At 31.0% G+C, this 57,671-nt stretch carries 56 protein-coding genes and 1 tRNA gene (2 of these 57 only partly in view); 39 read left to right on the forward strand and 18 right to left on the reverse strand.

The features are described from left to right. The 3 genes from gmk to Q0842_RS00965 all read right to left on the reverse strand — a co-directional run. Positions 1-555, reverse strand: the 5' portion of a protein-coding gene (gene gmk / locus Q0842_RS00955) for a guanylate kinase (RefSeq protein ID WP_298493067.1). It extends 33 nt beyond the left edge of the window; the window shows 555 of its 588 coding nt (coding positions 1-555); the start codon lies at positions 553-555; its stop codon lies beyond the left edge, outside the window. Between the two features lie 17 nt (positions 556-572). Beyond that, positions 573-1,430 (reverse strand): YicC/YloC family endoribonuclease, encoded by an 858-nt coding sequence (locus tag Q0842_RS00960; protein WP_298493070.1) that lies wholly within the window; start codon positions 1,428-1,430, stop codon positions 573-575. Between the two features lie 140 nt (positions 1,431-1,570). After that, a tRNA-Leu gene (locus Q0842_RS00965) sits at positions 1,571-1,650 on the reverse strand. Between the two features lie 144 nt (positions 1,651-1,794). Between Q0842_RS00965 and Q0842_RS00970 the strand changes: the two genes are divergently transcribed. The 3 genes from Q0842_RS00970 to pth all read left to right on the forward strand — a co-directional run bounded on the left by Q0842_RS00970 (position 1,795) and on the right by pth (position 4,139). Beyond that, positions 1,795-2,736: a ribose-phosphate pyrophosphokinase gene (locus Q0842_RS00970; RefSeq protein WP_298493073.1), complete on the forward strand. Its 942-nt coding sequence runs from the start codon at positions 1,795-1,797 to the stop codon at positions 2,734-2,736. A gap of 55 nt (positions 2,737-2,791) precedes the next feature. Continuing rightward, entirely contained in the window at positions 2,792-3,424 is a 633-nt protein-coding gene (locus Q0842_RS00975; RefSeq protein ID WP_298493076.1) for a 50S ribosomal protein L25/general stress protein Ctc, read from the forward strand. A gap of 79 nt (positions 3,425-3,503) precedes the next feature. Further along, entirely contained in the window at positions 3,504-4,139 is a 636-nt protein-coding gene (gene pth / locus Q0842_RS00980; RefSeq protein ID WP_298493079.1) for an aminoacyl-tRNA hydrolase, read from the forward strand. A 29-nt stretch (positions 4,140-4,168) separates the two neighbouring features. Here pth and Q0842_RS00985 read toward each other — a convergent pair whose 3' ends face one another. Continuing rightward, the gene (locus tag Q0842_RS00985) at positions 4,169-7,204 is read right to left on the reverse strand and encodes a reprolysin-like metallopeptidase (protein WP_298493082.1); all 3,036 of its coding nucleotides are present in this window, start codon (positions 7,202-7,204) and stop codon (positions 4,169-4,171) included. A gap of 125 nt (positions 7,205-7,329) precedes the next feature. Here Q0842_RS00985 and Q0842_RS00990 point away from each other — a divergent pair, with 125 nt between their 5' ends. From Q0842_RS00990 to mgtE, 11 genes are all read left to right on the forward strand, one after another. Beyond that, positions 7,330-7,821, forward strand: a complete 492-nt coding sequence (locus Q0842_RS00990; protein ID WP_298493085.1) for a hypothetical protein — start codon at positions 7,330-7,332, stop codon at positions 7,819-7,821. 57 nt (positions 7,822-7,878) lie between these two features. Next, positions 7,879-8,814, forward strand: coding sequence for a bifunctional riboflavin kinase/FAD synthetase (locus tag Q0842_RS00995; protein WP_298493088.1), 936 nt, complete (start codon positions 7,879-7,881; stop codon positions 8,812-8,814). Continuing rightward, complete coding sequence (locus Q0842_RS01000; protein WP_298493091.1) at positions 8,804-10,120, forward strand: HTTM domain-containing protein; 1,317 nt, start codon at positions 8,804-8,806, stop codon at positions 10,118-10,120. Before Q0842_RS00995 ends, Q0842_RS01000 begins: the two co-directional genes overlap by 11 nt. Positions 10,121-10,163: 43 nt before the next feature. Further along, complete coding sequence (gene serS, locus Q0842_RS01005) at positions 10,164-11,435, forward strand: serine--tRNA ligase (protein ID WP_298493094.1); 1,272 nt, start codon at positions 10,164-10,166, stop codon at positions 11,433-11,435. Positions 11,436-11,585: 150 nt separating this feature from the next. Beyond that, positions 11,586-11,708, forward strand: a complete 123-nt coding sequence (locus Q0842_RS01010; protein WP_298493097.1) for a hypothetical protein — start codon at positions 11,586-11,588, stop codon at positions 11,706-11,708. 315 nt (positions 11,709-12,023) lie between these two features. Further along, on the forward strand, positions 12,024-13,799 hold the full coding sequence (locus Q0842_RS01015; protein WP_298493100.1) for a tetratricopeptide repeat protein: 1,776 nt from the start codon (positions 12,024-12,026) through the stop codon (positions 13,797-13,799). 1 nt (position 13,800) lies between these two features. Next, positions 13,801-14,313, forward strand: a complete 513-nt coding sequence (locus Q0842_RS01020) for a GNAT family N-acetyltransferase (protein ID WP_298493103.1) — start codon at positions 13,801-13,803, stop codon at positions 14,311-14,313. Between the two features lie 5 nt (positions 14,314-14,318). Then, positions 14,319-14,642, forward strand: coding sequence for a DUF4286 family protein (locus tag Q0842_RS01025; RefSeq protein ID WP_298493106.1), 324 nt, complete (start codon positions 14,319-14,321; stop codon positions 14,640-14,642). 9 nt (positions 14,643-14,651) lie between these two features. Further along, positions 14,652-15,104 carry a GNAT family N-acetyltransferase gene (locus Q0842_RS01030; protein ID WP_298493109.1) on the forward strand — a complete coding sequence of 151 codons (453 nt, stop codon included), beginning with the start codon at positions 14,652-14,654 and terminating at the stop codon, positions 15,102-15,104. Continuing rightward, positions 15,079-15,948 carry a 16S rRNA (adenine(1518)-N(6)/adenine(1519)-N(6))-dimethyltransferase RsmA gene (rsmA, locus tag Q0842_RS01035; RefSeq protein ID WP_298493112.1) on the forward strand — a complete coding sequence of 290 codons (870 nt, stop codon included), beginning with the start codon at positions 15,079-15,081 and terminating at the stop codon, positions 15,946-15,948. The genes Q0842_RS01030 and rsmA overlap by 26 nt, the downstream gene beginning before the upstream one ends. Positions 15,949-15,991: 43 nt before the next feature. Then, entirely contained in the window at positions 15,992-17,371 is a 1,380-nt protein-coding gene (mgtE, locus tag Q0842_RS01040) for a magnesium transporter (protein WP_298493115.1), read from the forward strand. A 231-nt stretch (positions 17,372-17,602) separates the two neighbouring features. On the opposite strand, the gene Q0842_RS01045 is transcribed toward mgtE, so the two are convergent. Next, on the reverse strand, positions 17,603-18,847 hold the full coding sequence (locus tag Q0842_RS01045; protein WP_298493118.1) for an ectonucleotide pyrophosphatase/phosphodiesterase: 1,245 nt from the start codon (positions 18,845-18,847) through the stop codon (positions 17,603-17,605). 217 nt (positions 18,848-19,064) lie between these two features. Here Q0842_RS01045 and Q0842_RS01050 point away from each other — a divergent pair, with 217 nt between their 5' ends. The 11 genes from Q0842_RS01050 to Q0842_RS01100 all read left to right on the forward strand — a co-directional run bounded on the left by Q0842_RS01050 (position 19,065) and on the right by Q0842_RS01100 (position 25,337). Next, positions 19,065-20,000: a 2-hydroxyacid dehydrogenase gene (locus Q0842_RS01050; protein ID WP_298493122.1), complete on the forward strand. Its 936-nt coding sequence runs from the start codon at positions 19,065-19,067 to the stop codon at positions 19,998-20,000. Positions 20,001-20,009: 9 nt separating this feature from the next. Further along, positions 20,010-20,411, forward strand: a complete 402-nt coding sequence (locus Q0842_RS01055; protein ID WP_298493125.1) for a response regulator transcription factor — start codon at positions 20,010-20,012, stop codon at positions 20,409-20,411. A gap of 104 nt (positions 20,412-20,515) precedes the next feature. Continuing rightward, positions 20,516-21,022, forward strand: coding sequence for a DUF4199 domain-containing protein (locus tag Q0842_RS01060; protein WP_298493128.1), 507 nt, complete (start codon positions 20,516-20,518; stop codon positions 21,020-21,022). 6 nt (positions 21,023-21,028) lie between these two features. Further along, a complete protein-coding gene (locus tag Q0842_RS01065) occupies positions 21,029-21,487 on the forward strand; it encodes a DUF1801 domain-containing protein (protein ID WP_298493132.1) in 459 nt (152 codons plus the stop codon). A 24-nt stretch (positions 21,488-21,511) separates the two neighbouring features. Beyond that, positions 21,512-21,883, forward strand: a complete 372-nt coding sequence (locus tag Q0842_RS01070) for a VOC family protein (RefSeq protein WP_298493135.1) — start codon at positions 21,512-21,514, stop codon at positions 21,881-21,883. A gap of 16 nt (positions 21,884-21,899) precedes the next feature. Beyond that, on the forward strand, positions 21,900-22,286 hold the full coding sequence (locus Q0842_RS01075; protein WP_298493138.1) for a VOC family protein: 387 nt from the start codon (positions 21,900-21,902) through the stop codon (positions 22,284-22,286). A 26-nt stretch (positions 22,287-22,312) separates the two neighbouring features. Beyond that, positions 22,313-23,077, forward strand: coding sequence for a sulfite exporter TauE/SafE family protein (locus Q0842_RS01080; protein WP_298493141.1), 765 nt, complete (start codon positions 22,313-22,315; stop codon positions 23,075-23,077). 106 nt (positions 23,078-23,183) lie between these two features. Beyond that, positions 23,184-23,693, forward strand: coding sequence for a YtxH domain-containing protein (locus Q0842_RS01085; RefSeq protein WP_298493144.1), 510 nt, complete (start codon positions 23,184-23,186; stop codon positions 23,691-23,693). Between the two features lie 82 nt (positions 23,694-23,775). Then, positions 23,776-24,099, forward strand: a complete 324-nt coding sequence (locus Q0842_RS01090; RefSeq protein ID WP_298493147.1) for a metalloregulator ArsR/SmtB family transcription factor — start codon at positions 23,776-23,778, stop codon at positions 24,097-24,099. Between the two features lie 48 nt (positions 24,100-24,147). Continuing rightward, positions 24,148-24,654, forward strand: coding sequence for a DUF6428 family protein (locus Q0842_RS01095; RefSeq protein ID WP_298493150.1), 507 nt, complete (start codon positions 24,148-24,150; stop codon positions 24,652-24,654). A 59-nt stretch (positions 24,655-24,713) separates the two neighbouring features. Continuing rightward, positions 24,714-25,337 carry a protein-tyrosine-phosphatase gene (locus Q0842_RS01100; RefSeq protein WP_298493204.1) on the forward strand — a complete coding sequence of 208 codons (624 nt, stop codon included), beginning with the start codon at positions 24,714-24,716 and terminating at the stop codon, positions 25,335-25,337. 48 nt (positions 25,338-25,385) lie between these two features. Here Q0842_RS01100 and Q0842_RS01105 read toward each other — a convergent pair whose 3' ends face one another. The 4 genes from Q0842_RS01105 to Q0842_RS01120 are packed head-to-tail and all read right to left on the reverse strand — an operon-like array spanning position 25,386 to position 29,954. Further along, positions 25,386-26,381 carry a carboxypeptidase-like regulatory domain-containing protein gene (locus tag Q0842_RS01105; protein WP_298493208.1) on the reverse strand — a complete coding sequence of 332 codons (996 nt, stop codon included), beginning with the start codon at positions 26,379-26,381 and terminating at the stop codon, positions 25,386-25,388. Beyond that, positions 26,378-28,201: a lysophospholipid acyltransferase family protein gene (locus Q0842_RS01110; protein WP_298493212.1), complete on the reverse strand. Its 1,824-nt coding sequence runs from the start codon at positions 28,199-28,201 to the stop codon at positions 26,378-26,380. Before Q0842_RS01110 ends, Q0842_RS01105 begins: the two co-directional genes overlap by 4 nt. 23 nt (positions 28,202-28,224) lie before the next feature. Continuing rightward, on the reverse strand, positions 28,225-29,475 hold the full coding sequence (locus Q0842_RS01115; RefSeq protein ID WP_298493215.1) for an aspartate kinase: 1,251 nt from the start codon (positions 29,473-29,475) through the stop codon (positions 28,225-28,227). Then, on the reverse strand, positions 29,475-29,954 hold the full coding sequence (locus tag Q0842_RS01120) for a GNAT family N-acetyltransferase (protein WP_298493218.1): 480 nt from the start codon (positions 29,952-29,954) through the stop codon (positions 29,475-29,477). The genes Q0842_RS01115 and Q0842_RS01120 overlap by 1 nt, the downstream gene beginning before the upstream one ends. Before the next feature lie 121 nt (positions 29,955-30,075). Between Q0842_RS01120 and fbp the strand changes: the two genes are divergently transcribed. Then, positions 30,076-31,080, forward strand: coding sequence for a class 1 fructose-bisphosphatase (fbp, locus tag Q0842_RS01125; RefSeq protein WP_298493220.1), 1,005 nt, complete (start codon positions 30,076-30,078; stop codon positions 31,078-31,080). 67 nt (positions 31,081-31,147) lie between these two features. Here the strand turns inward: fbp and Q0842_RS01130 are convergent, their stop codons facing one another. Both Q0842_RS01130 and gltB read right to left on the reverse strand, forming a co-directional pair. Then, positions 31,148-32,611, reverse strand: a complete 1,464-nt coding sequence (locus Q0842_RS01130) for a glutamate synthase subunit beta (protein WP_298493223.1) — start codon at positions 32,609-32,611, stop codon at positions 31,148-31,150. A gap of 4 nt (positions 32,612-32,615) precedes the next feature. Further along, on the reverse strand, positions 32,616-37,130 hold the full coding sequence (gene gltB, locus Q0842_RS01135) for a glutamate synthase large subunit (RefSeq protein WP_298493226.1): 4,515 nt from the start codon (positions 37,128-37,130) through the stop codon (positions 32,616-32,618). A gap of 515 nt (positions 37,131-37,645) precedes the next feature. Between gltB and Q0842_RS01140 the strand changes: the two genes are divergently transcribed. From Q0842_RS01140 to amt, 4 genes are all read left to right on the forward strand, one after another. Continuing rightward, the gene (locus Q0842_RS01140) at positions 37,646-38,659 is read left to right on the forward strand and encodes an outer membrane beta-barrel protein (protein ID WP_298493545.1); all 1,014 of its coding nucleotides are present in this window, start codon (positions 37,646-37,648) and stop codon (positions 38,657-38,659) included. Between the two features lie 101 nt (positions 38,660-38,760). After that, on the forward strand, positions 38,761-40,047 hold the full coding sequence (locus tag Q0842_RS01145; RefSeq protein ID WP_298493229.1) for an ammonium transporter: 1,287 nt from the start codon (positions 38,761-38,763) through the stop codon (positions 40,045-40,047). A gap of 150 nt (positions 40,048-40,197) precedes the next feature. After that, on the forward strand, positions 40,198-40,536 hold the full coding sequence (locus Q0842_RS01150; RefSeq protein ID WP_298493232.1) for a P-II family nitrogen regulator: 339 nt from the start codon (positions 40,198-40,200) through the stop codon (positions 40,534-40,536). A 24-nt stretch (positions 40,537-40,560) separates the two neighbouring features. Next, positions 40,561-41,802 carry an ammonium transporter gene (gene amt, locus Q0842_RS01155; protein WP_298493236.1) on the forward strand — a complete coding sequence of 414 codons (1,242 nt, stop codon included), beginning with the start codon at positions 40,561-40,563 and terminating at the stop codon, positions 41,800-41,802. 197 nt (positions 41,803-41,999) lie between these two features. Here amt and Q0842_RS01160 read toward each other — a convergent pair whose 3' ends face one another. Next, positions 42,000-44,597, reverse strand: coding sequence for a phosphoenolpyruvate carboxylase (locus Q0842_RS01160; protein WP_298493239.1), 2,598 nt, complete (start codon positions 44,595-44,597; stop codon positions 42,000-42,002). 303 nt (positions 44,598-44,900) lie between these two features. Between Q0842_RS01160 and Q0842_RS01165 the strand changes: the two genes are divergently transcribed. Genes Q0842_RS01165 through nadB form a run of 3 tightly spaced genes read left to right on the forward strand, consistent with a single transcriptional unit; the run spans position 44,901 to position 49,273 of the window. Beyond that, complete coding sequence (locus Q0842_RS01165) at positions 44,901-46,730, forward strand: hypothetical protein (protein ID WP_298493242.1); 1,830 nt, start codon at positions 44,901-44,903, stop codon at positions 46,728-46,730. Between the two features lie 58 nt (positions 46,731-46,788). Beyond that, a complete protein-coding gene (nadA, locus tag Q0842_RS01170) occupies positions 46,789-47,715 on the forward strand; it encodes a quinolinate synthase NadA (protein ID WP_298493245.1) in 927 nt (308 codons plus the stop codon). A 1-nt stretch (position 47,716) separates the two neighbouring features. Further along, positions 47,717-49,273, forward strand: coding sequence for an L-aspartate oxidase (gene nadB, locus Q0842_RS01175; RefSeq protein WP_298493248.1), 1,557 nt, complete (start codon positions 47,717-47,719; stop codon positions 49,271-49,273). 55 nt (positions 49,274-49,328) lie between these two features. Here the strand turns inward: nadB and ssb are convergent, their stop codons facing one another. Then, the gene (ssb, locus tag Q0842_RS01180; protein WP_298493251.1) at positions 49,329-49,661 is read right to left on the reverse strand and encodes a single-stranded DNA-binding protein; all 333 of its coding nucleotides are present in this window, start codon (positions 49,659-49,661) and stop codon (positions 49,329-49,331) included. A 219-nt stretch (positions 49,662-49,880) separates the two neighbouring features. Between ssb and Q0842_RS01185 the strand changes: the two genes are divergently transcribed. Continuing rightward, positions 49,881-50,228: a hypothetical protein gene (locus Q0842_RS01185; protein ID WP_298493253.1), complete on the forward strand. Its 348-nt coding sequence runs from the start codon at positions 49,881-49,883 to the stop codon at positions 50,226-50,228. A 69-nt stretch (positions 50,229-50,297) separates the two neighbouring features. After that, positions 50,298-50,990 carry a hypothetical protein gene (locus Q0842_RS01190; RefSeq protein ID WP_298493256.1) on the forward strand — a complete coding sequence of 231 codons (693 nt, stop codon included), beginning with the start codon at positions 50,298-50,300 and terminating at the stop codon, positions 50,988-50,990. Positions 50,991-51,050: 60 nt separating this feature from the next. On the opposite strand, the gene Q0842_RS01195 is transcribed toward Q0842_RS01190, so the two are convergent. After that, positions 51,051-51,518 carry a CBS domain-containing protein gene (locus tag Q0842_RS01195; RefSeq protein ID WP_298493258.1) on the reverse strand — a complete coding sequence of 156 codons (468 nt, stop codon included), beginning with the start codon at positions 51,516-51,518 and terminating at the stop codon, positions 51,051-51,053. A 186-nt stretch (positions 51,519-51,704) separates the two neighbouring features. Next, positions 51,705-52,223 (reverse strand): hypothetical protein, encoded by a 519-nt coding sequence (locus Q0842_RS01200; protein ID WP_298493261.1) that lies wholly within the window; start codon positions 52,221-52,223, stop codon positions 51,705-51,707. Between the two features lie 157 nt (positions 52,224-52,380). On the opposite strand from Q0842_RS01200, the gene Q0842_RS01205 reads away from it, so the two are divergent. The 4 genes from Q0842_RS01205 to Q0842_RS01220 all read left to right on the forward strand — a co-directional run bounded on the left by Q0842_RS01205 (position 52,381) and on the right by Q0842_RS01220 (position 56,327). Further along, on the forward strand, positions 52,381-53,352 hold the full coding sequence (locus Q0842_RS01205) for an NAD-dependent epimerase/dehydratase family protein (protein ID WP_298493264.1): 972 nt from the start codon (positions 52,381-52,383) through the stop codon (positions 53,350-53,352). A 34-nt stretch (positions 53,353-53,386) separates the two neighbouring features. Beyond that, entirely contained in the window at positions 53,387-53,977 is a 591-nt protein-coding gene (locus Q0842_RS01210) for a HupE/UreJ family protein (protein WP_298493267.1), read from the forward strand. Positions 53,978-54,297: 320 nt separating this feature from the next. Further along, positions 54,298-54,729, forward strand: a complete 432-nt coding sequence (locus Q0842_RS01215) for a dCMP deaminase family protein (protein ID WP_298493270.1) — start codon at positions 54,298-54,300, stop codon at positions 54,727-54,729. After that, entirely contained in the window at positions 54,729-56,327 is a 1,599-nt protein-coding gene (locus Q0842_RS01220; protein WP_298493273.1) for a S41 family peptidase, read from the forward strand. Before Q0842_RS01215 ends, Q0842_RS01220 begins: the two co-directional genes overlap by 1 nt. On the opposite strand, the gene Q0842_RS01225 is transcribed toward Q0842_RS01220, so the two are convergent. The 3 genes from Q0842_RS01225 to Q0842_RS01235 form a co-directional block, all read right to left on the reverse strand. After that, the gene (locus Q0842_RS01225; RefSeq protein WP_298493276.1) at positions 56,324-56,932 is read right to left on the reverse strand and encodes an FAD-dependent oxidoreductase; all 609 of its coding nucleotides are present in this window, start codon (positions 56,930-56,932) and stop codon (positions 56,324-56,326) included. The two genes, Q0842_RS01220 and Q0842_RS01225, sit on opposite strands and share 4 nt — an antisense overlap. Before the next feature lies 1 nt (position 56,933). Further along, on the reverse strand, positions 56,934-57,137 hold the full coding sequence (locus Q0842_RS01230) for a hypothetical protein (RefSeq protein ID WP_298493278.1): 204 nt from the start codon (positions 57,135-57,137) through the stop codon (positions 56,934-56,936). Between the two features lie 83 nt (positions 57,138-57,220). Next, positions 57,221-57,671, reverse strand: partial view of a MarC family protein gene (locus Q0842_RS01235; protein WP_298493281.1) — the 3' portion only. 137 nt of this gene lie beyond the right edge of the window; the window shows 451 of its 588 coding nt (coding positions 138-588); its start codon lies off the right edge, out of view; it ends in the stop codon at positions 57,221-57,223.

Genomic DNA, 57,671 nt, shown 5'->3' on the forward strand with positions numbered 1-57,671 from the left:
TGCTTCAATAAGTGCTTTATTCAAATCATCATTAACAATTATCGTGTCAAATAAAGGAGCTGTAGCTAATTCTGCAGATGCTTTAGCAACCCGCATGCTTATTTTGTCTTTACTTTCTGTTTTACGCTTTTTTAAGCGAATTTTTAATTCGTCTATACTAGGCGGTTTTACAAAAATAGCTAGTGTTTCTTCAGGGAATTTTCTTTTTATTCTTAAACCACCAGATACATCAATATCAAAAATAACGTTTTTGCCTTTTGCCCAAATACGTTCTACCTCAGTTTTTAAAGTACCGTAGAAGTTGTCGCGATAAACTTCTTCCCACTCTAAAAATTCATCATTTTTAATTTTGGTTTTAAATTCTTTTGCAGACAAAAAATAATAGTCTTTGCCATGTACTTCTTCACCTCTTTTAGCTCTAGAAGTTGCCGAAATGGAAAACTCTAAATTTAATTCTTCCTTTTTCAACAAATGTCTAACAATGGTTGTTTTTCCAGAACCAGATGGTGCTGAAAACACAATGAGCTTACCTTGTTTTTTGTTTTCTTTAGTCAATAGTTTTATTTTTTTAATTAAAGTACATTCAATAATTGTTCCTTAATTTTTTCTAACTCATCTTTCATTTGTACTACCAATTGTTGCATCGGGGCATAATTACTTTTAGAACCTATGGTATTAATTTCTCTACCCATTTCTTGACTAATAAACCCTAGTTTTTTACCATTTGAGTCTTTGGAGTTTATGGATTCTGTAAAATAATTTAAATGATTTTTTAAGCGTACCTTTTCTTCAGTTATATCAAACTTCTCAATATAATAAACAAGCTCTTGCTCAAACCTATTTTCATCATATTTCTCTTTTAGTTCTTGAACACCTTTTAGTAATCTTTCACGAACACCTTCAACACGTTCAGGATCCATTGTAATAACTTGGTCTAGTAAATTATCTATTGTAGAAATACGATTATTAAAATCGATTTCAAGAACTTTACCTTCATTTAATCTATGATTATTTAGGTCTAATATGGCATTATGTATTTCTGCTTCTATATCTTGCCATTCGTTTTCATCAATTTCTTCTCGTACCGTATTTAATGCATCAGGGAAACGAACAGCCATTTTAAGTAAATCCATATCATCTCCATCAACAACTTGTCTTAATTGCTCTATATATTGCTTAACTACTGGCGTGTTTATTTGAGTAGAAGTATCTTCGGCAGTAGCTTCTAGATAAATAGAAAAATCTACTTTTCCACGCACCAATTTATCAGCCAGTACTTTTCTTATAGCTAATTCTTTTTCTCTGTAAATAGAAGGCATTCTGGCATTTAAATCTAAATTTTTACTATTTAAAGATTTAAGCTCAATGGTTATTTTTTTTGTTGGTAATAGTAAAACAGATTTACCATAACCTGTCATTGAATATATCATAAATGCGTGTATTTAAGTTGTGCAAAGGTAATTAAAACCCAAAGATAGAAAAGGTTATAAGTTATGTTTTAATAAACACGACAATATAATATATTGAGTAAAAAAAATAAAGGCTTTAACTAATTAGTTAAAGCCTTTAGTACTCAAGGCGGGAATCGAACCCGCACTCCGAAGAATCGGATTTTGAATCCGACGTGTCTACCAATTCCACCACTTGAGCAAGTTTGGACTGCAAAAATATATATTTTTTCGATATCTAGCATAAAAATAGCATGCAATATACTTTTTAGGTAAAAATAAATGTCTAAATTTGCACCTTGTTAAAAAAATAGTGTTTAAATACTATAATAACAACTAGTTAATCATGGCCGTTGTAAATACTGAAGCAAAAATTTTTGCATGTACTCAAAGTAAAGTTTTAGGTGAAAAAATAGCCAAAGCTTTTGGTACAGAATTAGGAAATGTTATCACTTCAACTTATAGTGATGGTGAGTTTCAGCCTTCTTATGAAGAATCTATACGTGGTACTAGAATTTTTATAATAGGATCAACAAATCCAAAGCCAAGAAATTTAATGGAAATGTTGTTGATGATTGATGCAGCAAAACGAGCTTCAGCAAGACACATCACAGCAGTTATGCCTTATTTTGGTTGGGCAAGGCAAGACAGAAAAGATAAACCAAGAGTGCCAATCGCGGCAAAATTGGTTGCCAAAATGTTAGAGGCTGCTGGTGCTACTAGAATTATTACAATGGATTTGCATGCAGATCAAATACAAGGATTTTTTGAAAAACCTGTAGATCATTTATATGCATCTATTATATTTTTACCTTATTTAAAAAGTCTTAATTTACCAAACCTTACTATTGCTTCACCAGATATGGGTGGTTCTAAAAGAGCTTATGCTTATTCAAAAGCTTTAGAAAGTGATGTTGTAATTTGTTATAAGCAGCGAGCAAAAGCAAATGTAATTTCACACATGGAATTAATTGGAGATGTAACAGGTAAAAACGTGGTATTGGTTGATGATATGGTTGATACAGCAGGGACATTAACAAAAGCAGCAGACTTAATGATGGAAAGAGGCGCTTTAAGTGTAAGAGCCATTTGTACACATCCTATTTTATCTGGTGATGCTTATGAAAAACTAGAAAAATCTAAGCTTGAGGAATTAATTGTAACAGATTCAATTCCATTAACGCAAAAAAGTGATAAAATTAGAGTTTTGGGTTGTGCAGAGTTATTTGCAGAGGTTATGAATAAAGTTCATAATAACAAATCAATAAGTTCAAAATTTGTCATGTAACTTTTTTAGCGAAAGCTTAAAAAAAAAGAATATTAATTAAATTATATAAATAGAAATGAAATCAATTACAATCAACGGATCTCAAAGAGAAAGCGTGGGCAAAAAAGCAACAAAAGCCTTACGTAATGCTGGTCAGGTTCCTTGCGTATTATACGGAGGAGATAAACCAGTGCATTTCTCTGCACCAGAATTAGCTTTCTCTAAACTTGTATACACGCCTAATGCGCATACAGTTGTGATTAATTTAGAAAGTGGTGAAGTGCTTAATGCAGTACTACAAGATATTCAATTTCACCCAGTAACAGACAGAATTCTACACGTAGATTTTTATCAGTTATTTGATGATAAAGAAATAGCTTTAGATATACCTGTTCAACTTGTTGGAAACTCTAAAGGTGTTAAAAATGGTGGTGTTTTAAGAAGAAATAACAGAAAACTTCGTGTAAAAGCATTACCAGCAAACTTACCAGATTTTATAGAGATAGATATTACGCCTCTTAAAATTGGTGATAAAGTAGCTGTTGGTGAATTACCAACTAATAACTACACATTTTTACACACAGATAATATTGTTGTGTGTCAAATTAAAACTTCTAGAACAGCAGTTGCTGATGATGAAGAAGAAGAAGAAGGAGCAGCAGCAGAAGGAGCAGAAGCGCCAGCAGCAGAAGAAGCAGCTCAAGAATAGAAATTATTCTCAATCAAATATTAAAAAGCATTCTGATTTATTCAGGATGCTTTTTTATTTTTACAAAAAAGAAACTTTTATGTGGCGTTTTTTAATCAATTTATTTAAAAGTGAAAAAACAAGATTACATATAGAAGAAAAAAATCCTATGAAGAAATATTTAATAGTTGGTTTAGGAAATATAGGCGAAAAATATGAAAATACTCGTCATAATATTGGTTTTAAAGTATTAGATTATTTTGCAAAAAAAGAAGATATAACTTTTACTACCGATAAACTTGGAGATGTAGCAGCATATAAGCTAAAAGGAAGAACTTTTATTTTTCTAAAACCAAGTACTTATATGAATTTAAGCGGAAAAGCAGTTCAATATTGGTTAACAAAAGAGAAAATTCCTATTGAAAATCTATTAGTTATAACAGATGATTTAAACTTACCATTTGGAAGTATTAGGCTAAAAACTAAAGGAAGCGATGGCGGGCATAATGGATTAAAAGATATTCAAGACAAACTAAATACTACAAAATATAACCGTTTTAGATTTGGTATAAGTGATGCTTTTAGTAAGGGAAGGCAAGTTGATTATGTGTTAGGAGAATGGACAGATGAAGAAAATAGTAAACTTATTGAACGTTTAGAGAAATCAATAGAATTAATTAAGTCTTTTGGCTTAGCAGGTATAAATAATACCATGAATACATTTAATGGAAAATAGAAAAGGAAGGCATTAAGCCTCCTTTTCTATTATTTTATAATTATTTTTTTGGTAGATTGACGCAAACCATCACTAACATTTAAAATATACATTCCAGAATTTAAGGATGTTAGTTGTAGTTTTTCTTTAAAATCGCCAGTATCCTTGTAGCTGTTTTTATAAATTATTCTACCTCTTAAATCAAATAATTGGATATCTAATTTACCAGTTGTTGTTGTGTTTAATTTAATTGTAAATTCACCTTTATTTGGATTAGGATAAACCACGAAATTCTCAAAACCAAATTCCTCAACAGATAATGTTGGCATTATGTTAAGTTTATAATCTTCAACCTCCCCATCAAAGGCATTTTCACATGGCCCAGGTAAACCATCATCTTTGTATTTGGTAGACACACGCATTATTACTGCGCCTAAAACAGCATCATTTGGTATAGTAATTTCCAATGGTGAATTTGCTGTTTCGCCATCTGCGACATTAAATGCATCTCCTAAATCATATTCTTCACTTGCCTCAAATTCGCAATTTTGATTCCAATCTATCCATACCCTTGTATTGGTAGTATAGGCTCCATCAAGTGGATCAGTATTTACTCGAACCGTTAAATTATATGGGCTATTTCTATTAACATCTGATGCAACTAATGTATAATCACTATAACCAGATGGCTTATCTGAAGATTGATTTATAGTATTGAATTCTACTAAAGTAGTACTGGTATTATAATCGGTATTAGCTATTGAAGTGCAAACACTATTAAAAAAACTAAGACTAACCGTTTTATCTTTGGTTTTTGGTGTTGTAGATGTCCCTCTAATTGTAAAGTTGTAATCTCCTTGGGTTACTCCATCTAAATTATTAATGGTCATTGTTACATTACCAGAATTATTTCTATTTGTTGGAGAAAAGCTTACAGTACTACTTCCAGGTAATCCTAAAGCACTAAATGTTGTGTTATCTGTAAATCCATTAACTGCTGTGTAATCAAAATTATATACAACCGTTGTTTCGTTACAATTAATAGGTGTTAAAACTTCATTACTTATGAAAAAATCAGGTTCTGTTGAAATAGAAAAATTAAAATCTGATACATCATAAAAAATATTATCGGCAGCTTCAATTAATAGTCTAGCGTTAGTCGTGTCTGCCATAGCAGGGACAGTATAAGTATAAGAACCATCATTAGGAGTATTTGAAACAATTGTAGTGAAATTTATTCCGCCATCTGTTGATAATTTGATGTTTACATTTTGGCAATTAATAGTTCCAACATCAGCAGACTGGCCTACAACCCATTCTATATTTTGTGTAGAACCTTGGGCCCATGAAATAGGATTTATAACAGAAAATGGGTCTGTACTATTAACAGTAATATCCATAAAGTCAACATCTGTTTGTCCGCCTCCATTTGCTCCCATAACATCGTTATCTCTAACTGTTAGAGCAAAAGTCATGGTGCGATTAACAGCAGGTAATTTTTCCCAAGTTGTAGAACCACCAGCGGCAACATAATCAGTAAATAACGGGATGTTTCTAACAGGATTTGTAGTGCCCTCAAAAGAACGTACTAACGGCCCCGTTGCGTTAGTCTCTTGAGGCATTCCTGCAGGACCAAGGTCATATTGTTCCCAAGTGTATGTATGTCCAGTTATTCCATCAGGATCAGTCGAGGCTCCAACAAGTTTGTATGCAGTAGAAATTGGAATAGTATAATCAGGGCCTGCATTAGCAGTAGGAGGAGCATTAGTTAATGTAGTTTCTGCACCACAAGTACTTAAACCTGTAGTGATATTATCCCAAATCATTTGGATACTCTTTTGATGAAAATAAGCGTCGCCACTAGATTGAATATTTTGTGGAGCACAAATACCTGCATAAGCCATTATGGTACTTCCGCTACCAGGCTCATAAGCATTATTAGCAGTTCTATTGCCTCCTGCACAATTTCCTGCATCTCCATTAAACGTATGAGGTGCGCCAAATTGATGACCCATTTCATGGGCTACGTAATCAATATCATAAGCATCTCCAACAGGAGAAGAAGATCCAGTAATTCCCATGGCTTTTCTAGAAGCAACACAAGGTGAATTTAATGATGCTAAACCACCACCACCAGTACTAAATGTATGACCTATATCGTAACTAAAAGGTGTTGCTATTGCAGCTGCATCAATTTCAGTTTGACTTTCATTTATTAATACTTCTGCGTTATTATTAGTAAAGTTGTCTGTAGTAATAAAAATGATATTTGTATTGTCAACTAAAGTCATTTTAATAGCTAGATCTCTTTGAAAAATAGCATTTACACGATTCATGGTAATAACCATTGCTGCTAATACAGCTGCTTTTTTATCAGCCTCAGAATCTATAAGGGTTAAGCCTGCTGCTTGCCAATGAAATTGTGAATACTCAATAGTAGATGCTAATGCTAAATTAAATGTTCTTAGCTTACTGTCGTTAGGGTTAATTTGAGATTTTGAACTTTTACTTGTTTCTTTAGCAACAGTTATATCATCTGGAACAAAGCATTGAAATTCTTTTTTTAGAGCAGGAAGGTCTCCCTTGTTATAAATAATATAGTTGTTGTTTTCTGAATAAGGATCAATAAATTGAGTACCATTTTTTGAAGACAAAGTCATGGCATGTAATCCTTGAGGTGTCACACTAAAACTAATTGTTGACGTTGGGTTATTAATATTTTGACCAATATATGTACGTATTTCTGGGTGTTTTTCTTGAAAACTTGATTCTAATATAGAAGCTTCTTTTACCTTGTAATCATCAAAACCACCTTCACTATTTGGAAATTGGATAATTTGGCTTGATATATCTTTACTACTGGTAGTTTTTGAAAACCAACTTAAACTGTTTTTTAATTCTTTTACATTTAATTTGAAGTAAACCGATTTTGAAGGTTCGGTTTTTCTTAACATTTTTTTTCCAATAGTCGCTTCTTTGTTAGAAACCTTGGTCCAAATGCTTTCTTTTTTTTGTGCTGAAATAGATGTAATTAAGCATAAAAATAGTAGTAGGAATATGTGCTTTTTTATTTTAAAACTTGTCATACCAATAAATATTTGATTTTAAGGCCCGCTAAAAATAGGTCGTTAAAGTATCAATTGCAAAAATTAAGCCGTCATTTTAAAATAATATATATTTGCTTATGAGGTATTTGTATGTGTTTTTTTTAATGGTTTGTTTAATTTCTTGTAAAGCTAAAGTTAAAACTTTATCAAAATCAATAGAGGAAGTTAACACAAAAACATGTCCAGAAGATGGTACATGTTCATATAGTTTTTTAAAAAATAAAACCCTTTTAATTAAAACAGATAATCTTGGTAGTGATTATCCAGAAGTAATAAATGGTAATGGTTCTGTTTTAAAGTTTGAATATAAAAAACATGGAAATAGCGATTTTCAAGATAGCGGATATAGAGAAGAAGTTTTTATTGCATTAGATAGTAATAACCTTGAATTCTTAACAACAGATTTAACTAATAAAAATCTCTTTTTTGCTAGGTGGTGTTATTGCAGAGGGCAAACAGGGTATTATAAAATTAATAAAGGTGAATTATCAATAAGTAAAATAGATAATGTTAATTATAAACTTCATTTAAGTTTTAAGATTGATGAGGTTCCACAAATTATAAACGAAATAAATCATATTTTTAACTTAGATTAAGTATTTAAGATTTGTTTTAAGCTACTTTATAAGTAGTTTTGTTTAAAATAAAAAAGCTTGAAAACTAAGCGTAATTTAAATACACTTCCTAATAAACAAACAGTAGTTACCATTGGTACTTTTGATGGTGTGCATATTGGTCATCAAAAAATAATTAAGCGATTAATTAATACAGGTAAGGCTGAAGGGTTACAATCTGTAATCCTTACTTTTTTTCCACATCCGCGAATGGTATTGCAAAAAGACTCCAATATTAAATTAATAAATACCATTGATGAGCGTCATGATATTTTGAAAGATTTAGGGGTGGAATTTTTAATTATAAAAAAGTTTACTCATGAATTTTCTAGACTTTCAGCTGAAGATTTTGTAAAAGAAATTTTAGTTGAAAAATTAAATGCAAAAAAAGTAATAATAGGCTATGATCATAGGTTTGGCAGAAATAGAAATGCCGATATTAATGATTTAAAAGCTTATGGAGACACTTATGGTTTTGATGTTGAGGAGATTTCTGTTCAAGATATTAATGATGTTGCTGTAAGCTCAACAAAAATAAGAACCGCTTTAATTGATGGAGATGTACAAAAAGCAAATGCTTATTTAGGACATCCATTTATGCTAACAGGTAAAGTAACAAAAGGAAGGGGTTTAGGAAAAAAATTAGGGTTTCCAACAGCAAATATTGAAGTTAAAGAAGCCTATAAATTAATTCCTAAACAAGGATCTTACATAGTGCAATCTACCATAAATAATAAAAAAGTATATGGTATGATGAATATAGGTTTTAACCCTACTGTTAATGGTGAAACCCAAACTATTGAGGTTCATTTTTTCGATTATGATGAAGATATTTATGAAGCTAATTTAAAAATAGAATTGCTTGAGCGAATACGTGATGAAGAAAAATTTGAATCTGTAGAGGCTTTAAAAATACAACTTGCAAACGATAAAGACACCGCTTTAGCATTCATATCCAATCAAAATGCTAAATAAATGGCTATTTAAACATATTGATAACTCTGCGTTAATTGTTTTCAGAATTATATTTGGACTACTTTGTTTTTTAGAATCTGTAGGCGCTATTTTTACAGGTTGGATAAAACGTACATTAGTAGACCCAGAATTTACCTTTAATTTTATTGGTTTTGAGTTTTTACAGCCATTACCGGGTAATGGTATGTATTTTTATTACGCCATTATGGGGGTTTTTGGTTTATTAATTATGGTTGGCTACAAATACCGATTTAGTATGTTAGCTTTTGCAATAATGTGGTCTGCTACGTATTTAATGCAAAAATCATCTTATAATAATCATTATTATTTGTTAATGCTTTTAAGTGGGATTATGGTGTTTCTACCAGCAAATAAATACGCATCAATCGATGCTAAATTACATCCAGAAATTAAAAAATATTCTATGCCACAATGGTGTAGTTGGGTTATTATCTTTCAATTATTTATTGTTTACACGTATGCATCAATTGCAAAATTATATCCAGATTGGTTAGATACTACAGTAATCGAATTGATGATGAAAGCCAAAAAGGATTATATGCTTGTGGGTAACTTTCTTCAGCATAAATGGGTGCATTATTTATTAGCTTATGGAGGTATTTTGTTTGATGGTTTAATTATACCGTTGTTGTTATTTAAACCAACAAGAAAATATGCTTTTATTGCCTCAATATGCTTTCATTTGTTTAATTCTATTATATTTCAAATAGGTATTTTTCCGTATTTATCTTTAGCATTTTCTTTATTCTTTTTTCCAGCTAAAAAAATTCAAAAATTATTCTTAAAAAAGAAACCGTTTTATAATGAAGCAGAAGTTTTCGTTTCAAGTTTTAAGACACCGCTAATAATTGGATTTCTCATTTATTTCATTATTCAAATAGGCCTACCGTTAAGACATCATTTTATTGAAGATAATGTACTTTGGACAGAAGAAGGGCACAGACTCTCTTGGCGTATGATGCTTCGAGTAAAAAGTGGTCAAACAACATATTGGGTTGAAAATAAAGATACAGGAAAACGTACTAATATTGATTTAAACAAATATTTAAGCTCTAAACAGAAAAGATCTGCAAGTACAAAACCAGATGTGATGTGGCAATTTGCAAAACACCTAAAAGAAAAGTATAAAGATAAAGGTGAAAATGTAGCTGTTTACATAAATAGTAAAGTTAGCGTTAATGGCAAACCGTATAAAACTTTTATAAATCCAGATATCGATATTGCAAGTATGGAATGGAATATTTTTAAACATAGCTATTGGATTTTACCATCAAAAGAAGAATGATTCAAAAGACATTCCTTAAATTTGCCTCTTAAATTTTAAGGTCATGTTACAAGTCGCTTTTATTAGAGAAAATAAAGAACTAATTGTTGAACGATTAGCAAAACGAAATATTAATGCCGTTCAAATGATTAGTGATGTTATTACTTTTGATGAAGACAGAAGACGTCTTCAAGCAGAATTAGATAATACTTTAGCAGAATCTAATACACTATCTAAAGAAATAGGAAACTTATTTAAATCTGGTGAAGTTGAAAAAGCAAATATTTTAAAAGAAAAAACGAGTATATTAAAAGAGACTTCAAAAGATCTTTCAGAATTACTTAATTCTAAGACAGAAGCTTTAAATGAGTTGCTTTATAAAATACCAAATGTGCCACATGCAGATGTACCACGTGGTAATTCTGAATTAGATAATGAAGAGATTTTTAAAGCTGGAGAAATTCCTAAATTACATGAAGGAGCTTTACCTCATTGGGAGTTAGCAAAGAAATATGATATTATAGATTTTGAACTAGGAAACAAAATAACTGGTGCAGGATTCCCGGTTTACAAAGGTAAAGGGGCAAGATTACAACGTGCATTAATTGCATATTTTTTAGATAAAAATACTGCCGCTGGTTATACAGAATATCAATTACCACTTTTGGTTAATGAAGCTTCTGGTTTTGGTACTGGACAATTGCCAGATAAAGAAGGGCAAATGTATCATGTTACAGAAGATAATTTATATTTAATACCTACTGCCGAAGTACCAGGAACTAATATATTTAGAGATGTAGTTTTAAGTGAAAGTGAGCTTCCAGTAAGTATTACAGGATACACCCCTTGTTTTCGTCGTGAAGCAGGAAGTTATGGTGCGCATGTAAGAGGTCTAAATAGATTGCATCAATTTGATAAAGTAGAAATTATTAGAGTTGAGCATCCAAGCAAATCTTATGAAGCTTTAGATGGTATGATAGACCATGTAAAAGATATTTTAAAAGAACTAAAATTACCTTATAGAATTTTACGTTTGTGTGGCGGAGATACTTCTTTTGCATCTGCGTTAACTTATGATTTTGAAGTATTTTCAACCGCTCAAGATAGATGGTTAGAAATTTCTTCTGTTTCAAATTTTGAAACCTTTCAAGCGAATAGATTAAAACTTCGATTTAAAAATAGTGATGGTAAAAATGAATTAGCACATACACTTAATGGAAGCTCTTTAGCATTACCTAGAGTGTTGGCTGGCATTTTAGAAAACTATCAAACTGAAGAAGGAATTGTAGTTCCTGAAGTGCTTCAACCGTATACAGGTTTTAAAATAATAAATTAAAGTAAAAGACTACAAAAAACCTATCAAATACTTGTTTGTGTCGACGAAAGGTAATTTAAATACGTCGTTTAACGATTTTAACCTGTTTTACTTGATTTATTAATATTTATTTCACAAGTTCGCTTAACCAAATCATTTAACCTATTGATTATGAAGAATGTTAAGCGCATTATTCTGTTAATTGCTCTTATTTTTCTTGCAACTAAAGTTCTATCTTCAGATTTCGAATTGTTTAAATCCGAAGATAGTACAACAACCATTGCAAGTAAATAGTTGTTTTTTAAATAAAAGTCTTGTTACAGTCTAATAATATTTTTTAAAAATAGTCGTTCTTAATTATGTTTAAGAATTAAAGACTGTCCCCAATCGAGTATTTAATTAACAAGTAGTTAATAGAAAATTATTTTTGGTTGGTAAGTGCCCGATTTTAATCGGGCACTTTTTTATAATAAAACTTCAATTTATTCTACAAAAAGATATTAGTTTTTATAATTAATCCTGAGAACTATAGGGGGCTTGCAATTAACACTAGTTAATTTTATAAAAACTTTTACAATAACACCACACTACATTTGTTATATTTACCGTATGCGATATCTTTTATTTTTATGTTTAATTATTTCGGGCGTTATACATTCCCAAAATGCTACACTTGCTAAAGATTATTTTCAAAAAGGCGAGTTTGAAAAAGCATTAATAGAATACAAAAAATTGTATGCTAAATCGTCTTCAAATATTACTTATATAAATCAAGTTATAAATACATACCAACAGCTAGAGCAATATAATGAAGCTGAAGATTTTTTACTAGAATTGATGGAACGTGTAAAATATCCAGCTTTTATTGTAGAGTTGGGTTATAATTATCAGCTTAAAAATAATTTACCTAAAGCAAAAGAAAATTATCAAAAAGCCATAGCATTTATAGATCAAAAAGCAAGTCATGTTTTTGGTATAGCAAGAAGTTTTCAAAACCATTCTTTATTAGACGAAGCTATTATTGCCTATGAAAAAGCAGCTGCATTAAACCCAGACTTTAATTTTAATGTACAATTGGCTCAAATTTATGGAGAGCAAGGTAACATTGAAAAAATGTTTAATAGTTACCTTAATTATGCACAGTCAAACCCTTTAGCAGTAAGAGATGTAAAGCGTGCTGTAAACGATTTTATAAATGAAGATAGTGCAAACCAAAACAATGTAGTATTTCGCAAATTACTATTAACAAAAATGCAACAAGAACCTAATTTACTCTGGAACGAGTTGTTAAGTTGGTTGTTTATTCAACAAAAAGACTATAAAAAAGCATTTACACAAGAAAAAGCGATTTATAAAAGGGAACTTGAAAGTTTAAGTAAAATTGAAGAGTTAGCTTTAATGGCTTCAAATGACAATGAAAATGACATTGCAAAAGATATTTTTAATTATATAATTGAAACAGCTCAAGACACTAATACCAAACTAAAAGCCTACCAAAATTTACTTCAAATAGATATTAAAGAAAGTCAAAAATCAAATTATAGTGCCATAAAGAAAAAGTATATTGAATTATTGGAAACCTTTGGCAAACAAGCTGAAACTTTAAAATTACAAATTTCTTACGCTCACTTTTTAGCATTTTATTTAAACGATACAGAAGAGGCAACAAAATTTTTAGAAACAAGTTTAAAATTACCTTTAGCATCCATAGAAAAAGCACAGGTAAAATTAGAATTAGGCGATATTTTAGTATTACAAGAAAAATTTAACAAAGCTTTAATTTATTTCACGCAAATTCAAAGAAACCTTAAAAACAGCACCATTTCTCAAGAAGCACGTTTTAAAGTAGCTAAAGCAAGTTATTTTAAAGGCGATTTTAAATGGGCAGAGTCTCAGCTTAAAATTTTAAAAGCATCAACATCTCAACTTATAGCCAATGATGCACTCGATTTAAAACTTTTAATTTCTGATAATAAATATGAAGACTCACTCCAAACAGCTTTAAAACGATATGCAAAAGCAGACCTTTTAGCTTTTCAAAATAGAAATGACGAAGCCATTAATTTACTGGATAATATTCTTGAAGAACATAAAACAGAACCAATCATACCACAAGCTTTATTTAAACAAGCCCAATTATTCGAATTAAAAGGAGTTATTGAAAAAGCAAAAGTTAATTATGAATATATTATTGATAATTATAGAGATGGTATTTTAATTGATGATGCCCTTTTTCATTTAGCAGAAATATATGAGAAGCAATTAAATAATCCTGAAAAAGCAAAAGCATTATACGAACAAATTATTTTTAATCATGCAGATAGTATTTACTTTGTAGATGCCAGAAAACGTTATAGAACCTTAAGAGGCGACGCTATAAATTAACATGATAGTAGCTGAAACAAATAGATTATTTATTTCTAAATTCACCTTAAAAGACGCTTCTTTCTTTTTGGAATTGGTTAACTCACCTAATTGGATAAAATATATTGGAGATAGAAAGACTAAAACCATTAAGGATGCTGAAGAGCGAATAAAAACAGGTCATTTAAAAAGCTATAAAACAAGCGGGTTTGGGTTTTATAAACTATTACTTAAAGCAGAAAATAACAAAGCTATTGGTACCTGCGGGCTTATAAAACGAGATGCTTTAGATGAGGTCGATATTGGTTTTGCAATGCTTCCAGATTATGAAGGTATTGGTATAGGTTACGAAGCTTCCATCGCAGTAATGAAGCTTGCTAAACAAACATTCAAATTAAAAAAACTTGTAGCCATTACAAATCCAGACAATAATAAATCAATAAAATTGGTCGAAAAATTAGGGTTCACCTATCAAAATAAAGTAAAACCTTTTGAAGATGATGAAGAACTTCTGTTATTTGCAAAAACATTATAAGAAACATGATTATATATAACGTAACAGTAAACATAGATGAATCCATTCATGATGAATGGCTAACTTGGATAAAAGAACATATTCCTAAAGTTTTAGGTACTGGTAAATTTGAAAAAGCAACTTTAAGTCAAGTTTTAGTTGAAGAAGATATGGGAGGCGTTACGTATTCAGTACAATACCGTTCGTATTCTCGAGAAGCTTTAGATGCCTATTATAAAGAAGATGCGGATAAGTTACAACAAGAAGGCTTAAAAAAATTCGCTGATAAAATGCTAGCCTTTAGAACCGAACTTAAAATTGTTGATGAGTATACTGTAAGTTTTAAATAACTATTAATTATGATTTATCGAAAGGCAACAGAAAACGATTTACCAGAAATTGTAGCTATGATGGCTCATGATGAACTTGGTAAAACTAGAGAACATTACCAAATGCCATTGCCAAAGCAATATCTCGATGCTTTTATGATAATAAACGCCGATGAAAATCAAGAACTTATAGTTGTTATAAATGAAGCCAACGAAATTATTGGTACATTACAACTTACTTTTATTCAATATTTAAATCGTTTAGGTAGTTTAAGGGCACAAATCGAATCTGTAATAATTAAAAAACAATACAGAGGCAAAGGTATAGGTAACAAAATGTTTTTATGGGCAATAAACAGAGCAAAAGAAAAAAATGCTTGCATAGTACAATTAACATCCGATAAAAAAAGACCAGAGGCTATTAAGTTTTACGAAAAGCTGGGTTTTACAGCATCGCATGAAGGCTTTAAAATTATATTTTAAAGCACAGTCAAAGGGTTTTGTATCTTTACCAACTAAAAGGCATAAATCTGTGGCATACAAACCAAACCAACATCAAGTAAAAGCAAAAAAACATTTAGGGCAACACTTTTTAAATGATGAATCTGTAGCAGAAAAAATTGCAGATACACTCACATTAAAAGGTTACAAAAATGTTTTAGAAATAGGGCCAGGAATGGGTGTGCTTACCAAATATCTACTTAAAAAAGATATAACAACTTATGTGATTGAAATTGATACAGAATCTGTTGAATACCTTCAAGCCAACTACTTAAATCTTGCATCAAGAATCATAGAAAAAGATTTTTTAAAGTATGATTTAAACGAAGTATTCAATCAAGAACCATTCGCTATTATAGGTAATTTCCCTTATAATATTTCAACACAAATTGTTTTTAAAACTCTAGAAATGCGCGATCAAATACCAGAGTTTTCTGGTATGTTTCAAAAGGAAGTAGCACAGCGTATATGCTCAAAAGAAGGTAGTAAAGTGTATGGAATTCTTTCCGTTTTAACACAAGCGTTTTATGATGCCGAATATTTGTTTACAGTACCACCAAATGTTTTTAATCCACCTCCAAAAGTAGACTCTGGTGTTTTAAGACTCACTAGAAAAGCAGATTATACTTTGCCATGCGATGAAAAATTCTTCTTTAAAGTAGTTAAGGCAGCTTTTCAACAACGCAGAAAAACACTTCGTAACAGTTTAAAAACATTCAATTTATCTGATAATTTAAAAGCAAATAGTATATTTGGCAAACGCCCAGAGCAATTAAATGTTCAAGCCTTTATTGAGCTAACACAATTAATAGAAAAAGACGAATAAAACCCTTTTGTCATTTCGACAGAGTGCAACGACTAGAAATCTCATGTCAGAAGAAAACGATAACATACAATTTCAATTAACAGATGTACTTATAGAGCAAGTAGAGTTATTTATCGAACAAAAAAAAGATAAAGAACTTCATAAACTACTCGATGAGTTTCATTATGCTGATATTGCCGAGATTTTAGATGAATTAGATCTAGAACAGGCTATTTATGTTATTAAACTTCTAGATTCTGAAACCACATCAGATATCCTGATGGAGTTAGATGAAGACAATCGAGAAAAGGTCTTAAAAAATCTTTCAGCTAAAGAAATTGCAGAAGAAGTTGAAGAGTTAGATACCGATGATGCGGCCGATATTATCTCAGAATTATCAGAAGATCGCCAACGAGCCGTAATTGCACAAATTGAAGATGAAGAGCACAAAGCAGAGATTACAGAGCTTTTAGCTTATGATGAAGATACTGCTGGTGGGCTCATGGCTAAAGAGCTTGTAAAAGTTTACGAAACCTGGACAGTTGCAGGTTGTATGCGAAGAATTCGAGGTCAAGCCAAAGAAGTAACCAGAGTACACTCTATTTATGTTGTAAATAAAGAAGAAAAACTTATTGGGCGCTTGTCTTTAAAAGATTTAATAGTAGCCAAAAGCGAGCAAAAAATATCTGACATTGTAAAGGTTAATGTTGACTATGTAAACGTTAATGAAGATGTAGAGGAAGTTGCAAAAATAATGGCTAAATACGATTTAGAAGCCATACCTGTAGTTGAAAGCGATGAAAATAAAGTGCTTTTAGGGCGTATTACTATCGATGATATTGTAGATGTATTAAAAGAAGAAGCCGATAAAGATTACCAAATGGCAGCAGGTATCACAGGAGATGTCGAGGCCGATGATAGTATTTTAGAACTTACAAAAGCCCGTTTACCTTGGCTATTTTTAGGATTAGTAGGCGGTATAGGTGCCTTTTTAATCATGGAAGGGTTCGAAAGTCTATTTACAGGTAAAGCCGTAGTATTATTCTTTTTTACACCACTAATTGCAGCAATGGCAGGTAATGTAGGTGTGCAATCTAGCGCTATTATTGTTCAAGGTTTAGCTAATGATGATGTACGCGGAAGTGTAAATAGCCGTTTAATTAAAGAAATGTTACTTGCAGCCCTTAATGGAATAATTCTAGCTTTATTTCTATTTTTATTCGTTTGGGCATTTAAAGGCGAGTTAATTACCGCTTTAGCCATTTCAGTTTCATTAGTTGCAGTTATAATCATTGCAGGACTTATAGGAACCTTTGTGCCTTTGTTTTTAAACAAACGCGGTATCGATCCAGCAATAGCAACAGGACCATTTATAACCACAAGCAACGATATTTTAGGTATTCTACTCTACTTCTGGATAGCTAAAATGATACTCGGTATTTAGTATTTGGGCGTTACCACAAGGGTCGGGCTTTACGTTACAAGTCCTCGCACTTCCTTCGTCAGGCTGTGGGCTTTTCTCTACAATCCCTAACGCGCAAGTTTGTTAACTTAAGTTTAAAAACCAAATTGGGTTTGTTTTATAAAGTGTCGTTTAATGGTTTAGCTATAAGCAGTATGGGAGCAAACTAGCGTTTGCTTTCCGCCACGTAAATACCAAAATCTTGTTTGTTTTTTACTCTTTCAAAACACGTTCTATTTGATTTATATCTCCATCAATTAATTTTGGAATTTCTAAGCCTAATATTTTGCACATTAATGGATAGAGATGAATATTTTTTATCGAAGGTATTTCATAATCATCTTTAAAGGCTGGACCATTCGCATAAAATATCCCATGCATTTCTTTGTATTTGCTATCATAGCCATGAACCCCAAAGGTTGTAATACCCTCTTCAATAAGAGCTTTTTTGCGTTTTTCATTCCAAAAATGATAACCGTAATCTGGTATTAATTGTATTGCACCCCAGTTTTTATTTTTTGGAATGTACTCAAAACCTGGTGTGTTTTCAGTTTTATAAGCTTTGAAATTACTTTCCTTATTTCTTAAATACTGTAGTACAGAATCTATTTCAACATCTTTTTTTGGATGAATATTTACTATTGTACCATTTTCAATTGTCATGAATAAGTCATCGTTTTCGATAGTATCTATTGGTATTATTTTGTTAGTAGACTGATTTCCCATACCATGATCAGATACTATCATAATATTTACAGGAAGCTTAGTTTTTGATACCCCTTTAAATAAATCACCTAAATTTTTATCCAATTCAAATAACGCTTTTTTTAATTCTTTGTCTTTAATTCCAAACCGATGTCCAACTTTATCCATATCACCAAAATATAAAGTGATTAAATGCGGTCTATTTTTCTCATTCAAGTTCAACCAATTTATTGTTTGATTAACTTTTTCATCATTTTTAACGCTATTATCAAATGTATAATAGTACGTAGGCCTTATTCCTTGAATATCTGCTTCTGTACCTACAAAGAAAAAACTGGCAGTTACAATATTTGCCTTATTTGCCTCTACCCAAATCGGTGAACCTCCATAAAAGCTTCCATCTTCTGCCATTCCCGGACTTCTTTTATTAAAAAGTGTGTCCTTCTTATAATCATAAAATATATTCCCTATAATTCCATGTTTTTCAGGATAAAGCCCAGTAGCGATGGTATAATGGTTTGGAAAAGTTTTAGTAGGAAATGAGGGTATTAATGATTCTGCCTTAACACCTTTTTTAATAAATGCACTCAAATTTGGTGGCTTATATTTTTCTACATAATCCCATCGAAAACCATCAAGAGAAATTAATATTAAATAAGGCTTTTTTTGAGCAGTTTTTGAGTTTGTATTTGTATTGGAATTAGACGGACTTAATATTTTTTTATTACAAGAATTCAATAAAATCAATCCCAAAATAAAAACTGATTTAAGTAATACTTTTCGTTTTATCATTTTGGTTGATTTTTAAAGGTTGCAGGTAACGTATAGCTAATATGATTCCGTTTTTATGAATTATATTCGAACTTAAACGAAGGTAGCTGAAATTTTTTTCAAAGTCAAGTATTACAATTATGAAATTATTACGTTTGTTTCAGTAAAACATAGTAAAAAAACTTCGTAATTTTACAGCATGAAAATTCTCCACCTCGATAGTAATCACGATTTATTAATCAACCAATTAAATGATTTAGGCTACACAAATCACGAAGATTACAAATCTACAAAAGAAGCCATTGAAGCCAAAATTCATGAGTATGATGGTATTGTTTTAAGAAGCCGATTTACCATAGATAAACAATTTCTTGATGCAGCTAAAAACCTAAAATTTATAGGTCGTGTTGGCGCAGGATTAGAAAATATTGATTGCGATTATGCCCTACAAAAAGGTGTACATTTAATTTCTGCACCAGAAGGTAATAGAAATGCCGTTGGCGAGCATACTTTAGGTATGTTGCTATCACTTTTTAATAAATTAAACAAAGCAGATGCAGAGGTAAGACAAGGCAAATGGTTACGAGAAGATAACAGAGGTCTAGAGCTTGACGGAAAAACAGTTGGTCTTATAGGCTATGGCAATATGGGTAAAGCCTTTGCAAAAAAACTAAGAGGTTTTGATGTTGAGGTACTATGCTACGATATAAAAAATAATGTTGGCGATGCTAATGCTAAGCAAGTATCGCTTACAGAGTTGCAAGAAAAAGCAGATATTTTAAGTTTGCACACACCCCAAACTCCACTTACTTTAAATATGATTAATGCAACATTTATTAATCAATTTAAAAAGCCTTTTTGGTTTTTTAATACAGCAAGAGGTAAAAGCGTTGTAACAAAAGACTTAGTTCAGGCATTAAAATCTGGTAAAATTCTTGGGGCTGGATTAGATGTTTTAGAATACGAGAAAACCTCTTTCGAAAACTTATTTTCTACAAACATGCCCGATGCTTTCCAGTATTTAATAAACGCAGAAAACGTATTATTATCTCCACATGTGGCAGGTTGGACTATTGAAAGTAAAGAAAAATTAGCACAAACTATAGTAGATAAAATTAAAGCAAAATTTTGTTAATTTTATAAGATGAAGAAAACTGTTATTGTTTTTTCACTACTAATATTAGCACTATTACTTCTATTTCAATTAAGTAAATACACAATAATTAGGGGTAACATGCAAATAGAATACATTATGGTTTTAATAGCCATTGTGTTTTTCGGTATTGGAATATTTATTAACAATAAAAATAAAAATACCAATCCTAATAAAATAGATCTTCAAAAAATTAAAGACTTAGGTTTAAGTAAACGAGAATATGAAGTTTTAAAAGAAGTAGCTTCAGGATTATCTAATCAAGAAATAGCAGATAAATTATTTGTTTCAGAAAGCACTATAAAAACACATGTTTCTAATCTTCTTGTTAAGTTAAATGCTAAACGACGTACTCAAGCCATTCAAATTTCAAAAGACCTTAATATTATTTAATTTCTTAGCTTTACAACTAAAGTATTAGCAATTTAGTACTTTAGTATGAGCCTTAATTCTTCCTATCACACTATTTTTGACTTACTAATCAATAAATAATTATAATGAAAAATACTATAATTAAGTTTGGTCTTTATGCATTAATAAGTGGCTTTATACTTTTTGGTTTGCCCTTTTTTCTAGGAATGGGTATCGATTTTGATTATGGAGAACTAATTGGTTATACAGCCATGGTACTCTCTTTATTATTTGTTTATTTCGGTATCAAACACTACCGTGATAAAGTAAATAATGGTAAAGTATCACTAAAAAAAGCCCTTGCTATTGGTATGTTAATAGCATTTTTTTCTGCTATAGGGGTTGCTGTTTTCGATTATATTTATACTTCTTTTATAAACCCAGACTTTGCAAGTGAATATTTGGAATATTCTGTGAATAAAATGGCAGAAACATTATCTGCTGAAGAGTTAAAAGTTAAAACAGCAGAATTAACCCAACAAATGACAGATTATGGTAGCCCAATTTTTATGGCTTTTATGATGTTTGCATCGGTCATTATTTTGGGATTTATAATTTCTTTAATTTCTGCCTTAATTTTACATCGAAAATAATATAGCATGCAATACAAAGCGAATACACCAGATGAATATTTAAACCAAGTGCCAGAAGAACGTCAAGCGGTATTAAAAAAGCTTCGTTTAGTCATAAATGAAAATTTACCTGAAGGTTTTCAAGAAGGGATTCAATATGGTATGATAGGTTATTTTGTACCTCATACTTTATATCCAGATGGTTATCATTGTAAACCAAAAGAACCTTTACCTTTTATGAGTTTTGCATCTCAAAAAAATTCAATAAACCTTTATCATAGTGGTATTTATGCAGTCCCAAAAATTTATGATTGGTTTGTTAGTGAATTTCCAAAACATAGTAAGCGAAAATTAGATATGGGTAAAAGCTGCATTCGTTTTAAAAAAATGGAAGACATCCCTTTTGATTTAATTGCACAACTCTGTAAAAAACTAACAGTTAATGAATGGATAGACATTTATGAAACCAATATAAAAAAGAAATAAAATAACCAATAAATAACTTGAACCATGAAATTAGGAGCCTTTTCAACAAGTTTAAATGTTAAAGACATTAAAGCTTCAAAAAAATTTTACGAAACCCTTGGTTTTAAGGTGTTTGCGGGAGATGTAAACAACAATTATCTTATCATGAAAAATGATAATGCGCTAATTGGTTTATTTCAAGGTATGTTTAAACAAAACATATTAACCTTTAACCCTGGCTGGAATGAAAGTGCTAATAAAGTTGAAAATTTTGATGATATAAGACTTATACAACAGCACTTAAAGAATAATAAAATAAAACTAGAGAAAGAAGTTGAAGAGAATACCTCTGGCCCAGCAAGCTTGGTATTGTATGATCCTGATGGTAATACAATACTTATAGACCAGCATGTATAAAATAATAACATAAAAGATGAAAAATAGAGTAACAGGCATTGGTGGGTTATTTTTTAAAACTAAAAACCCAAAAGCATCAAAAGAATGGTATAAAAAACATTTGGGTTTCAATACAGATGATTATGGTTGTACGTTTTGGTGGAAAGATAAAGACGGAAATGACTGCTCAACACAATGGAGTCCTTTTCCAGAAGACACAAAATATTATGAACCCTCAAAAAAAGATTTTATGTTTAATTACCGTGTAGAAAATTTACACGAGTTATTAAAAGTTTTAAAAGATGAAGGTGTTACAATTGTTGGAGATGTAGAAGAATACGAATACGGAAAATTTGGTTGGATTTTAGATAATGATGGTAATAAAATTGAACTTTGGGAACCTGTAGATAAAGCATTTTTGTAAATTCGTTTTTTACAAAAAAATACCTATTGACTTATTTAGAAATTTTACAATCATATAATTTAACTGCATTACAATGGCTATTCATTGGTATTGCAGTTTTTTTATTGGGTTTGTCTAAATCTGGAATTAAAGGTATAGGTATTATTATTGTTGTAATTCTTGCCTTTGTTTTTGGTGAAAAAGCATCAACAGGTATTTTACTTCCAATGTTAATTTGTGCAGATGTATTTGCTGTTATTTACTATAATAGGCATGCACAATGGCATATCATTAAAAAGTTAATCCCATGGATGATTGTAGGTGTTTTAGTAGGTGTGTGGATTGGTAATGATATTTCAGAACTTGTGTTTAAAAGACTTATGGCAATTATTATTATTGTTTCTGTTGGTATTATGTTTTATACTGAAAACAGAAAATCCAATACAGTTCCAACAAATAAAGCATTTGGTATAACAACAGGATTTTTAGCGGGCTTTACAACAATGATAGGGAATCTTGCTGGCCCCATTTCAAACATCTATTTCTTAGCAATGCGCTTTCCAAAAAATGAATTTATTGGTACAGCAGCATGGTTATTTTTCATTATTAATGTTTTTAAATTACCATTTCACATTTTTGTGTGGAAAACAGTTACTATAAACACATTGGTTTTAAATTCGGTATTAGTTCCTGCAGTTATTTTTGGCTTTTTTTTAGGTGCATATATTGTTAAATTAATTTCAAATGTAAATTACAGGCGTTTTATTTTAATTGTTACAGCAATTGGTGGTATTATTATGATGTTTAAATAAATTAACTAACATGTTATGTAACATTATTTTAAGTTAAATGACATATTGTTATAAAGCAATAAATTTTTTATTAATTTTACAGTATAACCAGAAAATAGAATATAAAATGTCTGATGAAAAAAAATTAAGTGATGATCTAAATGATATGTTAGGTGACGCTAAAGATGGTGCTAAAAAAGCAGCTGATAAAGTAACTGATAAAGCAGGAGAATTGGCAGATGATGCTAAAGAACTTGCTGATGAAGCTAAAGAAAAAGCAAAAGAATTTGCTAATGATGCAAAAGAAACAGCTTCGGAATTTGCAGATGATGCAAAAGAGGTATTAAGTAATGGTAAGAATATTGCTATTATAGCGCATATTACTTTAATTGGATGGATTATTGCTTTAGTGATGAACAATAGTAATAAATCAGAATTAGGATCATTTTATATCAGACAAATGTTAGGCCTATTAATTTTAAGTTTAGTATTTATGTTTATTCCCGTAATAGGATGGATTTTAAATATACTAATCTTTGTTTTATGGATTATGAGTCTTGTTGGTGCATTAAGTGGTGAAAAGAAACCTACCCCTGTTTTAGGAGCGCATTTCCAAAATTGGTTTAGCTCATTATAAACAAATAAAAAAGTCAAAAAAAAACATTTTGACTTTTTTATTTAAAATTAACATCGTAATATTGCAATATATAAATAACAATATGGGCGTTACAAAAACACAAATATTTACAGAAAAGCAAAATGATTTAGCTCAGTTTTTTAAAGTGCTTGGTCATCCAGCGCGTGTAGCTATCCTACAGTATATTAGTAATCAAAACTCTTGTATTTGCAACGATTTGGTTGAAGAAATTGGTCTGGCTCAAGCAACTATATCTCAACATTTAAAAGAACTAAAAAGTATTGGTTTACTTAAAGGTGAAGTTGAAGGTAAAAGTATGTGTTATTGTATTAATATAGAACGCTGGACAGCTATTCAAAATCAGTTAAATGTATTTTTTAATAAAACAAAATCCAATTGCTGTTAATGGATATTTATAAATTAAAATAAGCGTAAAAGTTAAAAATAAAAAAACATGAAAACACAAGAATTTTTTAACGTTTTAGAACAAAACAAAGACAAAGCATTATTGTTTGAATATAAACCAAACCAATTGGTCGGAGCTAATTATCATATAACTGAAGTTAAACACATTGTAGTAGATTCAGTTGATTGTGGTTCGCAAACCGATTCTTGGAACGAAACCATTATTCAGCTTTGGGAAAGCCCTCTTGAAAAGGGAAAAACCGAATATATGAGTGCTTACAAAGCGTCAGCTATATTGAAAAAAGTTGGGACAATAAAACCTTATGATTTAACATCAGAAGTTAAGTTTGAGTATAGTAATGACAGTTTTCATACAGCTCAACTATTTGTTAATGATTTTGAAATACAAGGGCAGAATTTAGTTATTAAATTAGCCATTGAAAAAACAGATTGTAAAGCGAAAAAACTTTGTGGTGTACCTGAAAAAGTGGTTAATATTTTAGAAACCGTTTCAGGTGATGAGCCTTGTTGCTCACCAGATGGAAATTGTTGTTAATTAAAAAATTAAGTTACGTATAACTTATTGTTATATAGATTACACATTAAAAAATAGATATGAATCATACCACTTTATTTGAACCTATTTCTAATACAATAAAATCATTAGAATTAAAGCAAATTTCTGAAGATAGAAAAGCCACTTTAAAGCCATTAATAGATTATTTGAACGATAAAATTAAAGCAAAAAAACCAATACGTTTAAATTTTATTTGCACACATAATTCGCGTCGTAGTCATTTGTCTCAAGTTTGGGCGCAAACCATGGCAGCATATTATAACATTCAGAATGTGAATTGCTATTCGGGAGGAACAGAAGCAACGGCCATGTTTCCAAAAGTTGGCGAAACGTTAAATAAGCAAGGCTTTAAAATCATAAAACTTTCCGAAGAAGAAAACCCCGTTTATAGTATTAAATTTTCAAAAAACGAACCTAGTATTATTGCATTTTCAAAACAGTTTAGTGATGAATTTAATCCAGCTTCGGAGTTTGCAGCAATAATGACTTGCTCTTCGGCCGATTCAGGTTGTCCTTTTGTTTTGGGAAGTGATAAAAGAATACCAATTACTTACGAAGATCCTAAAGTTTCAGATGGAACACCACAGCAAACAGAAACGTATTTAAATAGAAGCTTGCAAATAGCAACCGAAATGAAGTTTGTATTTTCTAGTTTGGAGTAAAAAAAAATTAAATAACTTCATAGTATTGGGGGATTGGGTGAGATTATTTTAAAACGCATAATCAAATGGAAGTAATTCCCCAATACGTTGACTTCCCATTACTCCTGTAAAACGAATTTTAGTAACGTTGTTAAAGTTTCCATAAACATCAATTAAAATGTTAGGTGTTAAAAACTCAATAGTTGATTGTTCTATTTTATTGTAAATTATATCAACAGGCTGATTTAATGATACTTTTTTAATTTTTGAGTTATTTTTGTAATCCATTATGAAAAAATTCCATGGATTAACTTTTAAATTCTTCAGAAATATTTCATATTTTTTGTCCTCTAATTCTTCAGAGTATAAAGCACGCATAAATTCTAATCGAGAGCCTGAATAAGCTTTTTCTCTGTTTTTAAGAGTCTTTTTTTCAATATCAGATTTTAGATTTTTAAAAAAACTATTGCCAACAAATCTTACTGACTTTGTATCATAAATATCTTTGTCAAAATAAATTTCAAAAAAAGTTAAATCATATTCCACCAAATATTGTAATGCTAAATTTTGAATACGAATAGGTCCTTTTGCATATGCTGTTAACTTTTTAGCTTTTTTATAGTAACGAATAATTATATCATCTTCATTTAAAATTTTACAAGAATTTCCAAAACGAGAAAACCCTAAAAATTCTTTTCTAAATAACCTGAGTTTTTGTTTTCTTGTTAAACCATCATTAGCATTAATAACGACCTCTTTTAATGTTTGTTTTGCTTCTTTAAGTAAAATGGTGACGTTATTTACGTTTCTGTAATCTTCAATTATTTGTTTTTCATATCCTAGATAAGATATTATTAATGGCGATTGTAAGGCATTTGAGTATTGAATAGAAAATTGGCCATTAGCATTAGTTATAACGCCTATTGATGTATTGTCAAAATATACGGTTGCTGTTTCTAGAGGTTTATTAGTTAATGCGTCTAGAACGACCCCATTAAAGGTCTGTGATATGCCTTTAAAGCCTAAAAATAAAAATGCTAAAACAACTAATGATTTTGGTGTCATTGTTTTCCAAAAAGCTTGCTTTCCAATTCAGCTTGAAACTCTTCCATTACTGGTTTTACAGTACTTTCGGGTAAGTCGGCAATGCGAATATACATTAAGCCATCAACCGAGTTATTAAACAGAGGGTCTACATTAAATGCTACCAAGCGGGCATTTTGCTTTATATATTTTTTAAGTAGAACAGGTAAACGCAATGCACCTGGTTCAATTTCATCTATAAATTTATCAAACTTGTTTAAATCGGCTTCGGCCTCATCAAAAACAAAGTCTTTATCGGCATCTTTTAACTTTACTTTAAATTCTTTTTTTGGATGCACATATTGAGCAATATAAGGGTCGTAGTAATGCGATTTCATAAACTCAACCATTAATGATTTTGAGAAGTTTGAAAACTGATTACTAATACTTACACCTCCAATTAAATATTTATGTTCTGGGTATCTTAAAGTTGTATGTACAATACCTTTCCAAAGTAAAAATAAAGGCATAGGCTTTTGTTGATATTCTTTTATGATGAAAGCCCGTCCCATTTCTATAGATTGACTCATCATTTTGTATAATTCGGGTTCAAACCTAAATAAATCTTGTAAATAAAAACCATCTATACCATAACGCTCAAAAATTTTGGAGCCTAACCCCATTCTGTATGCGCCTGCTAGTACTTTATTTGCGTTATCCCATAAAAACATATGGTGGTAGTAATTATCAAAATCATCTAAATCAATAGCCTCATTAGTGCCTTCTCCAACTTCTCTAAAGGTAATTTCTCTTAAACGGCCAATTTCTCGAAGAATATTAGGTATGTTAGTTGCTTGAGCTAAAAACACTTCATAATTTTTACTTTCAAGAAGTCTTGAGTCATTTTTTCTTAAAGCATCAACTTCATCAACCATTAAACCATTATCAACAGGAGTAACAATATTTTTAGGAGGTTTAGGTGTTTTTAAGGTTGATGATATATTATCTAAAATTTTTGATTTTTCTTCAAAAGCATTTGCTAACATATAGGTTTTACGACGTAAAAAATCTGTAAAATCATCAAGCGCTCCATGTTCTTTTTGATCGTTTACAGAAATAGGTTTCCCAATTCTTACTTTTATTGTTCGTCGCTTTTGTGTTAATAACTCAGAAGGTAATTTGGCTGTTCTAAAAGTGTCACTAATTTTAGAAAGCTTATAAAATAATTTACTGTTTTTAGCATGAAAATAAATTGGCACTACAGGAACTTCAGCCTTTTTAACTAATTTCATAGCAGCTTCTTCCCATGGCCTATCTACTACCAGTTTTCCATCTCGATATGTAGAAACTTCTCCAGCTGGAAAAATACCTAACGGATGGCCATCTCTTACATGTAAAATTGCATTTTTAAAACCTGCGATGCTTGACTTTACATCTTTCCTGTCTTCAAAAGGATTAACAGGCATTATGTATGGTTTTAATGGTTCAATCCTATGAAGCAAAAAGTTTGCTATAATTTTAAAATCTTTGCGTTGTTCAAGCATTAATTTTAAAAGTAAAATACCATCTATTCCTCCAAGGGGGTGGTTTGATATGGTAATATAAGCGCCATCTTTTGGTAAACGTTTTAAATCTTCTTCAGGAATTTCAAATTTAATTTGAAAATCATCTAAAATAGCATCTAAAAATGCTAAATCATTTAAGTGCTTATTGCGTTTATATATTTTATTTAAAGTCGATATTTTAAGAACTTTCATTAAAAGCCAACCTATAAAAGTGCCAATAAAGCCATATTTATCTAATTGAATAGCTTTAGCAACTTCTTTTGCATTAACTAACCCTATGTCTTCTTGTTTACTCATGTGTGTAAATGTAGTAAATAAAACTATTTAGTTACTATTTGAATGGTTTCTTGTGTTAGTTGTTTTAATAGTATGGTTTTACCACTTTCTATTTTACTAATTGCTGCTTTATTATAATGTCTAATGGTATATAATGATACATTTTTATTACAAGTTACTTTAAATTTTGCTTTTAAGTTTTGCAAAAGTATATCAAGATTATTATAAATATTATCGACACAAACCGAAAAGCTAATTGCTGAATTTTGAATTACAGCTACTTTCATTTTGTATTGATGTAAAAGATTAAAAATTTCGCTAATATTTTCTTCTACTATATATGAAAAATCTAATGAAGACAATGAAATTAATACTTGATTCTTCTTAACAATAAAACAAGGAACCATAGGCTCTAAAGTTACATTTTTACCTATTTGTGTTCCTGGTGCTTCTGGGTTTAAAAAGGATTTAACATACAAAGGTATTTCTTTACCCTGTAAGGGCTGTAAAGTTTTAGGATGTATTACTGATGCACCATAAAAAGCTAATTCTATGGCTTCATGGTAAGAAATTTTATTTAAAAGTTGTGTGTTTTCAAAATAACGTGGGTCGGCATTTAAAATTCCTGGCACGTCTTTCCAAATAGTAACGTTATTCGAGTTTAAACAATAGGCATAAATTGCAGCAGTATAATCGCTGCCTTCTCTACCAAGTGTTGTTGTAAAATTATTTTCATCACTTCCTAAGAAACCTTGGGTAATATTTAAAATGGTAGTATTAAAATTTGATGAAATTAAACGTTGTGTTTCTTTCCAATTAACATTAGCACTTCTATAATAATTGTCCGTTTTAATTTGAGTTCTAACATCTATCCAGTTATTTTTCAACCCAATAGAATTTAAATATTCACTAATTATAGTTGTTGATACAAGTTCTCCATAACCTATTGTTTGGTCATAAACAAAATTATAATCTGGAGATTTATTTGTTTTTAAAAAATTACTTAACTCCTCAAATAAATTAGTTGCTTTTTTAAAAGCTATGTGATTTACATCATCAAATAAGTCTAGTAAAATTTCATTGTGATATTTTATTACGTCTTGTAGTGAACTTTGAAGTTCTGTATTATTTTCAAAATAATTTTTTATTACTAGCTCTAGTGCATTTGTGGTTTTACCCATAGCAGATACTACAATAAGAGTGTTTTTGTAACCAGCTTTTTTTAATACAGTTACTAAATTTTTTACTCCGTTTGCGTCTTTTACTGAAGCTCCACCAAACTTAAATATTTGCATTATAAATTTGCTACATAATTATTAATACCTGTTTCGTCTAGCCAAACAACATCCCAATCACGTAATACTTTTGCACCTTTCTTTTCATAAAAAGTTATAGCTTTTTCATTCCAATCTATAACTTCCCAATTAATACGCTTAACACCTAAATCATGGCCATACTTAACAACTTCATCTAATAGTGCAGTACCTAAACCTGTGCCTCGCATAGCTTTGCTTACAATTAAATCTTCAAGGTGAATAATTTTTCCTTTCCACGACGAATAGCGATTGTATATTAATGCGATACCTTCAATTTTCGATTTAACTTCTGCTACGAAACAATGAAATGCTGGATGTTCACTAAATCCATCTTTTTGTAAATCTTCAACAGTAACCTCAACAGCTTCTGGTTCTTTTTCAAAAATAGCCAGTTCATTAATTAAATGAAGAACTTGTGGCATATCCTTTTTTTCAGCGTTTCTAATAGTAAATTCCATAATTATCAATTAATATGTCAAATATAGTTCAAAGTTGATTATTTAAAAGCATTTTAATACACCGAAAACGATGTAGTTTGTTAAAATTTATAGATATTTGTAGGAAACAAAATCAATATCTATGGCTCAAAAACTGCAAACCTTAGGAGAATTTATTATAGAAAATCAATCATCATTTCAATATTCTTCGGGTGAATTATCAAGTCTAATAAATTCTATTCGTTTAGCTGCGAAAGTTGTAAATCATGAAGTAAATAAAGCTGGTTTAGTTGATATAATTGGTGCGGCAGGTGACACTAACATACAAGGCGAAGATCAACAAAAACTAGATGTTTATGCTAACGATAAATTTATTCAAACCCTTACAAATAGAAATATAGTTTGTGGTATTGCTAGTGAAGAGGAAGATGATTTTATTTGTATAAATAGCCAAGATGAAAACCATCAAAATAAATATATAGTTTTAATTGATCCATTAGATGGTTCTTCAAATATAGATGTAAATGTTTCTGTTGGTACTATTTTTTCTATTTATAGACGAATTACACCAGTTGGTACTCCAGTTCAGCTTGAAGATTTCTTGCAAAAAGGTAGTGAGCAAGTTGCAGCAGGTTATGTTGTTTATGGCACTTCAACTATGTTAGTTTACACTACAGGTGATGGTGTTAACGGATTTACATTAAATCCAGCTATTGGCTCATTCTATTTGTCACACCCAAGAATGGAATTTCCAGTAGATGGTAATATCTATTCTGTTAATGAAGGAAATTATTTTGATTTCCCACAAGGGATTAAAAATTATATTAAATATTGCCAAAAGGAAGAAGATGATAGACCTTATACTTCAAGATATATTGGGTCTTTAGTTTCAGATTTTCATAGGAATATGATTAAAGGTGGTATTTATATGTACCCTCAAGGGTCTAAAAATCCTAAAGGTAAATTACGTTTATTATATGAATGTAATCCAATGGCGTATTTAGCAGAACAAGCTAATGGTATTGCTAGTGATGGATTTAAAAGAATTATGGATATTCAACCTACAGAATTACATCAACGTGTACCATTTATTTGCGGTAGTAAAAATATGGTTGAAAAAGCTGAAGAGTTTATGCGGAATGCATAATTTAAAATTATATAAAAAAAAATGCGAACTTTTCAGTTCGCATTTTTTATACACTAATTTATTAATATTACATAGCAACTAAATCACCAGTAACATCTTTAGAAGGTAAATTTGATTTACCCATTAAATACAAATCAACTTGTCTTGCAGCTTCTCTACCTTCAGAAATAGCCCAAACAATTAAAGATTGACCACGGCGCATATCTCCAGCAACAAAAATATTTGACACATTAGTTTGATACTTACCATATTCAGCTTTGTAGTTAGAGCGTGCATCTGTTTTAATTCCTAATTTATCAGCTAGTGTGCTTTCAGGACCTGTAAAACCTAATGCTAGCAACGCTAAATCGCAAGGCCAAGTTTTTTCGGTACCTTCAATCTCTATTAATTGTGGTCGCTGACCAGGAACCATTTTCCATTCTACATTAACCGTTTTTAGTGCAGTTAACTTTCCGTCTTTATCTTTTACAAATTCTTTTGTGTTGATTAACCAGTTACGTTCAACACCTTCTTGATGAGAAGATGATGTCTTTAACTTTAATGGCCAAAAAGGCCAAGGCGTAGTTGGAGAACGATGACCAGGTGGTTTAGGCATAATTTCAAAATTAACTACCGATTTTGCTCCATGACGGTTTGATGTTCCAATACAATCTGAACCAGTATCACCACCACCAATCACAATAACATTTTTATCAGTAGCCATAACTTGGTTCTCTACCTTTTTACCAAATAACACTTTTGTTTGTTGTGTTAAGAAATCCATAGCTTGTACAACACCATCAGCATCTATGCCTGGTGTTGGTAAGCTTCTTCTTTCAGTCGCACCACCACAAAGTACTATTGAGTCAAAAGATTTTAATGCTTCAACATCATAGTTAACACCAACATTTACATTGGTTTTAAATACAATGCCTTCGGCTTCAAGTATTTTAATACGACGGTCTATAATTTCTTTTTCCATTTTGAAATTTGGAATCCCATAACGTAATAAACCTCCAACCTCATCATCACGTTCAAAAACTGTAACCGTATGTCCGGCTCTATTTAATTGTTGTGCAGCAGCTAAACCTGCAGGCCCAGAACCAACAATGGCTATAGTTTTGCCTGTTCTTGTTTTAGGTGGCTGAGGTTTAATCCAACCTTCTTTAAAGGCACGTTCAACAATATTTTTTTCAATATTTTCTATTGAAACAGGGTCTTCAATGATTCCTAATACACATGCTTGTTCACACGGTGCAGGACATAATCGACCTGTAAACTCAGGAAAGTTATTTGTTGAATGTAGTATCCATGAGGCTTTTTGCCACTCACCTTGATGTACCATATGATTAAAATCAGGAATTAGATTTCCTAATGGACAACCACTATGGCAAAACGGTATACCGCAATCCATGCAACGCGACCCTTGTTTTGTTATTTCTTCCTCAGAAAGAGGTTGAGTAAATTCTTTATAATGCTTTATACGATCTTCTACAGGTTTGTAGCTCTCATCTTGTCTTTCAAATTCTTTAAATCCAGTTACTTTTCCCATGACACTATGCTATTGTTAATTCTTCTACCATTTGTTCTTCTGTCTCTAAGCGTTTTAATGCACGTTTGTATTCGATTGGCATCACTTTTACAAAATTACCAAGACTTGAATCCCAGTCTGCTAACAGTTTCTTACCAAGATTACTATCAGTGTAAAGTGTATGTTTTTCAATATTTTGTTTTAAATCATTTGCATCCTCACTTGTAATATCTTCAAACTCTATGGTTTCAGTATTACAAAGTCCGTTTACAAATTTATTTTCAGGGTCGTAAACATAAGCAATACCGCCACTCATACCTGCGGCAAAGTTTCTGCCCGTTTTACCGAGTACAACTACTTTTCCACCTGTCATGTATTCACAGCAATGATCTCCAACACCTTCAACTACTGTTGTAGCTCCAGAGTTTCTAACAGCAAAACGTTCACCTGCAATTCCATTTATATAAGCTTCACCGGCAACAGCACCAAACAAGCAAACATTACCAATTATAATATTGTTTTCTGCTATAAAATCTGCTTTAACTGGTTTTTTAACAATTAATTTAGCGCCAGATAAACCTTTACCTAAATAATCGTTAGTATTTCCTTCTAAAGTAAATGTTAGTCCATGTGCTCCAAAAGCTCCAAAACTTTGCCCTGCAGAACCTGTAAAATTAATATTTAGGGTGTCTTCTGGTAAACCAAGGTGTCCGTAAATTTTTGATATCTCATTACTTACTATGGCACCAACTGTACGGTCTACATTTTTTATTGGATAAGCAAGAGTCATTTTTTCTTTACGGTATAAAGCTCTATGTGAATCTTTTAATATTGTAAAGTCTAAAACGTTTTCTAAATTATGGTCTTGTGCTTCTGTATTTCTAACTGTAAGTTGTCTATAAGCAGTAGGTCTATGTAATATACTAGATAAGTCTAATCCTTTAGCTTTATAATGTTTAATTGCTTTATTGGCATTTATTTTGTGCGTTTGCCCAACCATTTCAGATAAAGTTCTAAAACCTAACTGAGCCATAATACCTCTTAATTCTTCAGCAATATAATAGAAGAAGTTAATAACGTGTTCTGGAGTTCCTTTAAAGTTTTTACGTAATTCTTTATCTTGAGTTGCTATACCTACTGGACAGGTGTTTAAATGACATTTACGCATCATAATACATCCAGAAGCTACTAACGGTGCTGTTGCAAATCCAAATTCTTCTGCACCTAACAAAGCAGCAATAGCAACATCACGACCTGTTTTTAATTGGCCATCGCATTCTACTACAATCCTACTTCTTAAGTTATTTAATACTAAGGTTTGTTGCGCTTCTGATAAACCAAGTTCCCAAGGTAGTCCAGCATGTTTAAGTGACGTTAAAGGGGAAGCACCTGTTCCACCATCATATCCAGATATTAATACCACATCTGCTTTAGCTTTAGCAACACCTGCTGCAATAGTACCAACACCAACTTCCGATACTAATTTTACATTAATTCTAGCTTCACGATTTGCATTCTTTAAATCGAAAATTAATTGTGCTAAATCTTCAATTGAATAAATGTCGTGATGTGGTGGTGGAGAAATTAATCCAACAAAAGGTGTTGAGTTTCTAGCTGAAGCAATCCATGGTAAAACCTTTTCGCCAGGTAATTGTCCGCCTTCACCAGGTTTTGCACCTTGAGCCATTTTAATTTGAATCTCTTTCGCATTTGTTAAGTAATGCGAAGTCACTCCAAAACGACCAGAAGCTACTTGTTTAATAGCAGAGTTACGACTATCTCCATTTATATCTTTTTGAAAACGTTTTCTGTCTTCTCCACCTTCACCAGAATTAGATTTACCTCCAATCCTGTTCATTGCTATGGCTAAATTCTCATGAGCTTCGCGAGAGATAGAACCGTAAGACATGGCTCCAGTTTTAAACTTTTTTACAATCTCTGTCCATGGTTCAACTTCTTCTAAAGGAATAGGGTCTAAGTTATCAAACTCAAATAAACCACGTATAGTCATTAAGTTTTCAGATTGTTCGTTTATTGCTTTTGCATAAACATCATAACTTGCTTGGTCACTTAATCTTACAGCTTGTTGTAATTTTGATACTGTAGTAGGGTTAAATAAGTGTCGTTCTCCATTACGTCTCCATCTGTAATCACCACCAATATTTAATCCTAGGTTTTTATCAATTGAATTATCTGGATAGGCTTGTTTATAGCGTTGATCAATTTCTTTTTCAATCTCATATAATCCAATACCTTCAATTCTTGAGGCTGTATATGGGAAGTATTTTTCAACAAATTGAGAATTGAAACCTACAATTTCGAAAATTTGAGAACCTCTATACGAGTGTAGCGTAGAGATTCCAATTTTGTTCATCACTTTTAAAATACCTTTTCCTATAGCTTTGTTAAAATTATCAACTGCTTTTTGCTCGTCCATACCAGTAATGAAGCCGTCTTTAACTTGCATTCTAATAATTTCATTAACCATGTATGGGTTAATGGCACTAGCACCATAACCAAATAAGGTTGCAAAATGATGTGGTTCACGAGGTTCTGCAGATTCAATTATAATATCAAAATAAGAACGTTTACGCAATCTGTTTAATTGATGATTTACGTACGAACATGCTAATAATGCAGGTATCGGTGCAAAATCTTTATTTACACCTCTATCTGAAAGAATTATAATATTTGTTTTTCTTTCTAAAGCTTTTTCAATTTGAATGATTATGTCGTCAAGTGCATTTTCTAAACCATTCATCCCTTGAATTTTTGGATAAAGCATTTGAATAGTTTCAGTTTTGAAACCTTCAATATCTATGGTTCTAATTTTTTCTAAATCTGCATTTGAGATAACGGGATTCTGAATTCTTAGTTTTCTACATTGTCTTTCTGTAATACTAAAAATATTTCTGTCTTTACCTAGATTTAAACTAATGTCTGTAACAATTTCTTCGCGAATACCATCTAACGGTGGGTTTGTAACTTGTGCGAATAATTGTTTAAAATAATTTGATATTAATTGTGGTCTATCAGATAAAACAGCTAATGGTGTGTCAATTCCCATAGATCCTAAAGCTTCTTTCCCAACAATAGCCATTGGGGTAATTACTTCTTGTATATCTTCAAACGTATAATTAAATAAACGTTGTCGGGTTTTAATATCAATAGTTTCTATTGGACAAGTTTCACTAGTATAAGGTACATTTTTTAAGTGTAAACGTGTTTTGTCTAACCATTCTTTATATGGTCTTTCTGAAACTATTTTACTTTTTATTTCTTCATCTTCAATAATGCGTCCTTCATTCATATCTACCAAGAACATTTTTCCTGGTTCTAGTCTACCGTGTTCTTTTACATCTTCTGGTGCAACTTCTACCACACCAATTTCTGATGACATGATTAGTTTTCCGCTTTTGGTAATTGTATATCTAGAAGGTCTTAATCCATTTCTATCAAGTAATGCACCAACATAATCACCATCAGTAAAAGGTACAGATGCTGGTCCATCCCAAGGCTCCATGATACAAGCATTGTACTCGTAAAAAGCTTTACGCTCATCAGACATGGTAGCATGTTTTTCCCAGGCTTCAGGAATCATCATCATCATAATTTCTGGTAATGATCGTCCTGTATGAGTTAATAACTCGACCACCATATCCATAGAAGCAGAATCTGATTTACCAGGTAAAATTATTGGAAATAACTTATCTATTTGTGGTCCAAAAACATCACTTTTCATGATCTCTTCACGTACACGCATTCTACTTACATTACCACGAAGGGTGTTAATTTCTCCATTTTGACACATGTGACGAAATGGTTGAGCCAATTCCCATGTAGGCATTGTGTTTGTAGAGAAGCGCTGGTGTACTAAGGCCAAACGTGTAACTAAATCTATTTGTTGTAAATCTGTATAATATGGCCCAATATCTTCAGGCATAATAATACCTTTATATATTAAAGTTGTTGTTGATAAACTAGGCACGTAAAAATAACCACTTTCAGAAATTTTAGAGTTTCTAATAGCGTGTTCTGTTATTTTTCTAGCAGCGTATAATTTAGCTTTAAAAGTAGCCTCATCAATAGTTTCAGTTTTACCAATAAATAGTTGTTCTATATTAGGCTCCGAAGCTAATGCAATTGGTCCTAGTTGTGTAGAATCTACAGGTACTTTACGCCATCCTAAAATGGTAAGTCCTTGCGCTTCAACTTCCTTTTCAAAGGTTGTTTTACAAAAAACATATTGATTGTCTACCTTAGGTAAAAATACCATACCAACGGCATATGCTCTTTGCTCAGGAATTTCGAAATCACAAACGCGTTTAAAATAGTCGTGTGGGATATCGATAAGCAATCCAGCACCATCACCAGTTTTTCCATCTGCACTTACACCACCACGGTGCTCTAATTTTACAAGAATTTCTAATGCATCATGAATAATTTGATTTGTTCTCTCTCCTTTAAGATTACAAATAAAACCAGCACCACAGTTCTCGTGTTCAAATTCTGGTAAATAAAGTCCTTGTTTCTTAATCATAGTCAACATTAAATTAATTATAAACTTGAGTTGAAAAGCTAAGATACGCTCTAAGATTTGAATTACAATAGTTGCTTTTCATTATTTCGATTTTAGAAGTCAACTGGATATAAAAATAATTATATATCAAAATTAAACGGGTTTTTTAATAAATAATCAAACTTAAAATTTTGTTAATAATATGAGTATATCTGAATTTTTGATAATGAATGGTTTGTTAAGTGGAAATAATAGCATGAAAAATTATAAAATATTGCTAATAATTCAATTAATCATGTTGTTGAAAATTCAAAAAAATAAAAAATTAAGATGATACCCCTAAAAAAATAGGGCAAAAAATGTAATATTGATAAAAGTTAACGATATACCCCTATTTTTTATGGGGGTTAAAAGTTTTTACCATAGTTTAGCCTCGTTCTTAAGGAGGTTTAGGTCTATAAAACATTAAACTTTAAACAAACACTAATCAAAAATTATAGATCTAATTAATTAAATAACTTAAAAAGAAAACAATGATGAAAAAAATTATTACACTTTCAATGCTTTTTGTAGCAACAGCGATATTTGCTCAAGAAGAGAAATCAAAATTATCAATAAGTGGTAGTGTAGATGCTTACTACCAAACGTATTTAACTGCTCCAGATAATGATGGTGCAACTTTTGGAACTGCTTTTGCAGGACAATCTGGATTTGCATTAGGTATGGGTAACGTTATAGCTAGCTACGAAGGTGAGAAAGTAGGTGCTGTACTTGATTTAGTTACTGGACCAAGAGGTGCTGGTGCAACATTTAATAGTGATATTGTTGATGGTATTGTAAATCAAGCTTATGTTTACTGGAATGTATCTGAAGGTACTACATTAACATTTGGTAGATTTAATACTTTCTTAGGATACGAAGTTATTGCTCCTGCAGCAAACTTTAACTACAGTTGTTCTTACTTATTTTCAAGTGGTCCTTTTTCACACATGGGTTTAAAAGCTGATTTTGCTTTATCTGATGATTGGAGTTTAATGTTAGCTATTACTAACCCTTGGGATACTAATGATATATCTCAATCTGGTGAGTATGCACTTGGAGCTCAGTTAGGATTTTATGGACAATACTTAAACTTATACTATGATAGCGGTAATGCTGGTGGTTTAGGTTTTGAAATTGATTATACAGGTGGCTTTGATTTATCTGAAGATTTCTTCTTAGGTATCAATGCTGCATACAATGATAATGATGGTGAAGGTTTTTACGGAGCTGCATTATATCCACAGTTAGCAACTTCTGATAGCTTTTCAATTGGTTTAAGAGGTGAATATTTCGCTCTTCATGGTGATGGTGACGATTTACCAAGTGTATTTGCTACTACTTTAACTGGAAGCTATACAATTGATAACTTAATCATTAAGCCTGAGATTAGATTAGATGCTTTAAGTAATCAAGATGACGGTCAGTTTTACGGAAACTTTGTTGATAGTGATGGAGTTGGTACTGATAGTTTAGCTGCTTTTACTTTAGCTGCAATAGTTTCTTTCTAAGTTAAAGGAATATACAAAAAATATAAAAGAGAATAAAGGTGAGTTCTCTTATAAAGAGAACGCACCTTTACTAATTAACTAACCCCTAAAAATTATATAATATGTCTTTATTTAACATGCCCCTTATAATTCAAGATACTGCTGCCATTGAAGGCGACATGGGAATGATGTGGATGCTTATTTCAGGTATCTTAGTATTCTTTATGCAAGCAGGATTCTTCTTAGTAGAATCTGGTATGACAGATTCAAAAAATGCTGTTAACATAGCAATGAAAAACTTCCTAGATATCGCAGTAGGCTCTTTAGCTTTCTGGTTTATAGGATACTCATTAATGTATGGCGCAGATATGGGCGGAGGTTTCTTCCATTGGGGAGGTTTTACATTCTCTCAAGGTGCTGCAGATTTATTCTTCCAAACAGTATTTGCTGCAACAGCTGCTACTATAGTTTCTGGAGCTATTGCAGGAAGAACAAAATATACAACTTATGCTATTTTTAGTATTTTATTAACAGCTTTCATTTATCCAATCGCTGGTGGTTGGGAATGGAATGGTGGTTGGTTAAATAATACGGATGGTATTATGCCTGCTGAATTTATCGATTTTGCTGGATCTTCTATTGTTCACTCTGTGGGTGGATGGGCTGCACTTGTTGCTGCTTGGATGGTTGGTCCTAGAATTGGAAAATTCCTTAACGGTAAACCAATTGAAATGCATGGTCACAACCAAATGTATGCTACTTTAGGTGTATTTATCCTTTGGTTAGGTTGGTTTGGTTTTAATGGTGGTTCTCAATTAGCATGGGGTGGTGATGATGCTACTGCTGCTTCTCAAGTTGTTTTAGTAACTAACTTAGCTGCAGCTGCGGGTGCATTAAGTGCTTTATTATTTACATGGATTAAAAACGGAAAGCCAAATTTAAGTATGACATTAAACGGGGCACTTGCTGGTTTAGTAAGTATAACTGCAGGTTGTGGTAACATGACTGAAGGTGGTGCTGTTTTAGCTGGTTTAATTGGTGGTATTCTTGTAGTATTATCAATAGGATTTGTTGAGAAAACATTAAAAATTGATGATGCTGTAGGTGCAATTTCAGTACACGGTATTGTTGGTGCTTGGGGAACTTTAGTTATAGGTCTTTGGGGTGTTGATGGTGATGCTGGTATTGGTATCTTTAATGGTGGAGGTGCTGCGCAATTAGGAGCACAAGCAATTGGAGTTTTAGCTTATGCTGCTTGGGCAATCGGGTTGTCATTCATTTTCTTAGGAATTATGAAAAAGACAATTGGTTTAAGAGTTACTGAGGCTGAGGAAATAGCTGGACTTGACTGGACAGAACATGGTTCTATTGCTTACCCTGGTAAGAGACAAAGAGAAATTGAAGAGTAATCTTCATAATTAAAATAAAAATTTTATCTAAAAAGATGCCTTACTAGTAAGGTGTCTTTTTAGATGTTATTATATATGGATAAGTTTAATCATTAAAAATTAAATATTTTATTATTTTAACAAACTAAACAATTATAAGATTAATGAATTATGAAAAAAATTGAAGCAATTATTAGAAAATCAAAATATCGTGTAGTTAGGGATGCTTTACACGAAGTTGGTGTAAACTTTTTTTCTTATTGGGATGTAACCGGTCTTGGTAACGAAAAAGAAGGGCATGTTTATAGGGGTGTATCATATAGTACCAGCGATATTCAACGCAGGCACTTATCTATCGTTGTAAATGATGATTTCGAGGAAATAACAATTAAAACACTTCTTGAAGCAGCAAGTACTGGAGAAGTTGGAGATGGAAAAATATTCGTTTCTGATGTTAATGAGTGTTACAGAATACGAACAGGAGAAAAGGGTGGAGACACTTTAAAATAATAAAACTAAAAAAAACTAATAATAATGGAAGGATTATTTACAGCAAATAATGTATGGATGATGATTTGTACGGCACTTGTTTTCTTTATGCATACAGGATTTGCATTTTTAGAGATTGGATTAACTAGACAAAAAAATACTATAAACATATTATTTAAAAATATTTTTATCATTACAGTAGGGTTATTACTTTACTATTTAATTGGATTTAACTTAATGTATCCCGGATTTGAGGATGGTTCTGCTGGGTTTTTTAACTTTGCAGGGTTTGGTATAGCACCACCAGAAAATGGAATGACACCAGAATACGCTGATGGTGGTTACACATGGTGGACAGATTTCTTATTTCAAGGTATGTTTGCTGCTACAGCTGCTACGATTGTATCTGGAGCTGTTGCTGAACGTATGAAAATTGGACCTTTTATGATTTTTACAGTTATATATGTAGGTATTGTATACCCACTTGCTGGATCTTGGAAATGGGGTGGTGGATTTTTAGATATGAGAGAAACACCTTTTTATGATTTTGCAGGTTCAACATTAGTGCACTCTGTTGGCGGATGGGCTGCTTTAGTTGCTGTTTGGTTGCTAGGTTCTAGAATTGGAAAGTTTGATAAGGCAGGGAAACCACAAGCAATTCCTGGTCATAGTATACCTTTAGCTACTGCGGGAGTTTTAATCCTTTGGTTAGGATGGTTTGGTTTTAACGGAGGTTCTGTACTATCAGCAGATCCAGAATTAACATCATTAACTTTAGTTACAACTTGTTTAGCTGCAGCTGCAGGTGGTGTAGTTGCTGCATTGGTATCATTTTTAAAATATAAGAATTTAGATTTAACAATGTTCTTAAATGGTATTTTAGGAGGGTTAGTTGGAATTACAGCTGGAGCAGATCAAATGAGTCCAGAAAATGCTATTGCAATTGGTGCCATTGCAGGTGCTCTTATTGTATTTGCAGTTGCATTTGTAGATGCCATTAAATTAGATGATCCTGTTGGAGCTATTGCTGTACACTTAATTTGTGGTATTTGGGGAACTTTAGCAGTTGGTATTTTTGGTGCCTTAGCCGGTCTAGATCAATTTATAAGTCAATTGATTGGTATTTTGTCTTACGCTGCAATATGTATACCTTCAGCATTCATTATATTCTTTATAATGAAGAAAACAGTTGGAATTAGAGTTTCAGAAAAAGAAGAATTAGAAGGCTTAGATGCTCACGAACATGGTATGGATGCTTATCCAGACTTTAGATTGAATGAGCATTAACATATAATAGATTTAGTTTAGTTTGATTAAAAAGGATGTCTTGTGTTATACAAGGTGTCCTTTTTTTTTAAATTAAAAATATCTTAATTTATATTTTTTAATAAGGCGAATTCAGAAATTAAAAATATATAAAACACACAAAAAAAGCCTTCATTTTTTAATGAAGGCTTTACTTTTATAGAATAAATTAATAATTACTAAGCAGAATTTCTACTAGCATTAATATTACCAAATAAAGATCGTGTTACAATTTTTTCATAAATAACTTTATCTGGATCATCATCAGGAGCTCCTGCTTTTTCTAATTCTTGAAGTTTTTTAAGAGCAAATTGTTGTATAGTAAGTAGCGGTAATACAATAGATTCTCTAACTTCAATAGATGCTTTTCCAGAAGGTTCATTTTCCATTAATTCTTTAAACCCTGTAAGTTTTAAAAGTAATCGTTTTGTAGTTAAATATTCTTCATGTATAACATTCCAAAAACCTCCAAATTCTTCATCTTTAGACATGTATTTTGTTAAGTCAAAAAATGACTTAGTTAAAGACATCATACTATTTTCTAAAAGTGTTCTAAAGAATTTAGAATTTTTGTAAAGCTGTTCTACTTTACCAAAATCACCACTATCTTCATATTTTTTAAGTGCGGTGCCAACTCCATAAAAACCAGGAACATTTTGCTTTAATTGACTCCAAGATCCAACAAAAGGAATGGCCCTTAAATCAGAAAATACTAGCTTATTTGAGCTACCACGTTTTGAAGGTCTACTTCCTATATTTGTTTTAGCATAGAATTTTAAAGTACTCATACGCTCTAAATACGGAATAAACATTGCATGACTTTTAAAGTCTTTATAGGTTTGATAACTTGTTTCAGCTAAATCATTCATCACAGCCCTATCAATATCAGACATTTTATTTTTTTCACCATTTATTCTGTTTTTAATTCCTGAACTTATAAGTTGTTCTAGATTATATTGTGCAGAATCTAAAGTTCCAAAATTAGAACTAATGGTTTGTCCTTGAATGGTTAATTGTACTTCTTTATCTTCAATTGTTGGACCTAATGATGAGTAAAATTGATGTGTTTTTCCACCACCACGAGCAGGAGGTCCGCCACGTCCATCAAAGAATATTGCTGTAACATCATATTTTCTAGACATTTCAGTAAGTAATTCTTTAGCTTTATATATACCCCAGTTGGCCATTAAATATCCGCCATCTTTGGTACCATCAGAGAAGCCTAACATAATATGTTGTTTGCTTCCTCTAGCTCTTAAATGAGCCATGTATTCTGGATTAGTATAAAGTTGCTCCATAACTCCAGGAGCATTTTCTAAATCAGGTATTGTTTCAAAAAGCGGAGCAACATCAACAGTTAATTCTTCTTTAAAAGCTACCATTCTTAACATAGCAAATAGTTGCATAACGTTAAGTGCTGTTTGATTATTACTTATAATATATCGGTTTGCACCTCGTTCGCCATTACTTAATTGAATATCTTTAATTATAGCAATGGTTTTTAAAGTATTTCTAACCATTTCATCTTCAAAAGCATCTAAATCAGAAACATCATCATTAGCTTTTGATAGAATTTCAATCTGTTCATCTTCAGATAAATCATGATAATTATCTGGGAATGATGATTTTCCTGTTGCAATTAAACTATCAATTACCGTAGTAAATACACTATGGTGAATTCTACTATCTTGTCTTATGTCTAAAGATGCAAAGCTGTAACCAAAAATATGCACTCTATTAATTAAATTATTAAGCTCACTTACATATAAAGACTGGTGCTCGTGCACTATAACATCTCTAATACTTAATAGTTCTCTAATAAATGCTCTTGAAGACATAATTTCTTCATTGTCATCGTTTTGATTTGTACTATACTTGTAGAATAAGGTTTCTAAATGTATAATACGATCTTCTACGCCTCTAAAAGTTAATTTTTTTCTTAAGTCTTTTAAATCTTCGTAGTATTTTTTATGGATAGATTGCTTTAATTTTTTAGCAACTTTTAATGTGGTATCTGGTTTTACAAATGGATTTCCATCACGGTCACCTCCTGGCCAAAAACCAATATTTATAATTTCGTTATGTTTTTTTCCATCATCATAAATACTAGTTTGAATGTAGTTGTAAATGGAACCAAATGTTTTGTAAAACACGTTTTCTAAATACCAAATTAAACTTATAGCCTCATCATAAGGAGTGGGTTTATGGTGTTTAAAGAAAGGTGTTTTACCCAATTGACCAAATAAATTATTTATTTCAGATAAATTGTTTTCTTTTATAGCTTTAGTTAAATTGGTAATAATCCCTAAAACTGATCCTGGGTAAAATTGTGTAGGGTGCGCAGTTAAAACAATACGCACTTTAAACTCGTCTAGATATTTTTGTAATTCTTCAAGGTTACCTTCAGAGGTAGCAGTTCCTTTTAAATTTCTTAAAGTACCAACACCTTCCATATTATTTACAATTGGAAAGGCAGCATCTTCAATGGCATCAAATAAAACAACTTGACGCTCAATGTATTGAATAAATCTAAATAATAAATTTATCTGACTTTGTTTATTTCTACGGGCTTGATATTTATTAAAAAAAGTTTCTACAATAGTTGTAGGGTCATCACCTTGTTTAAATCCTTTTTTACATGTTTCATGAAATAAAGGAAGTAATACACCTGTTTTTGTAACAGCGTCAAAAGGTAATGTCATAAATATACTATTGTATATCTGATATTTTGATAAAACATTTTGGTTAAATCTTGTTAATTTAGGCTCTACGGACATATATCGTTCTATTGAAAATTAAGCATAAAAATAGTGAAGCTCTGGTTAAAGAACACATAGTTTAAAAATATTTATTGATTTTTTTACATAGTGGAATTCTGATTATGAATAATTAAATAAAAACCCAAGATAAATAGGTATTCTTATAATTAATTAGTCTTTAACTTCTAATAAAACAAAATAATATAACCAATTTATCTTAAAAAAACACTTATTTGATTGTATGATAAATATCATACTCGGTGAAAAGCTTACAAGGTACCTTTATCGTTTTATTTCATTTTAAAATAATTAAAACCACACATGAAAAAAACACATTCATTTCACATTCCAGTTATGGGAATAGGGTTTACAATTGATACACCATTAAAAGTAGCACAATACGGCATAGATTCAGTAATTTCTTTAGTAGATGATATCTTATTGGAGAAGTTAAGAAAAATGTATAGTGATAAATTTGAAATTCCTTATTCTGAAATTACAGATAAAGTTGAGGATTTTAGAGCCAAACGAATTACATCATATTTAAATTTGATGAACGATTTAGTTGACAAGAAATTTGAAGTATTAAAAAGCATTGCTATTGATAAAGGTGATGATTTTAAAGCGTATTTAAATATGCTTCCTTCAGGGTCAGAAATAAAATCAGAATTTAAAAACCTTTTAGAAAAAGGAAGTAATGTTTCTGAAATTAAGCAATGGGTTTCTCAAAACTTAAAGAAAGGTAGTATTGATGTAAATATCATGACCAAAGTTGATAAAGATAATTATACAAAAGATGAGAAATTATCAACTATGTATAATGATGCCCATGCAGCTTTAAGAGGTTTTGTTAATAGTGATTTAAAAGCTTCTGTTGTATTATCGGCAGGCATGAATCCTAGGTTATTTGCTTACATGAATCAGTTTGATAGCTTTTATCCAAAAGCGAATGGTACTTTTAATAAGAAGATTATTTTAAAGGTTAGCGATTATAGATCTGCATTAATTCAAGGAAAATTTTTAGCTAAAAAAGGATTATGGGTTTCTGAATACAGAATTGAATCTGGTCTTAATTGTGGAGGCCATGCTTTTGCTACAGACGGTTATCTTTTGGGTCCTGTTTTACAGGAGTTTAAAGAAAAACGAAACGAGTTAAGAACAACTATTGAGGAGGTTATGAAGAAAGAGTTAATTAACCAAGGACGTGTTGTTCCAGAACAAGCATTTAAAATTGAAATTACAGCTCAAGGTGGTGTTGGTACTCAAGAAGAACATGAGTTTTTAATTAATAATTATCAATTAGATTCTGTAGGCTGGGGCACACCTTTTTTACTTGTGCCAGAAGCTACAACCGTAGATGAGAAAACTTTGGGTAAACTTGTTAGAGCAAAAGAAGAAGATTTATATTTAAGTGATATTTCACCTTTGGGTGTGCCATTTAATAACCTTAAAGACAACACCAAAGATTTTGAAAAAGAGGTATTAATAAATAAAGGTAGACCGGGAAGTTCATGCCCAAAAAAGTTTGTAGCTTTAAATAAAGAATTTAAAGAAAAAGGAATTTGTACAGCATCAAGAGAATACCAATATTTAAAAATTAAAGAATTAGATCAACAAGAATTAGACTCAAAAGAATATCAGGTTAAGTTTAACAAAATTGTAGAAAAATCTTGTACCTGTGTTGGATTAGGTACCTCGGCATTGTTAGCCTATAATTTGGATACAAAAGTTGAAGGCAAAGGCGTATCCGTTTGTCCAGGACCAAACATGGCTTATTATTCTAAGGTTATGAGCTTAAAGAATATTACAGACCATATCTACGGAAGAGATAATATGATTACTAGAACAGATCGGCCTAATGTGTTTATTAAAGAACTTTCTATATATATAGATTTTTTAAAAAATAAATTAGAAGAAGCTAAAATTGTAATGAACAAAAAAGAAGAAAAATATCTTACTACCTTTACTAAAAATTTAAACGAAGGAGTATTATATTATAAAACTTTGTTTAAAGACTTAAAACACATGTTTCAAGATGTAAAAACAGATGTTTTAAACGAATTGAATGAAAGTGAAAAAGTATTAAAGTTAATCACAATTGAAATACAAAATTTAGCAATTCAAAATCAAACAAAGACTAATGTTTCTTAAAGCTTGAGGCTAATTGCAAAATTTATATTTTGTTTAAAAATATTTGAACTCAATTAAAATGGATTTAGTAAAAGAAATTAATCGTCTTAAAAAAGAAAAGAATGCTGTTATTTTAGCACATTATTATCAAGTTGGAGAAATTCAAGATATTGCAGATTATGTGGGAGATAGTTTAGGCTTGTCTCAAAAAGCAGCCGAAACAGATGCAGATATGATTGTTTTTGCAGGTGTACATTTTATGGCAGAAACTGCAAAAATTTTAAGTCCTGAAAAAACAGTAGTATTACCAGATTTAAATGCTGGTTGCTCTTTAGCAGATTCTTGCCCACCAGATGAATTTGAAAAATTTACCAAAGCACACCCTAATCATGTGGTGATAACTTATGTTAATTGTTCGGCAGAAATTAAAGCCTTGAGTGATATTGTTTGTACTTCATCAAACGCGTTAAAAATTGTAAATTCTATACCAAAAGAAACACCAATTATATTTGCACCAGATAGAAACTTAGGGCAATATATTATAAATGAAACAGGTAGAGATATGCTACTTTGGGATGGTAGTTGTATTGTGCACGAAGCCTTTTCAATGGATAAGCTTATAGAACTTCATAAAAAATATCCAGATTATAAAATAATTGCGCATCCAGAATCTGAAACACATATACTAAATACCGCAACTTATATTGGCTCTACTTCTGGCATGATTAATTATGTAAAAGCACATCAAGACCAAAAATTTATAGTAGCTACCGAGGCAGGTATTTTACATAAAATGAAACAAGAAATGCCTAATACCGAGTTGGTGCCAGCTCCAGCTAAAGAAGATAATACATGTGCTTGTAGCGAATGTCATTTCATGAAAATGAATACCATGCAAAAACTATATGATTGTATGCTAAATGAATCACCACAAATTGAAGTTGATCCGGCTATAATTGATCGCGCATTATTACCAATTGAACGTATGCTAGAATTATCTAAATAATATGACTACAGATTATTTAGTAATAGGGTCTGGTATTGCAGGTTTAACTTTTTCTGTAAAAATTGCTGAAAAGTTTCCTGATAAAACCGTTGTGGTTGTTACAAAAGCAAGCGAAGACGAATCTAATACTAAATACGCTCAAGGAGGTGTTGCTATTGTTTTAAATAAAGAAGACGATTCTTTTAAAAAACATATAAATGATACTTTAATTGCTGGCGATGGGCTTTGCGATAAAGATGTTGTTGAATTAGTAATTAAGGAAGGCCCAGACCGTTTAGAAGAGCTACTGCTTTGGGGCGCAAATTTTGATGTTAATGATACTGGGAAATTTGATTTAGGAAAGGAAGGTGGGCACTCAGAATACCGTATTGTACATCACAAAGATATAACCGGTTATGAAATAGAACGTGCCTTACTAACAAAAGCACATAAGTTATCTAATATTACCATTTTACCGCATCATTTTGCTATAGATTTAGTAACCAATCACCATATTAAAGCATTCAATTCAGAAAAAATAACCTGTTTTGGTGCTTATGTATTAAATCAAAAAAACGGTGAAATTTTCTCCATTAAAGCGAGTAATACATTATTAGCCTCTGGAGGTATTGGTTGTGTTTATGGACATACAACAAATCCTGTAATTGCAACTGGCGATGGTATAGCTATGGCATATCGTGCTAAAGCTCAAATTAAGGATATGGAGTTTGTGCAATTTCATCCTACAGCTTTGTATGAAGCAAGAGGCGAATCGTCGTTTTTAATATCAGAAGCCGTAAGAGGTTTTGGAGCTTATCTTAGAAACAAAAAGGGCTATCGATTTATGCCTGATTACGACGAGCGTGCAGAATTAGCATCTAGAGATATTGTGTCGCAAAGTATTGATAGCGAATTAAAAAAATCTGGTGAAACGCATGTATATCTAGATTGTACACATTTAGATATGGATGCCTTTATCAATCATTTTCCAAACATTTATAATAAATGTTTAGAGCATCATATTGATATAAAAACCGATTGGATTCCTGTAGTTCCTGCTTCACATTATTTATGTGGTGGTATTGAAGTGAATAAAAATGGTAAAACTACAATTGATAATTTATTTGCATGTGGAGAATGTACAAGAACAGGATTGCATGGCGCTAATAGGTTAGCATCAAACTCGTTACTAGAAGCTCTGGTGTATGCACACAACATTTATAAATATCATTTTGAAAACCCTAGTGAAGCTCATAATTTAACAATTCCTGATTGGAATGATGAAGGTACCGTAATTACTAAAGAACATATTTTAATTCAGCATAATTTAAAACAATTACAAGCCTTAATGCGCGATTATGTAGGTATCGTTAGAAGTAATAAACGATTAAAACGGGCCATAAAGCATTTAGATTTAATTTATGAAGAAGTTGAAGATTTGTATAGAGAATCTAAAATAACAACTTCGCTTTGCGAATTACGAAATATGATTAATGTAGCACATTTAATAATTAGACAATCTTTAGAAAGAACTGAAAATAAAGGAGGTTACTATAATATTGATAATCTAAATAAATAAACGAGACCCTTAAAAATAAGAATCTCGTTTATAATAATTTGGGCAAAAAAAGGTGCTATTTACCTAGCATTAATAATTCATTACATACAATTTCTGTGATATAACGTTTGTTACCATCTTTATCATCATAACTTCTTGAGGTTAATTTGCCTTCAATAGCTATCTCTTTTCCCTTTGTAACGTATTTTTCTATAATTTGAGCGGTCTTTCCCCAAGCTACAATATTGTGCCATTGTGTGTCTGTTATTTTTTCACCTTTATTATTGGTGTAACTTTCATTTGTAGCAATATTAAATTTAGCTAATGTTTTTCCTGATTCTAGATTGATGATTTCTGGATCGTTTCCTAAGTTACCAATCAACTGTACTTTGTTTCTAAGTGTGCTCATAATTTTATTTTTAATGTTAAACAGTTAATACTATCGAGTTCTTATGTTTCGACTCTGCAAAGATGTTACACTTCAAAGGTTTTAACCGGTTAGTAAACGTTTGTGTTCGTTTGTAAATAATTGTAATCGTTTAAATCGTTTTAATCCCTTATTATAATTGAATAGTGTGATTTTTATTTTTTTAGAATAAAATATGTATTTTTATAAAAATTAGTAATTATGGCTAAAGTTTGTTTAGAATGTAGTGAAAAGTTAATAGGAAGAAGTGATAAAAAATTCTGTAGCGATTATTGTAGAAATGCCTATAACAATACAATTAATAAAGATTCTAAAAACCTAATTCGGAATATTAATAATCGCTTAAGAAAGAATTGGAGAATTTTAGAGACCTTAAACCCAAAACAAAAAACGAAAACAACAAGAACAAAACTCATTCAAAATGGTTTCGATTTTAATTATTTTACAAGTATTTATAAAACAAAAGCTGGAACTATTTATTACTTTGTTTACGATCAAGGATATTTACCTTTAGATGGGGATTTTTATGCACTTGTAAAAAGGGAGTAGTTTTAATATAACTTTTTACATTTTGCTATACACATATTTAATATCAAATAAATTTTTTAAAGTTTAAACATGAGTACTATTGTTGTTGCCATTTTAGTTATCAGTTTCATAGGGCTTATCGCTTTTTTAATATATTATTTTAATCCTAAAACAATTATTTTAAGAAGGTTAAAAAAATTACCAAACCAACGTATTGGTAGTTTAAAAACTAATATCTATTCTAAAATAGAAGGAACAGCTTTAAATATAGAAGAGCCTTTAATAGCTCCTTTAAGTAAGCGTAAATGCGTCTTTTATAAAATGTATATACAAAAGAAGATGAAATCTGGTAAAAACTCTAGTTGGAAAACAATTATAGGAGAAGAAGTTATTCAAGATTTTTTTATCGAACAAACTGGAGAGCGATTAGTGGTATTACCTACTAAAGAACCTAAAAATTATTACGATTATTTGGTAACCGATAAAAAAACAAGCTCGGGTTTATTTAAAGAACTTACACCAGAATTTGAAGAGCTTTTAAAACGCTATAATATTAAAACCAATAATTTATTTGGTTTTAATAAACAACTTCGATACAGAGAAGCTATAGTAGAAGTAGGAGAGCGTATTACAGTAGCTGGGTTTGTAAATTGGGTTAAGTTAGACAATCCTGTAAAAGATTATAATTATTCAAGTATAGCCTCAATAACTGCAAAAGGAAAAGATAGAATATTAATAACAGATAGCCCAGATGCTTTAAAACCAAAATTTGGGAGGTTGTAAAATATAAAACGCTATTAATTACTAGAATTAATAGCGTTTTTAAGTATGTAATGTTTTAATTTACTTCCAGTTTTGACCCTTAAGTTGCATAGCAGCTTTAAGAACATCTTTTTGGCTTATTTGTCCCACCAATTTTCCGTTTTCAACAATTGGAAAACGTCGGCGTTTAGATTCTAAAAACTTTTTAGCGGCATCAAAAATATTCATATTTCCATCTATAGTTTCTACATTGCCTACCATATGCTTTCCAATAGTTTGGTCTTGCATGGGCATGTTATAATATCTACTTTCACTAATTTGTTTTATACAATCACCTTCAGAAATTATTCCAATTAGTTCATTCTTTTCATTTACAACTGGCCCACCAGAAATTCTATTTTTAATTAATGATTGCATCACGTTTTCAATAGGCTGGTCTGGAGTAAATGTTATCAAATTTGTTGTCATGTAATCGCTAACGGTTAACGATATCTTGTCAGCAGTTTCAGTCTGCTGTCTTCTTGCTCCTTGAAAACTCTTTATTCCCATAATAATATTTAATTTGTTGTAATCTTAAATATATGCATTTTATTTCATATTTCCTAATATAGCAGCTGTTTAAGACCGTTAGGATAAATAATATATAACAAATAAAGGAATGCTGTAAAAGGTTTTAATATTAAAAAACACATGCTATAATAAGTTTAATATTGTGTTTTTTAAAATTAAAATAAACTATGGTTTTGTAATAGTTCGGTTATCAAATTCAATTTTTTTATTCATTTGAAAACTTAAATTAGAGAAAGACACCAAAAATTCTTTTATAGTTTGAAGAAGCTCTTCTTTACTAGTAGTTGTTAAATTAGATAAGCTTTCAAGTTGAAGTAATTTAGTATTTAAAACTAAAACCCTAGAAAGAATAGATTCAGATTTTAAACTATTTGGTATGTTGCTTTTTAGTTCTCTAGTAAGCAATTTAACAACTTTTTCATTGTCTTTAAAATAGGTTAAATCACCTTTTTTTATATTGGTTACAACTTCTTCTAATTGTAAATATTCTGGCCAATCTTCTACAATTTCTATTGTTTTAGAGTCTAAAATATATTCAACGTATTTTAGTTTAGCAACATCTTGTTCTGTAATGTCTTCAGTTTTATTTTGTTCGGTTTGGTTCTCTTTAATATTTTCTTGTGTTTTTTTACAAGAAGCAAATACAATTAAAAAGCTTAAAACTAAAAGAGGTTTTATATACATTTTGGGTCATTTAAAATGATGTGATACAAATATATAGTAAACGTTTAATTATTTAGAATTATAGAATAATGAAAATCAATAATATTTCATTTTAAAAATGCATTATTATCATTAAAAACTTGTTATTTTTGAAATATCCATATAATAATGTGATTTAATGAGCTCAAAAATATTAATCATTGGTGCTTGCGGGCAAATTGGTTCAGAATTAACATATAAACTTCGAAACCTTTTTGGAGACGATAATGTTGTGGCTAGCGATATAAATACAAGTAATTTAGATATATCTAATACAGGTATTTTTGAAATTGTTGATGCTCAAGATTTCACAAGTGTAAAAAATTGTGTTGAAAAACACCATGTAGATACCGTTTATTTAATGGCAGCTATGTTAAGTGCAACTGGCGAAAAATTTCCAGAGAAAGCATGGAATTTAAATATGAATTCGCTATTTCATGTTTTAAATTTAGCCAAAGATAAAATCATTAAAAAAATTTTTTGGCCATCAAGCATTGCCGTTTTCGGGCCCACAACACCAACAAAATATACACCACAATATACCACTACAGAACCAACAACGGTTTATGGTATTACAAAACAAGTGGGCGAGCGTTGGTGCGAATACTATTTTAATAAATACCATGTAGATGTAAGGAGTATTCGTTATCCAGGTATTATTAGCTGGAAAACCTTACCCGGCGGAGGCACCACAGATTATGCCGTTGAAATTTACCATGAGGCTGTAAAAACAAAACAATACGAATGTTTTTTAAAAGCAGATACCGAGTTGCCAATGATGTTTATGGACGATGCTATAAAAGCCACCGTAGATATTATGATGGCTAAGCCCGAAGATATTAAAATTAGGTCGTCATACAATTTAGCGGCCATTAGTTTTACACCACAACAAGTTGCCGCATCAATAAAAAAACACATTCCTGATTTTGAGGTTGTTTACACACCAGATTTTAGGCAAGATATTGCCAATAGTTGGCCTAAAAGCATCAATGATTCTTATGCAAGACAAGATTGGAAATGGAAACATACATTTTTATTAGAAGATATAACCCAAGAAATGCTTTTTCAACTCGGTAAAAAATATAATACTATTTCAAAAACGCCTCAATAGTTGTATCTTTGAGGTACCCTAAATCGTAATTATTATGCTAGAAAATTTTTGGTTTAATGTAGAGTATGGTATTAACCATGTGCTAGACATTAATGCCTATGACCATGTTTTATTCCTCATCGTTTTAACCGTGCCTTACGTTTTTAAAGACTGGAAACGTGTATTATTACTTGTATCTATGTTTACACTAGGGCATACCTTGTCTTTGGTGTTGGCAGCTTACAATGTAGTAACAGTAAATGCAACTGTAGTAGAATTTCTTATACCTATTACCATATTAATTGTAGCATTATTTAACGTGTTTACATCAGGCAAAGGTGCGCAACGCGAAAAAGTAGGCGTACTATTTTTATCAACTTTATTTTTTGGTTTAATCCATGGTTTAGGTTTTGCACGCGAGTTTCAAATGCTGTTAGGAGAAACAGATAATAAGTTAGTTTTACTATTAGAGTTTGCCTTAGGTATTGAGTTAGCTCAAGTTATTATAGTATTTGTAGTACTCTTTTTAGGTTATATTGTGCAAACCATTTTTAGGTTTACCAAGCGCGATTGGATAATGGTAATATCTGCTATTGTAGTTGGTTTAGTAATCCCAATGATTTTAAATAGCGATTTTTTAACCTAATTATATATTTGGACGTTACCACAAGGGTCGGGCTATACGTTACAAGTCCTCGCTCGTATCTCGCTGTGGGCTTTCCTCTACTATCCCTAACGCAAAAGTAACACTCAGAATAAACTTTCATAAAACTTTAACGAATTGGCGTTGTAATTAAAATACATACTAACTATATTCGTTATACAGACTGCGTTAAGGATTGTAGAGAAAATCCTTTTACTTTTTTGTAAAAGATTGAAACGAAAAGCCTGACCCGAATGGTTCTAAATTTTAAATTTTAGTTTGAATCTTAAAAATGAGGGTAACGCCATAATAATTAAAAATTAATGTCGAAAAATAAACAACTTAAATACGATAAGGCTTATCTAAGAATTGCACAAGAATGGGGAAAATTATCTTATTGTAAACGTAGGCAAGTTGGTGCTATTATTGTAAAAGATAGAATGATAATTTCCGATGGTTATAATGGCACGCCTTCAGGTTTTGAGAATTTTTGTGAAGATGATGAGGGTTATACTAAATGGTATGTGTTACATGCCGAGGCTAATGCTATTTTAAAAGTAGCAGCTTCTACCCAATCGGCAAAAGGGGCAACATTATATATAACTATGTCGCCTTGTAAAGAGTGTAGTAAGCTTATCCATCAGGCTGGTGTGGTTAAAGTAGTTTATCATGAAGCTTACAAAGATAATTCTGGATTAAAGTTTCTAGAAAAAGCAGGTATAGAACTTGAACAAATTGAAGATTTAAAAGTATAATGACAAATCAAAAAAAATATTTACCACTAATTTTAGGTTTTGCTATAGCAGCAGGTATTTTTATTGGCGGAAAGTTAGATTTTGCAGACTCTTCAGATAGGCTGTTTTCTACAAACAGTAAAAAAGATAAACTCAACAGGCTTATAGATTATATTGAATATGATTATGTTGATGATATAGATACTGATAGTATTGTTGATGTTACCGTAAATGGTATTTTAGAAAATCTAGATCCGCATTCGGTTTATATTCCTAAAGAAGATATGGCACGTGTTGCCGAAGAAATGAAAGGCGATTTTGTGGGTATTGGAGTAAGTTTTTATACCTATAAAGATACTATTGCTGTTATTCGTGCTATTGAAAACGGGCCAAGTGCTAAAGCCGGAATTAAAGGCGGTGATAGAATTATTACAGCAAATGGCGATTCGTTATTTGGTAAGCAACTTAAAGATGGCGAAATTATAAAGAAACTAAAAGGCGATATAAACTCTAAAGTAAAACTTAAAGTTTACAGGCGAGGAGAACCAGAACTTTTAGAATTTACTGTAAAACGAGGTAATATTCCTATTAAAAGTGTTGATGCTGCTTATATGCTAACTGAAAAATTGGGCTATATAAAAGTTAATCGATTTGCAGAATCAACGTATAAAGAATTTAAAGTAGGTATAGAAAAACTAGAAGCTTTAGGCGCTAAAGAAATAGCCATTGATTTACGAAATAATCCCGGTGGTTTTTTAGGAATTGCAGAACAAATTGTAGATGAGTTTTTAGAAGACGATAAACTAATTTTATTTACAAAAAATAAAAGAGGCGATATTGAAAAAAGTTTTGCCACTAGCAAAGGTGATTTTGAAAATGGTAAAGTATACGTATTAATAGACGAGAATTCTGCCTCGGCAAGCGAGATTGTAGCAGGTGCCTTACAGGATAATGATAAAGGGACTATTGTCGGGCGGCGCTCTTATGGCAAAGGGCTCGTACAACGCGAAATGGATTTAGGCGATGGTAGTGCTGTGCGATTAACAGTATCTCGTTATTATACTCCAACAGGACGCTCTATTCAACGTCCTTATACTAATGGTAATAAAGATTATTATGATGAGTATTTTGATAGATTAGATAGTGGTGAACTTCTAGATCCTGAAAAAATAAAAGTAGACGATTCATTAAAGTTTACAACACCAGAAGGAAAAACAGTTTATGGCGGTGGTGGAATTATACCAGATGTTTTTGTGCCAATTGATAATAGCATGCAAAATGAAACTTTATCTTTTTTATTAAGACGTGGATTTTTTGGGAATTTTGTTTTTGAAGAATTAGAAAAAGACAGGCATCTATATGATAATACTTCACGACAAGATTTTATAGAAACCTATGAGGTTGGAGACGATTTGGTATTTGCATTTCAAGATTACTTAAACCTTAGAACAGACTCTAAAGTTACTTTTGTAGCCTATCATGATGAGGTAAAACAATATATAAAAGCTACGCTTGCCGATCAGCTTTTTGGTGCTGGGGCTTTTGAAGAGGTTTACAATCAACGCGATATTATGATTGATGAGGTTATTAAGTTGAGTGATGGAGACGAAATAGATTAAACTTCAACCTTATCATGTACTTTAGTATGTTTCCCGCCATTCCAAAGCGTTAAAATATCAGTAGCTACATGCGCACCACTCCCAGAAGCAATAGCAAATTGACTTCGCCACCCCGCTAAAGTGCCCGCAACATATAAGTTTTCTTCAATCAAATGGTCTGTGTTTTTTAACCAAATTCTATCTTTTGCAATAGCTGCCCTTGGATGAGGTTCAATGTATTGGTTTAAACCTTCAATAGTCATTAAGTTGGTGTATCCAACAGCAATTACTACAATTTTGGTATCGTAAATAGTTTTGTTTGTTTTAACCTTGAAGTAATTATCTTTTTTAGAAACCTCTAAAACCTTTTCATTGTCAATTTGATCAATATGTGGGTAAAGACTTGAAAGTTGTTCTTTCCCACTATTTAAAATTGAAGCACCAGTTGTACCTGGAGTTAAGCCTAAAACATTATTGAATAATGCTGTTTGTAAATGCGATGTTTTTTGATGTATTACAATACCAATATTTTTATGTGTCGCATATGCTTTCGGTTTAGCAGAGCCTAAAACCAATGCGCAAGACATACCCGCGGCACCTCCACCAATTATTAAAGCATCATACATACTATTTACGTTCTTTTACTTTTTGTTCTATTCTTTTAGAGGTTCTTAATATAGCCATCATTACAATAACACATAGTGAGGCAAGAATAGTTATTATAGCAATAATGCTGTCGCCTTTAAAAGGTGCATCAAAATTAACTTGAGTGAAGTTAAAAATCATTAAACCTAAAGCAAGGATACTTAGTATTATGGTGAAAATTTTCATTTATTTTAAATTTTATTAAAGTTTTATCTTCCCTTTTATTGGTCTTAATTTAGTAATTATTTACCAAAAGGCTATTATGGGTTTTAAACAATATCAAATAATGCTTTTATGTTATGAGCAAATAATTTTACAGCAATAGCTAATAAAACAACTCCAAAAACTTTTCTAATAATATTAATTCCGTTTGCACCTAAAAAACGTTCAATTTTTGCAGATGTTTTAAGCACAATATAAATTATAATAACATTTAATAGTACAGCAACAATAATGTTTTCTATATAATATTCAGCTCTTAGTGATAGTAAAGTTGTTAAGCTACCAGGTCCTGCAATAAGTGGGAATGCTAAAGGAAAAACAGCAGTTGTCATAGAAGCGTTTTCGTCTTGTTTATAAAGTGTAATACCTAAAATCATTTCTAGGGCAATAAAAAATAAGATAAATGCACCGGCTACAGCAAATGAATTTACATCAATACCAATAAGATTTAAAATACTTTTACCTAAAAACAGAAATACTATTAAAATAAATCCAGCA

The organism is uncultured Algibacter sp. (assembly GCF_947495675.1).
Taxonomy (GTDB): domain Bacteria; phylum Bacteroidota; class Bacteroidia; order Flavobacteriales; family Flavobacteriaceae; genus Algibacter_B.

What these genes read in the sequence shown, in the direction of transcription:
- Q0842_RS01090 (WP_298493147.1), top strand. Translation starts at nt 23,776, where the DNA reads ATGGGCGTTACAAAAACACAAATATTTACAGAAAAGCAAAATGATTTA.
- Q0842_RS01120 (WP_298493218.1), bottom strand. Translation starts at nt 29,954, where the DNA reads ATGGAATTTACTATTAGAAACGCTGAAAAAAAGGATATGCCACAAGTT.
- fbp (WP_298493220.1), top strand. Translation starts at nt 30,076, where the DNA reads ATGGCTCAAAAACTGCAAACCTTAGGAGAATTTATTATAGAAAATCAA.
- Q0842_RS01140 (WP_298493545.1), top strand. Translation starts at nt 37,646, where the DNA reads ATGAAAAAAATTATTACACTTTCAATGCTTTTTGTAGCAACAGCGATA.
- Q0842_RS01200 (WP_298493261.1), bottom strand. Translation starts at nt 52,223, where the DNA reads ATGTATATAAAACCTCTTTTAGTTTTAAGCTTTTTAATTGTATTTGCT.
- Q0842_RS01230 (WP_298493278.1), bottom strand. Translation starts at nt 57,137, where the DNA reads ATGAAAATTTTCACCATAATACTAAGTATCCTTGCTTTAGGTTTAATG.
- nadB (WP_298493248.1), top strand. Translation starts at nt 47,717, where the DNA reads ATGACTACAGATTATTTAGTAATAGGGTCTGGTATTGCAGGTTTAACT.
- Q0842_RS01160 (WP_298493239.1), bottom strand. Translation starts at nt 44,597, where the DNA reads ATGTCCGTAGAGCCTAAATTAACAAGATTTAACCAAAATGTTTTATCA.
- Q0842_RS01055 (WP_298493125.1), top strand. Translation starts at nt 20,010, where the DNA reads ATGAAGAAAACTGTTATTGTTTTTTCACTACTAATATTAGCACTATTA.
- Q0842_RS01050 (WP_298493122.1), top strand. Translation starts at nt 19,065, where the DNA reads ATGAAAATTCTCCACCTCGATAGTAATCACGATTTATTAATCAACCAA.
- Q0842_RS01025 (WP_298493106.1), top strand. Translation starts at nt 14,319, where the DNA reads ATGATTATATATAACGTAACAGTAAACATAGATGAATCCATTCATGAT.
- Q0842_RS01210 (WP_298493267.1), top strand. Translation starts at nt 53,387, where the DNA reads ATGCTAGAAAATTTTTGGTTTAATGTAGAGTATGGTATTAACCATGTG.
- rsmA (WP_298493112.1), top strand. Translation starts at nt 15,079, where the DNA reads ATGAAGGCTTTAAAATTATATTTTAAAGCACAGTCAAAGGGTTTTGTA.
- Q0842_RS01165 (WP_298493242.1), top strand. Translation starts at nt 44,901, where the DNA reads ATGAAAAAAACACATTCATTTCACATTCCAGTTATGGGAATAGGGTTT.
- Q0842_RS01030 (WP_298493109.1), top strand. Translation starts at nt 14,652, where the DNA reads ATGATTTATCGAAAGGCAACAGAAAACGATTTACCAGAAATTGTAGCT.
- mgtE (WP_298493115.1), top strand. Translation starts at nt 15,992, where the DNA reads ATGTCAGAAGAAAACGATAACATACAATTTCAATTAACAGATGTACTT.
- Q0842_RS01190 (WP_298493256.1), top strand. Translation starts at nt 50,298, where the DNA reads ATGAGTACTATTGTTGTTGCCATTTTAGTTATCAGTTTCATAGGGCTT.
- Q0842_RS01220 (WP_298493273.1), top strand. Translation starts at nt 54,729, where the DNA reads ATGACAAATCAAAAAAAATATTTACCACTAATTTTAGGTTTTGCTATA.
- Q0842_RS01115 (WP_298493215.1), bottom strand. Translation starts at nt 29,475, where the DNA reads ATGCAAATATTTAAGTTTGGTGGAGCTTCAGTAAAAGACGCAAACGGA.
- Q0842_RS01070 (WP_298493135.1), top strand. Translation starts at nt 21,512, where the DNA reads ATGAAATTAGGAGCCTTTTCAACAAGTTTAAATGTTAAAGACATTAAA.
- Q0842_RS01105 (WP_298493208.1), bottom strand. Translation starts at nt 26,381, where the DNA reads ATGACACCAAAATCATTAGTTGTTTTAGCATTTTTATTTTTAGGCTTT.
- amt (WP_298493236.1), top strand. Translation starts at nt 40,561, where the DNA reads ATGGAAGGATTATTTACAGCAAATAATGTATGGATGATGATTTGTACG.
- Q0842_RS01065 (WP_298493132.1), top strand. Translation starts at nt 21,029, where the DNA reads ATGCAATACAAAGCGAATACACCAGATGAATATTTAAACCAAGTGCCA.
- serS (WP_298493094.1), top strand. Translation starts at nt 10,164, where the DNA reads ATGTTACAAGTCGCTTTTATTAGAGAAAATAAAGAACTAATTGTTGAA.
- Q0842_RS01145 (WP_298493229.1), top strand. Translation starts at nt 38,761, where the DNA reads ATGTCTTTATTTAACATGCCCCTTATAATTCAAGATACTGCTGCCATT.
- Q0842_RS01075 (WP_298493138.1), top strand. Translation starts at nt 21,900, where the DNA reads ATGAAAAATAGAGTAACAGGCATTGGTGGGTTATTTTTTAAAACTAAA.
- Q0842_RS01150 (WP_298493232.1), top strand. Translation starts at nt 40,198, where the DNA reads ATGAAAAAAATTGAAGCAATTATTAGAAAATCAAAATATCGTGTAGTT.
- Q0842_RS01205 (WP_298493264.1), top strand. Translation starts at nt 52,381, where the DNA reads ATGAGCTCAAAAATATTAATCATTGGTGCTTGCGGGCAAATTGGTTCA.
- Q0842_RS00985 (WP_298493082.1), bottom strand. Translation starts at nt 7,204, where the DNA reads ATGACAAGTTTTAAAATAAAAAAGCACATATTCCTACTACTATTTTTA.
- Q0842_RS01060 (WP_298493128.1), top strand. Translation starts at nt 20,516, where the DNA reads ATGAAAAATACTATAATTAAGTTTGGTCTTTATGCATTAATAAGTGGC.
- ssb (WP_298493251.1), bottom strand. Translation starts at nt 49,661, where the DNA reads ATGAGCACACTTAGAAACAAAGTACAGTTGATTGGTAACTTAGGAAAC.
- Q0842_RS01110 (WP_298493212.1), bottom strand. Translation starts at nt 28,201, where the DNA reads ATGAGTAAACAAGAAGACATAGGGTTAGTTAATGCAAAAGAAGTTGCT.
- Q0842_RS01225 (WP_298493276.1), bottom strand. Translation starts at nt 56,932, where the DNA reads ATGTATGATGCTTTAATAATTGGTGGAGGTGCCGCGGGTATGTCTTGC.
- Q0842_RS00975 (WP_298493076.1), top strand. Translation starts at nt 2,792, where the DNA reads ATGAAATCAATTACAATCAACGGATCTCAAAGAGAAAGCGTGGGCAAA.
- Q0842_RS00990 (WP_298493085.1), top strand. Translation starts at nt 7,330, where the DNA reads ATGGTTTGTTTAATTTCTTGTAAAGCTAAAGTTAAAACTTTATCAAAA.
- Q0842_RS01215 (WP_298493270.1), top strand. Translation starts at nt 54,298, where the DNA reads ATGTCGAAAAATAAACAACTTAAATACGATAAGGCTTATCTAAGAATT.
- Q0842_RS00970 (WP_298493073.1), top strand. Translation starts at nt 1,795, where the DNA reads ATGGCCGTTGTAAATACTGAAGCAAAAATTTTTGCATGTACTCAAAGT.
- nadA (WP_298493245.1), top strand. Translation starts at nt 46,789, where the DNA reads ATGGATTTAGTAAAAGAAATTAATCGTCTTAAAAAAGAAAAGAATGCT.
- Q0842_RS01000 (WP_298493091.1), top strand. Translation starts at nt 8,804, where the DNA reads ATGCTAAATAAATGGCTATTTAAACATATTGATAACTCTGCGTTAATT.
- Q0842_RS01085 (WP_298493144.1), top strand. Translation starts at nt 23,184, where the DNA reads ATGTCTGATGAAAAAAAATTAAGTGATGATCTAAATGATATGTTAGGT.
- Q0842_RS01130 (WP_298493223.1), bottom strand. Translation starts at nt 32,611, where the DNA reads ATGGGAAAAGTAACTGGATTTAAAGAATTTGAAAGACAAGATGAGAGC.
- Q0842_RS01095 (WP_298493150.1), top strand. Translation starts at nt 24,148, where the DNA reads ATGAAAACACAAGAATTTTTTAACGTTTTAGAACAAAACAAAGACAAA.
- Q0842_RS01100 (WP_298493204.1), top strand. Translation starts at nt 24,714, where the DNA reads ATGAATCATACCACTTTATTTGAACCTATTTCTAATACAATAAAATCA.
- pth (WP_298493079.1), top strand. Translation starts at nt 3,504, where the DNA reads ATGTGGCGTTTTTTAATCAATTTATTTAAAAGTGAAAAAACAAGATTA.
- Q0842_RS00960 (WP_298493070.1), bottom strand. Translation starts at nt 1,430, where the DNA reads ATGATATATTCAATGACAGGTTATGGTAAATCTGTTTTACTATTACCA.
- gltB (WP_298493226.1), bottom strand. Translation starts at nt 37,130, where the DNA reads ATGATTAAGAAACAAGGACTTTATTTACCAGAATTTGAACACGAGAAC.
- Q0842_RS01185 (WP_298493253.1), top strand. Translation starts at nt 49,881, where the DNA reads ATGGCTAAAGTTTGTTTAGAATGTAGTGAAAAGTTAATAGGAAGAAGT.
- Q0842_RS01010 (WP_298493097.1), top strand. Translation starts at nt 11,586, where the DNA reads ATGAAGAATGTTAAGCGCATTATTCTGTTAATTGCTCTTATTTTTCTT.
- Q0842_RS01195 (WP_298493258.1), bottom strand. Translation starts at nt 51,518, where the DNA reads ATGGGAATAAAGAGTTTTCAAGGAGCAAGAAGACAGCAGACTGAAACT.
- Q0842_RS01015 (WP_298493100.1), top strand. Translation starts at nt 12,024, where the DNA reads ATGCGATATCTTTTATTTTTATGTTTAATTATTTCGGGCGTTATACAT.
- Q0842_RS01020 (WP_298493103.1), top strand. Translation starts at nt 13,801, where the DNA reads ATGATAGTAGCTGAAACAAATAGATTATTTATTTCTAAATTCACCTTA.